Here is a 57,671-nt window from a genome sequence, read left to right as displayed (position 1 = left end):
GTTCGTTTCGCCTCGACACCATATGCGTTGCTCCTACAGTCCCGCCACTTGGCCGTCGAGGTACTCGCTGGGGTCGAAGTCCAAGCCGGCCCACGGGTCGGCCGGGATCAGGTAGTCAGGCACCGAGACATAACTGGAATTATCGAGACTATTCCACAACAGCGTCGGCGCCGCATCTCCGGCGTACTGGATGTAATCCTGGCTCGCCCCGTCCATCGTCACCTCGGTGTTGACGTAGTTCGGGGTGGTGACGATCCAGTAGGTCGCCCCGTTGGCGGCGTCGTTGATCGTCACCTGGTTGAAGTCGCCAAAGGTGGTGCTATACACCGTCGTACCGGTCAGGCCGGCGAACGCGCCGGGGTCGGCGCCGTCCGCGGCCGGAGTGTAAGCGCCATAGGTGTAAGTGGAGCTGGACATCAACGCCGACCAGTAGTCCTCCACCTTGATGTCGTAGCTGCCCGCGTTGACCAGGGAACCGTCGGCCGCGGCCACCTCGACGTTGTAGACCTGGTCCCCCTTCCAGTCGGTGAAGTACGGCCGGAAGCCGCTGTAGGTCCAGGTGTCCGGGTTGTCGATGCCCATCACCAGACACGTCGCCCCGTCACAGGTCTGATAGGGGCCGGCAACACCGGCGTGCGCAAGTGCTGCCGGCATGACGCACCCGGCGAACAGGGCGGCTGCTGCTCCCCCGAGCAACGCTAAGACGCGGTTTCGCACAGACATCACAGATGGTCCTTTTCCCCCGGGACCACACCAGTTGTGTGGGAAGTTTCAGACGTTACACCGGTGATGCTGTGTTGTTACGAGAAACGGATCTAAACGTTACCTTGAGATTGAGCTTTCCCGGTCCGGCACGTCAACGGGCTCCATTGGGGCTGGAGTGCAGGGCCGGCGAGTGGATACCGCAGGTGCACGCGTCGATCGACGGGCAGGTGCACTGCATACCCCACTCGATCACCGCGCGGGCGCGCGACAACGACTCGAGCTGGGCGTCGATCTCGGCGAGCTTGACCTGCGCCAGCGCTCGGCTCGCCGGGCGACCGGGCACGTCGTCGGCGAACAACAGCTGGATCTCGTCGAGGGCAAACCCCGCCGATTTGCACAGGCCGATGATCTCGAGACGGGCCAGCACCGCCTCGTCGTACCGGCGCTGCCCGCCCGCTCGCGCCGGCGGCGCCACCAGGCCGATCTGCTCGTAATAGCGCAACGTGGTCGCGGCGACTCCGCTACGGCGGGCCACCTCGCCAATCGTCAATCGGCCGGACAACAGCGCCCCCTGGTGCTTGACTTAGAGTCAACTCTAGGTTGTTCACTGGCGTCATGCCCATACAACGACTCGACGAACTGCGCACAGCCCGCTACGCGCTGTTGCGGTCCTTCCGCCGCGACGGCTCGCCGGTGGCCACTCCGGTGTGGTTCGCGCTCGACGACGACACGGTGCTGTTCCGCACCAAGATCGGCCCCAAGACCCGGCGACTTGCGCTGCGCCCGGACGTCGAGCTGACCGCCTGCGATTACCGCGGCCGGTGCCGTGACGAGGCGCCAGCCGTTGCTGGCCGGGCCACCATTCTCTCCGGCGCCGAGGCCGAGGCCGCCAACCGCACCCTGCACCGGCGCTACGGCTGGCAGTGGAACGTGATGCCGATGATCACGGTTCCGGGCGTGACCAATGTGCACCGGGATCTGCCCCTGCGCGCGAAACTGCGGCGCGCGCGCAGCCGCACGCTGTGGCCGGACAGCGTCATCGTGGCCGTGGCCGTGGCCGTCTGACCGGCCGTCGGCCTCACTCGGGCGCGCAGCCAGCGGACAGCCCGGCCGCAGAGATCGCATCCGGGGCGCACGCCCTGGCGGAGTGGCAGTGGCCGGGCGGCCGATGAACCGGTGGTGAGGCCAAGCAGCGGTGTCGGGGGTAGCCGCTACCCGCCCAGGCACCCCGGTCCCAGCAGCGCCTTGAGGTCACCCATCAGCGCTGAGGACGGCGTCACCCGTAGCGACGGGTCCAGTTCCAGCACGGTGATCCGCTCCCCGCTGATCAGCCGCAGCTGCACCTGCGCCGTGCCGGGATGGCGGGTCAGCACCTGCTTGAGGGCGGTGACCTTGTCCATGGTGCATTGCCGGGTCGGCAGGCTGACCGCCAGCGGTCGATCCGCAGCGTTGCCGGAGAAGTCGGGCACCACCAGCTCGTTGGCGATCAGCGAGATCCGGTCGTCGCGGATGGCGACTTTGGCGTTGACCAGCACCACGGCGTCGTCGACGACCTCGGCGCCGTAGGCCGAATAGGTGTGCGGGAAGAACATCACCTCGATACCTCCGGTGAGGTCCTCCAATTGCGCTGAGGCCCAGGGCATTCCGTTCTTGTTCACCCGGCGGTTCACCGATGCCAGGATGCCGCCCACCCGCACCTGGGTGTCGTTGGCGATCTCACCCTCCAGGATCGCCGGGATCTGGGTGTCGACCTGGGTGGCCAGCAGATGCGCGATGCCGTTGAGTGGATGTCCGGAGACGTAGAGTCCGAGCATCTCCCGCTCCAGGGCCAGTTTGTGCTTGTCGGCCCACTCCTCGTCAGGCACCCGGATCCCGAAAACGGCGTCGGTCCCAGCGGTTTCGCCATCCCCGCCACCGAACAGGTCGAACTGCCCCATCGCCTGGGCTTTCTTGGTGCCCAGCACCGAGTCGACCGCGTCGGTGTGCACCAGGAACAGGCCCTTGCGCGGGTGGCCCAACGAGTCGAAGGCGCCGGCCTTGATCAGCGATTCGGTGACCTTCTTGTTGCAGGCGGCGATATCGATCTTGTTGAGATAGTCGGAGAAATCGGTGAACCGGCCCTTGTGGGTGCGGGTGCTGATCAGCGACCCGACCACGTTGGCGCCGACGTTGCGCACCGCGCCCAGCCCGTAGCGGATGTCCTCCCCGACCGAGGCGAAGTTCAGTTCGGATTCGTTGACGTCCGGCGGCAGCACCGTGATACCCAGCCGCCGGCAGTCCGCCAGGTACACCGCTGCCTTGTCCTTGTCGTCACCGACCGAGGTCAACAACCCGGCCATGTATTCGGCCGGGTAGTTGGCCTTGAGGTACGCCGTCCAGTAGGACACCAGCCCGTACCCGGCCGCGTGCGACTTGTTGAACGCATACCCGGCGAACGGAAGGATGGTGTCCCACAACGCTTTGACGGCCTTCTCGGAGAACCCGTTGGCGGTCATGCCTTCGTAGAAGCCCTTGTACTCGGCCTCTAGGACCTCGAGTTTCTTCTTGCCCATGGCTTTACGCAGCGCATCGGCCTTGCCCATCGTGTAGGAGGCGACCTTCTGCGCGATGAACATGATCTGCTCTTGGTAGACGATCAAACCGTAGGTCTCGGAGAGGATGTCGCGCAGCGGCTCTTCGAGTTCGGGATGGATGGGCTTGATCGCCTGGCGGTTGTTCTTGCGGTCGGCGTAGTCGTTGTGGGCGTTCATGCCCATCGGCCCCGGCCGGTACAGCGCCAGCACCGCGACGATGTCGTTGAACTCGGTCGGCTGCATGCGGCGCAGCAGGTCACGCATCGGGCCGCCGTCGAGCTGGAACACCCCGAGGGTGTCACCGCGGCCCAGCAATTCATAGGTGGCCGGATCGTCCATGGGCAACGAATCCAGATCCAGGTCGATCCCCCGATTGGCCTTGATGTTCTCCAGGCAGTCACCGATGATCGTCAGGTTGCGCAGGCCCAGGAAGTCCATCTTCAGTAGGCCGATTTCTTCGCACGACGGGTAGTCCCAGCCGGTGATGATGGCGCCGTCCTGGGGGCGTTTCCACAGCGGGATGGCGTCGATCAGCGGCTCGGAACTCATGATCACCGCGCAGGCGTGCACGCCGGCGTTGCGGACCAGTCCTTCCAGGCCACGCGCGGTCTCGTAGATGGTGCGCACGTCGGGATCGGTGTCGATCAGCGTGCGGACCTCGGCGGCCTCCTTATACCGCTCATGGGTCGGGTCGGTGATGCCCGACAGCGGGATGTCTTTGGCCATGATCGGCGGCGGCAGCGCCTTGGTGATCCGGTCGGCGATCGCATAACCGGGCTGTCCATAGTGCACGCGGGCCGAATCTTTCAGCGCGGCTTTGGTTTTAATGGTGCCGAAGGTGATCACCTGTGCGACCCGGTCGCTGCCCCACCGCTCGGCGGCATAGCGCACCATCTCGCCGCGGCGACGGTCGTCGAAGTCGATGTCGATGTCGGGGGCCGACGGCCGCTCCGGGTTGAGGAAGCGTTCGAACAGCAGCCCATGCGGAATGGGATCGATGTTGGTGATGCCCAGGGCGTAGGCCACCAGCGACCCGGCCGCCGAACCGCGGCCCGGGCCCACCCGGATGTTGATCGAGCGCGCATAGTTGATCAGGTCCGCGACGATCAGGAAGTAGGACGGAAATCCCTTGCCGCAGATGACATCGATCTCATAGCCGGCGCGATCGGTGTATTCCTGGGGCACACCGGCCGGAAAGCGCCTTTCCAGCCCGGCCGCCACTTCGTGACGCAGCCAGGACCCCTGGTCGTGGCCCTCGGGAACCGGGAATACCGGCATCCGGTCGCGCGGGGTCCAGATGTCGGCGTAGGACTGCACCCGCTCGGCGATCAGCAGGGTGGAATCGCAGGCGCCGGGGATGGTGTCGTCCCACAGCGCGCGCATCTCGGCGGCCGATTTCAGGTAGTAGCCGTCGCCGTCGAACTTGAACCGGGTCGGATCCGACAGCGTCTTGCCGGTCTGCACACACAGCAGCGCCTCGTGGTTCGCCGACGCATCGCGGGTGACGTAGTGGCAGTCGTTGGTGGCCAGCGCCGGGATGCCCAGCTTGCGGCCGACGTCCAGCAGCCCGTCGCGTACCCGGCGCTCGATGGACAGCCCGTGATCCATCAGCTCCAGGAAGTAGTTCTCGGCGCCGAAGATCTCCCGCCATTTCGCCGCCGACTCCAGTGCCTCGCGGTCCTGGCCGAGCCGCAGCCGGGTCTGCACCTCCCCCGACGGGCACCCGGTGGTGGCGATGATGCCCTCGGCGTGCTCGGCGATCAGCTCGGCGTCCATCCGCGACCACTTGCCCAGCTGGCCCTCGAAGGAGGCCAGTGAGGACAGCTTGAACAGGTTGCGCAACCCGGTGGCGTTCTCGGCGACCATGGTCAGGTGGGTGTAGGAGCCGCCGCCGGAGACGTCGTCGCTCTTCTGGCCGGGATCACCCCAGTGGACCCGGCGGGTGTCGAACCGGGAACCGGGGGCGATGTAGGCCTCCACCCCGATGATCGGCTTGATGCCGGCTTTGGTCGCGGCGTTGTAGAACTCACTGGCGCCGAACATGTTTCCGTGGTCGGTCATCCCGATCGCGGGCATCTCAAGCCGCTGCGCCTCGGCCAGCATGGGGGCGATCTTCGCCGCACCGTCCAGCATCGAGTACTCGGTGTGGTTATGCAGGTGTACGAACGAAGATCCCATAGGACCGCCAGTCTATGGCCGGGCACCGACCGAGCCCGGCGTGTCGTCGGGTGTGTCTTCCGGGCGGGCATTTCCCGGGACAGCAGCCGCCGCCGTGCACTACGTTGAGGTGCGTCTGAAGCGGAGGAGACACATACATGAGCGTGTACCGGGTGATCGACATCATCGGCACCAGCCCGTCGTCGTGGGAGAACGCCGCGGCCGAGGCGGTGCACCGGGCCAAGCAGACCATCGACGACATCCGCGTCGCCCAGGTCGTCGAGCAGGACCTCACCCTCGATGACAAGGGCGGGATCATCTACCGCACCAAGCTGCGGATCTCCTTCAAGATCCGGCCGCCGAAATCCTCCACCGAGTCCAGCTGACGGCCCGATGCCGCGAAGCTTCGACGAGCTGGTCGCCGAGGCCGCTGCGGCGCCGGTGGACGGGTGGGACTTCTCCTGGCTTGAGGGCCGGGCCACCGAACAGCGCCCGTCGTGGGGCTATCAGCGGATGCTCAGCGCGCGGCTGGCGACGGTGACCTCCGCGCTCGACCTGCAGACGGGCGGCGGCGAGGTGCTGGCCGGGGCCGCGCAATTCGGACGCTTCCCACCGACGATGGCCGCCACCGAGGCCTGGCCGCCGAACGCCGCGAAGGCCACCCGACTGCTGCATCCGCTGGGTGTCGTGGTGGTGTCGGTATCGGAGCGTCCGCCGCTGCCCTTCTGCGATAACGCCTTTGAGCTGATCTCCAGCCGGCATCCCAATGAGGTGTGGTGGCCCGAGATCGCCCGGGTGCTCCGGCCCGCTGGCAGGTATCTGGCCCAGCAGATCGGCCCCGCCTCGATGGCCGAGCTGGCCGAGTACTTCCTTGGCCCGGTCCCGGACAAGGGCTCCGGATACGACCCGCACGTGCAGGAGGCCCAGGCGCGCGCCGTCGGCCTGCAGGTGCTCGACCTGCGCATGGAGCGGTTGCGCGCCGAGTTCTTCGACATCGGCGCGGTGATCTACTTTCTGCGCAAGGTGATCTGGATCGTGCCCGGTTTCACCGTCGAGCGACACCTTGACCGGTTGCGCGAACTGCATGAGCTCATCGAGGCGCAAGGCCCGTTCGTCGCCCACGCCACCCGGGTGCTCATCGAGGCCGTCAAAAGCCCGGCGGTTCAGCGAAGCTCGACGAAGGAGAGCTGAAGCTGGGACCGCCGCGACAGGCCGCTCAGTCCGGCGAGGCGTAGCGCTGAAAGCACAGCTCGGCGTCGCCCTGCAGGCCGGACCGGAACGCCTGAATGCGGGTGAATCCGGCCGGCACCGCCGCGCCGTCGACGCCGCTGGCGGCCAGACCGTTGGTGAGCAGGCCGGTGACCGCCTCGTCGAGGTCGTCGGCGCTCAGCGTGCCGCGGGTGCCGTCCTGCGACGGTTCCGACAGCCGCCGCTGCCCCAGCCCGGTCAGGCACGCCGTGCGCAGCCCCGCCATCGCCGAGGTCAGTTCAAGGCCGCGCTGGTGTTGCAACGCCAGCATGTAGCGCGAGGCCACCGCCGACAAAGCGGTGTTGGCACCGTGCAGCATCAGCCGGGTGCCGCCGTCGTCGTCGAGGTCGCCGGCCAGGCGCCGCAACCCGGGCAGATCGACCGCGATGGTGTTGGTCGCCGGGCAGTAGGAGGCCGGCGGGCTTGCCTGCCCGTCGGGGCACGCCGCCGCGAAGGCCAGCACGGGTGGCCGCGCCGGGCGGAAGCGGGCGTTGAGCGCCTCGACCATCCGGGTGACCAGGCGTTCGCTGATGCGGGGCACGGCGGGCTGCGCGTGACCGGTGGGCCCGACCCGCAACGTCACCGGCGTGCCGGCCCGGCGGTGTTCGATGTCGCCGGTGTCGATTTCGGCGCAGCGCTGCACGCCGGTGTCGAAGCCGAGCTGCAGGGCACCGATCCGGTCCAGCGCGGTGCCGTGGCCGGCCCCGACGACCAGTTCGCCGTCCGAGCCGGGTACGGGATCGCGCAGCGTGATCAGCCCGGCCAGCAGTCCGTTGAGCCCGTCGGTGGTGCTCAGGGTCAGCCGGGGTGAGCCGCCTTCGGCGACCCAGCGCAGGTAGGCCCCGGCGAAGCAGTCGGCCTGTTGTTCGGCCACCAGGACCGGCGTCGAGCTGTCGACCAGCCGGGCCATGTCCTGCACCGCGTGACCGTATTCGTGCGCCAGCACTCCGGTGATCGCCATGTCGCCGAAGTAGCGCCGGGCGCCGGGCAGCAGCACACCCCGGTCCCACGCCATCTTGTCCTGGCCGTAGCAGTAGAACGCATTGACGAACCCGCGGGTGTTCACGCCGCACAGCGTTGCGCCGGCGCTACTTGAGTCATAGGAGATCAGCGTGCCGACCGGAGCGAAGCGGCCCCCGGAAACATCGAGACCGGCGTAGTTGCGCTGCCAGAAATCGGTGATGTCGTTGATCGACAGCAGCGCCAGCGCATCAATCTCGCCGCCGTTGCCGTTGCGCACCGACCCGGTCGGCGCGGGTGCATCCGGACGCGGCCCGCTGGGGCCGTCGGTCACCGGCAGGCCACTGACCCGCCACGGGTCGTAGAGCATCGAAACCGGGTGGCCGTCGACGGTGCTGCTGTAGCCCGTCGGTGCCAGCGCCGCGCCGGCGCTGACCAATCCGGCGGTCAGCAACGCGCCGGCCCACCGAATACCTCGCCTGCACCGGCGTTGTCTCATATCCCGACCTCGCCTGAAAACCCGCACTACAACCGGCAAAGGATAGGGGATGCTGCGCTGCCACCAAAATCGGCGCGCCGTACCCGGGTGCGAATTGCGCGGCGCTGCTTAGAAGGTGAGCTGGTCGCGGTGCCGCAGCACGTCGATGGCGTGTTGGAGATCACCCGGGTACTCGCTGGTGATCTCGATGCGCCGCCCGTCGCCGGGATGGGCGAAGGCCAGCGAGCGGGCGTGCAGCCACTGGCGTTCCAGGCCGAGCTTTTTCGCCAGCGTCGGATCGGCGCCGTAGGTGAGGTCGCCGCAGCACGGGTGCCGCAGGGCGGCGAAGTGCACCCGGATCTGGTGGGTGCGACCGGTTTCCAGGTGCACGTCGAGCAGGCTGGCGGCGACGAACGCCTCCACGGTGTCGTAGTGGGTGATGCTGTGCCGGCCGCCGGCGGTGACCGCGAACTTCCAGTCATGACCGTGGTGCCGGCCGATCGGTGCGTCGATGGTGCCGCTGGAGGGGTCGGGATGGCCCTGCACCAGCGCGTGGTAGCGCTTGTCGACGGTGCGGGCCTTGAAGGCGCGTTTGAGGACGGTGTAGGCGCGCTCGGAGATCGCCACCACCATCACCCCCGAGGTGCCGACGTCGAGCCGGTGCACGATCCCCTGCCGTTCGGGCACCCCGGAGGTGGTGATCCGGTAGCCCGCCGCGGCCAGCCCGCCCAGCACGGTGGGTCCGGTCCAGCCCACCGACGCGTGGGCGGCCACCCCCGCGGGTTTGTCGACGGCGACGATGTCGTCGTCGGAGTACAGGATCGTCATGCCCTCGACCTCGGTCGGGGTGTTCTCCAGTGGGGCCGGCGCCTCGGGCAGCCGCACGTGCAACCAGGCGCCGGCGGCCAGTCGGTCGGACTTGCCGGCGGGTGCCCCGTCCAGTTCGACGTCGCCGTTCTCGGCCAGGGTGGCCGCGACAGTGCGGGACAGGCCCAGCAGGCGGGCCAGCCCGGCGTCCACGCGCATGCCGGCCAGCCCCTCCGGCACCGGCATGGACCGTTCGGTCACGACCGCATCAGGCCTGGTCACCTGCGCGACGGCGGCCCACCGTGTCGAAGTCGAAGCCGAACACCGACAGCCCCACCAGCAGGATCGCACCGCCGACCACCGCCGGGTCGGCGACGTTGAACACCGGCCACCACCCAATCGACAGGAAGTCGACGACGTGGCCCTGCAGATGCCCGGGCGCCCGGAAGAATCGGTCGACCAGGTTGCCCAGCGCCCCGCCGAGGATCATGCCCAGCCCCACCGCCCACCAGGGTGACACCAGGCGGCGCGACATCCAGATGATGCCGAGCACCACCGAGCTGGCGATCAGCGTCAGCACCCAGGTGTAGCTGGTGGCCATCGAGAAGGCGGCACCGGAGTTGCGCACCAGCGTCCAGGTGACGGTGTCGCCGATGATCGACACCGGCTGGCCGGGGGTCAACATCTTCACCGCGAGCACCTTGGTGACGACGTCGACGGTCAGCACAACCGCGGCCACCGACAGCAGCAGGCCCAGCCGCCGGCGCGGCGCGGCCGCCTCCGGCGCCGGATCGGCGGCCGGCTCGGTCGAGTCGGTTGTCTCCTCAGTCACGTCCCCCATCATCCCTTAACCCGCGTGCGGCATGATCGCGGCATGGTGTCCAAGCGCCTCACGGTCGTCACCACCGGCGGAACGATCGCCGCCAGCACCGACGACGGTGGGGTGCGCCGGCCCACGGTGCCGGGGGCCGGCCTGATCGCCGGGCTCGACGTCGGCGCCGACGTCTCGGTGGTGGACCTGATGGCGCGGGACAGCTCGGAGCTGACGGCGGCCGACTGGGACCGGATCCTGACCGCGGTACGGGGTGCGGTGGACGACGGCGCCGACGGAGTGGTGGTGACCCACGGCACCGACACCTGCGAAGAGACCGCACTGTGGCTGGAGTTGGGCTACACCGGCGACGCCCCGGTGGTGTTGACCGGGGCGCAGCGCAGCGCGGATGCTCCCGACGCCGATGGCCCGGGCAATCTGCGTGACGCGCTGACGCTGGCCGCCGACCCGGCCGCGTCGGGACTGGGGGTGCTGGTGTGCTTCGCCGGGCAGGTGCTTGCGCCGCTGGGCCTGCACAAGACGACCACCACCGACTTGACCGGGTTCGCCGGGCCGCGGGTGGGCACGGTGGCGGACGGGCAGGCGCGGTTGAGCGGTGACAAGGTCCGGCCCTACCTGGATGCCCCCGCGCCGCCCCGAGTGGATGTGGTGGCGGTGTACGCCGGTGCGGATGCGGTGGCGCTGGATGCCTGCGTGGCCGCCGGGGCACGCGGGGTGGTGCTGGAGGCGTTGGGCAGCGGCAACGCCGGACCGGCGGTGATCGAAGGGGTGCGCCGGCACTGCCGCGACGGTGTGGCGGTCGCGGTGTCCAGCCGGGTGCCGGACGCGCGGGTGGGTGCGGACTACGGGCCGGGCCGGGCCCTGGTCGACGCCGGTGCGGTGATGGTGCCCCGGTTGCGGCCCTCGCAGGCCCGGGTGCTGCTGATGGCGGCGCTGGCCGCGGGGCTGCCGGTCGGTGACGTCATCGAGCGGTGGGGCTGACCGGTTCGCTACGCCGGTTCGTCCGGACGCGCGACGACGTCCGGCCAGTCCAGGCTCGCCACCGGATCGGCGCGGGCGATCGCGGGCTCATCGACCGGAAACGTCCGCACCAGGCCGGGGCCCGTGCTGCGCGTCTCGAAGCGCACCGTCATCACCCCGTGCCCGGCGCCCTGTACCCAGCCGTGTCCGAGCTCGGCGTGGGTGACGTCGTCACCGATCCGCCACAGCGCCGTGGCCGGCGGTGAAAGCGGCTCTGCGGCAGGCGTTTCGGGCGGATTCGGGGCGGCGGGCTCCGGGAAAGCCAGCTCCGGGAACAACGACTCCTGGCGGACATCGGTCAGCCCGGAGAATCCCACTCCCAACAGCCGGATCGGGCCGATCTCCTGCGGGTCGAGCAGCAGTCGGGCAGCTGCCGAGGTCAGCGTGGCGGCATCGGTGGTCGCATACGGCAGGGTCGCCGAACGGGTCAGCACATTCATGTCGGCCTTCTTGAGCTTCACCGTCACCGTGCGGGCGCCACGGCCGTCGCGCAGCAGCCGGCGATAGGCGTGTTCGCCGATCGGGCCGACCTCGGCGCGCAGCTGCTCCAGGGTGGTCAGGTCGGTAGCGAAGGTGGATTCGGCGCTGATCTGTTTGGCCTCGGCGCGTTCGGCGACCGGACGGTCGTCGATCCCGCAGGCCAAGCGGTGCAGGGCGGGCCCGATCGTGGCGCCCAGAATGTCGGCGACCTCGGCGTCGGTCAACGCGGCGAACTGCCCGATGGTGTCGATACCCAGCCGGTGCAGCTTCTCCTCGGCGACCGGCCCGATCCCCCACAACCGGCGCACCGGCAGTCCAGCGAGCAGCAGCCGCTCCTCGGCGCGGCTGACCACCCGCACGCCGTCGGGTTTGGCCAGATCGGAGGCGATCTTGGCGATCTGCTTGCCCGAACCGGCCCCCACCGAGGCCACCAGGCCGGTCTCCTCGCGCACCCGGCGGCGCAACTGCTCGCAGAACCGGTGCACGTCATCGCCGCTGGCGCCCGCCAGCTCCGCCGGCTCGCCGAAGGCTTCGTCGAAGGACAACTGCTCGACGACCGGGATCACCGCACGCACGGTCTGGAAGACCCGCCGGCTGGCCACCCCGTACACCGCGCCGCGCGGCGGTAACACGACCGCCGCCGCACCTACCAGCCGGCGCGCCTGGTGCATCGGCATCGCCGAACGCGCCCCGAAGACCCGAGCCTCATAGCTGGCACCGGCCACCACACCGCGGCCTCCCACCCCGCCGACCAATACCGGCCGTCCCCGCAGCGTCGGGCGGGTCAGTTGCTCGACGGAGGCGAAGAATGCGTCCATGTCCAGGTGCAGGACCCACCGGGCGTCCACAGCCCTCGATCCTATGGGCCGCAAGTACGGTGACGCCGCGTCTGGTGTGAACGCTGGCGGGGCGCTCACGCCGTGACGCCGAGCCTATTTGGCCGACTTGGCCGGTGTGAGCTGCTGCGGGCAGTAGGTTTTCGCGGCGATCGCCGCGAACTGGGCGGCGCCGTTGATGGTCAGGGCGGGATTGGCCTCACGCAGGTCGGTGAGCAGTTCCAGGCCGGTTTCGCCGTTGGCCACCAGGCCGCAGACCGCTTGGCCGGCCGCCACGGCCTGCGCCGGATCAGCGAACGTGATCCCCACCTGGTGCAGCGCTGTGATGAACTCGCTCGGGTCGACCGCGCTCGCTTCGACGACGCCGGGGTCGGCGTGGCCGGGCGCGGCGAGTGCAATCGCGGCGATCGCCGCGAGCGGGGCGAGAACTGTTCGCATGCAGACCTCCTGGGGGCAAGGGATCGGGAAACGCTACCCGAGGGCGGTCTGCGGAGACGCGGGCATTTCCTCACCTTCGGCGCAGACGTGCACGGCGTGGATTCCCGGCTTCAGCGACAGCTTGGCCACCAGGTCGTCGAGCCCGGCTTCGTCGACGTTCCAATGCTGCACGACGTCCGGCGTCTGCTGCAGTTGGGCAATGACCTGATCGAGTTTGACCGGAGCGTCGCGGTTCTTGGCGTTGGCCGCCACCACCCGCACGCCCGGCGTGGCCACCCGGGCAGCGGGGCCGCCCAGCGCACCGCCGGTCAAGCTTCCCAGCGCCGCCGGACTGAGCAGTCCCCCGAGCTGGGCTGCCGGAGCCGCCGCCGCGGCGGTGTGCGGTAACGCAACCGAGGCCAGCTTGATCGCCGGAGCGGCGGTGGCCCAGCTCGGCGGCACCGACAAGGCTCCCACCGTCGACGCGCTGCCGGCGCTCGCCGAGGCAGCGGTGGCCAGTCCGCGGGCCAGACCGGGAGCCGGGCCGCCGGCCAGCCCGGTGCTCATCAGACCGCCGCCCAGCGCCGACTTGGGGATCGGTGGTGGCGTCGGGAGCTTGTGGAACAGCCTGACCTGGGTCATGCCCAGGTTGGTGGTGCCGCCCACCGCGTTGGTCCAGGTGGCCTCCGAGCCGATCGAGGACTGGAAGTTCCAGAACGACTCGTACAGCCCCGCCAGGTCCGGATCCCCGGTGGCGGTGTTCAGCGCGTTCTCCACCCCGTCGGTGTATTGCGAAGGGCCGGTGGCGATGGCCTGCGCCAGCTTGGCCAGCGTCGACTGCGCGGTGGACCCCGCCGAAGCCTGCGTCGCTTCGGCGGCCGCGGCGGCCTGACCGGCGTTGTCGTTGGTGGTCGGCGGTGGTGGTGTGAACGCGGTCAGCTGGGTGGCGGCCTGTGACGCCGTCGCGTAGCCGACCATCGCCGCGACGTCTTGCGCCCACATCTGGGCGTACTGGGCTTCGGTGGTGGCGATGGCGGCGCTGTTCTGCCCGAGGATGTTGCCGGCCACCAGCGCTGCGAGCTGGCTGCGGTTGGCCGCGATCACCGGCGGCGGAACAATGCCGGCGAAGGCGGATTCGTAGGCGCTAGCGGCGGCCCTGGCCTGGCCGGCGGTCTGCTCAGCCTGGGCGGCCGTCGTCGACAGCCAGGACACGTACGGGGCGGCGGCGGCTGCCATGGCTGCCGCCGCCGGGCCCTGCCACCCGCCGCTGAGCCCCGAGAGCACCGCGGCATAGGAGGATGCGGTGGCGTGCAGTTCGGTGGCCAGCCCCGACCACGCCGAGGCGGCGCTCAGCAGCGGCGCAGCACCCGGACCGGAATAGATCAGACCGGAGATGATCTCCGGCGGCTGCGCCGCGAAGCTCTGAAAAACCATGTGCCGCGACTCCTTCGGCTACTTCTGGATCGGCGGGATGACGATGATGGTGGCGGTCGTCGCGATGTCAGGGCCCGCCGCGACGGCGTTGGTGACCTGCGTGACGGTGCCGATGGTGCGCTGGGAGGCCGCGCCGACGGCCTGGCTGACGGGGGCGCTGAGCGCGCGGCCCGCCAGGCTCGACGCCGCCATCTGCCCGAACATGGCGTTCTCGCCGTTGACCGCCATCGCCGGGGCCGCATCGAGCACGGCCTTGGGCAATACCGACGCAACGGTCTGCACGCTGGGAGCGGCCCCGGGAGCCGCCGTAGCCCAGCTCGTCGGTACCGACAGTGACCCGACCGTGCCCGCGCGGCCGATCGCCGCCGTCGCCGCGGGCACGCTGGCCGGGTTGACCGCCGGCCCGCCGGTCAGCAGCTCGCTGGCCAAAAGCGGCGATAACGCCCCGGTAATGGGCTTGGGGTTGAAGAACGACCCCAGGCTTTGCGCACCGTTGTTCATACTCACCAAGCTGGAGCTGACCTGCCACCAGTTCTTGAACAGCCGCAGGATTCCCAGCGGCGAATACGGGCCGTCGACGACCTTGATGAAGTTGGTGATGCTGTCCATGCCGTTCTTCAGGCCGGAGGTCGCCTGCGAGGCCGCGGCGGACAGCGACGCCGGGTTCGTCGTCAGCGTTTGCAGGGTGCTCGGGACCTGCGACATCAGCTGAGACAGCGCTGACTGCATGTTGGACCCCGCCGAAGACTGCGTGGCGTTGGCCACCGCTGCCACCTGGCTGCTCTGTCCGCTCGGGTCGGTGGTCTCCGGTGGCGCGGTGAACGGCGTCAACTGGGTGGCGGCCGCCGAGGAGCCGGCGTAGCTGTACATCGCGGCGGCGTCCTGAGCCCACATCTGGCCGTACTGGGCTTCGGTGGCCGCGATCGCCGGAGCGTTCTGCCCCAGGAAGTTGGTGGCGACCAGCGAGGCCAGCAGTGCCCGATTGGCCGCGATCACCGGCGGCGGAACGGTGGCGCTGAAGGCCAGCTCGTAGGCACCGGCCGCCGCCCTGGCCTGCAGCGCCGCCTGCTCTGCCTGCGCCGCGGTGGCCCGCATCCACTGCTCATAGGGTGCCGCGGCGGCCGCCATCGCGCCCGACGAGGGCCCGTGCCAGGCTGAGCTCGCCAGATCGGCGACCACTGACCCGTAACCGGCCGCGGTGGAGTGCAGTTCGGCTGCCAGCGCATCCCAGGCGGTGGCAGCGGCCAGCATGGGAGCCGACCCCGGCCCAGAATAGATTCTGGCGGAGTTGATTTCCGGTGGCAGCGCCCCGAAATCCATAGCCCTCCTTCGCTAACGCCGCCTGCATGTCACCGGCAATCCATAGGCCACGGTGGGCGGTCGATTTCGCTCAGCGTGATGTGATCCAAAGGTTAGCCAGCGGCAGGCCGGTCCCCGGCCGGGCGAGACCGGCGCTCCCGCCCGCGCGCGGTGTGTTTCGCGCGCGCGTACTCCGGCGGGTGAAGTCCCATCGGTCCGACGCCGCTGCACAGGCTGGCCTGGGCAAACGCCCAGTAGCGGCCGCCGGGGCCGACTCTGCTGGCGAGGGCAGGCCGACCGGTGGGGAGCAAAAGAATCTGGCTGCGAGAAACTCACACCGCCGCCGGGCAGCCGCGCTGATCAGGCCTTGCTGATCGCTACCCGCACACCGTCGCCGATCTCAGTGGCGTCGGCACCGGGCTCGCCGAAGTCGAAGGCGGTGGCGAGGATCTCGCCGGCGATCAGGTCACGATGGGTTTGCGCCCAGCCCAGCCGCGGGCCCGGAACCGACAGCACGACACTGATCCGATCGGAGACCTGCAGGCCGCTGTTCTTGCGCAGCTCCTGCAGTTCCCGGATACGGTCTTTGGCCCAGCCCTCGGCTTCGAGTTCCTCGGTGACGGTGCCGTCGAGCACCACCAGGCCGGCGCCGTCCGGCAGCGCCACGGTGAACTCCGGATCGGCGGCCACCAGCTTGGAGGTGTATTCGCCCTCGCGCAGCACCACCGGTCCGGCGCTCAGGGTGCCGTCCGGGTTGAGGACGCCCTCGCCCGCCTTGACGGCCTTGATTGCGGTCTGCACGTCCTTGCCCAGCCGCGGACCGGCCACTTTGGCGTTGACCGCCAGGTCGAAGCGGCCGTAGCGGGCGATGTCCTCGCTCAGCTCGACGGCCTTGACATTGAGCTCGTCGGCGATCAGTTCGGTGAACGGCGCCAGCCGCTGCGGCTCATCGACGGCCACGGTGAGTTTGGGCAGCGGCAGCCGGACCCGCAGCTGATGCGACTTGCGCAGCGAGGACGCCGCGGAACACACCTCGCGCACCTGGTCCATCGCGGCGACCAAGTCGGCGTCCGCGGGCAGGCTGCCGTCCTCGGGCCAGTCGGTCAGGTGCACCGACCGCTCGCCGGTGACGCCGCGCCAGATCACCTCGGTGGTCAGCGGCAGCAGCGGCGCGGCCAGCCGGCAGGTCACCTCGAGCACGGTGTGCAGAGTGTCGATGGCATCGCGATCCTCGTCCCAGAACCGCTGCCGGGAGCGCCGCACATACCAGTTGGTCAGCGCCTCGGTGAACTGCCGCAGCTCCTCACACGCGCTCGAGATGTCGCAGCTGTCCAGCGCGGCGGTCAGCGTGTCGCGCAGCGCGGCCAGCTTCGCCAGAATGTAGCGGTCGAGCACATGCGACGAATCGGTGCGCCACACCCCGGATTTGGGCGCGTAGAGCGCCAGGAAGCTATAGGCGTTGGTCAGCGGCAGCATCACCTGGCGCACGCCCTCGCGGATGCCCGGCTCGGTGACGATCAGATTGCCGCCCCGCAGGATCGGCGAGGCCATCAGGAACCAACGCATGGCATCGGAGCCGTCGCGGTCGAACACCTCGTTCACATCGGGGTAGTTGCGCAGCGACTTGCTCATCTTCTGCCCGTCGGAACCCAACACGATGCCGTGCGCCACACAGGTTTTGAACGCCGGCCGGTCGAACAGCGCGGTGGCCAGCACGTGCATCATGTAGAACCAGCCGCGGGTCTGGCCGATGTACTCGACGATGAAGTCACCCGGGTAATGGGCCGCCTCCCCCGCGCCTCCGTCGAACCATGCCGCATTCTCAAACGGGTAGTGCACCTGCGCGTAGGGCATCGACCCGGAGTCGAACCACACGTCGAGCACATCGGGAATGCGCCGCATCGTCGAGGCGCCGGTTGGGTCGTCGGGATTGGGCCGGGTCAACTCATCGATGTAGGGCCGGTGCAGATTGTCGGGCCGCACCCCGAAATCGCGCTCCAACTCATCCAGGCTGCCGTAGACATCGATCCGCGGATATGCCGGATCGTCGGACTTCCAGACCGGAATCGGGGTGCCCCAGTAGCGGTTTCGCGAGATCGACCAGTCCCGCGCGCCGCGCAGCCAGTTCCCGAAGATGCCGTCCTTGATGTGCTCGGGATACCAGGTGATCTGGTCGTTGAGTTCGACCATGCGGTCCCGGAATTCGGTGACCCGCACAAACCACGACGAGACCGCCTTGTAGATCAGCGGATTACGGCACCGCCAGCAGTGCGGATAGGGGTGCTCGTAGGTCTCGTGCCGTACCAACACCGGCCCGTTGGCGACGGCCGGTCCGGTGCCGTTCTTCAGGTCGGCGATGATCGCCTTGTTCGCGTCGAACACGTGCTGCCCGGCGTAGTCGGGCACGCTGGAATCAAAGCGGCCCTTGGCGTCCACCGGGGTGACCGGGGTGATCCCGGCGGGGTCGGTGGTGTTCTTGTCGTCCTCACCGTAGGCCGGCGCCAGATGCACCAGCCCGGTGCCGTCCTCGGTGGACACGAAGTCGGCGGCCAGCACCTGAAAGGCGTTGGCGGAGTCCATGAAGTACGGGAACGGCGGCAGATACCGCAGCCCGACCAGCTCCGCACCACGGTAGCGGCCCAGCACCTGTGGTTCTTCCCCGAGTTCACGCGCATAGGCCGCTAGTCGCGCCTCGGCCAGCACATAGCGCCGCTCCCCTGCCGCCACCTGCACATAGGTCACCTCGGGGTGGACCGCGACCGCCATGTTCGACGGCAGCGTCCACGGCGTGGTGGTCCACACCACCAGGTGCGCACCGGCCAGCTCACCGTCCCGCACGGCGAACCCGACGGTCAGGGCCGGGTCCTGGCGGCTCTGGTAGATGTCGTCGTCCATCCGCAGTTCGTGGTTGGACAACGGTGTCTCATCGCGCCAGCAGTACGGCAGGACGCGGTAACCCTCATAGGCCAGACCCTTGTCCCACAGCTGCTTGAACGCCCACAGCACCGACTCCATGAACGGCAGGTCGAGGGTCTTGTAGTCGTTGTCGAAGTCGACCCAGCGGGCCTGCCGGGTGACGTAGTCCTGCCATTCGGCGGTGTAGCGCAGCACCGATTCCCGGCAGGCCTGGTTGAACGCGGCGATTCCCATGGCGTCGATCTGCGACTTGTCGGTGATGCCGAGCTGGCGCTCGACCTCGAGCTCGGCGGGAAGCCCGTGGGTGTCCCAGCCGAACCGGCGCTCCACCTTGTAGCCGCGCATGGTGCGATACCGCGGCACGATGTCCTTGACGTAGCCGGTGAGCAGGTGCCCGTAATGGGGCAGCCCGTTGGCGAATGGCGGGCCGTCGTAGAACACATACTCTTCGGCGCCGTCGCGGCGGGCGATGCTGGCCCGGAAGGTGTCGTCGGCTGCCCAGTACTTGAGAACCTCGGCTTCGGCCGCCGGGAAGTCGGGGGCACCGGCGGCCGGTTTCGGATAGCTGCGTTCGCTCACTTCTCGTCGTCTCCCAAGCGCCCGGCCCGGGGACGACGCCGCGCGGGTTGCGCGAGCACCGCGGTACCACCCCGCTTGCCGCGCTGCCGGCGCGACCGCTCAACAAGGCTGTGACGGGCCTACCCGTTCGGTTCTACTGGGGTCCGTGTCTGGGCCGGGCCTGTTCTTCCGAAGGCTCCCCGGTGATGGCCGGATCATTGCCGATCACCCGATTGTACGGAGAGCCGCCGATTCGCCGGACACGGGTTCTACCCGCGCTCGGACTTCTACACTTTTTCTTCGTGGCATTCAGCGCGTCATATGCGCGCGATGTGGTGCTGCCACTGGCGCAGGCGGCCTACACCGTGATGTCCGGTGCTGCGCCGGCCCTGCCGCCCGGTTTCACCCGAACGGCGTTGATCGAAGCCGATCCCGCCCACCTGGCCACGTTGCCCGAGCAGCACCCGGCACAGGCGATGGCCAAGGACACCCACATCTTCGGGCTGATGGGGCACGACCTCGCCACCGGCACCGCGTTCGTGTCCTTTCGCGGCAGCTCCGATGTGGCCGACTGGATCGCCGACTTCGATTTCCTGCCCGCGCCCTACAAGCCGGTCACCGGTTTCGGCCAAGTCCATGCCGGATTCCAAGACGTCTACTTCTGCGTTCGTCACAGCGTCGCCGCCAACCTGCCCACCGCCGCCGACGGCTGCCAGAACATCCTGATCACCGGGCACAGCCTCGGCGCGGCGCTGGCGGTGCTGGCGGCACCGGACATCGCCGGCATCAGGCTCCCCGGAACACCACCACGCACCATCGAGCCGCGACTGACGACGTTCGCCGGCCCGCGGGTGGGGCTGCCCGATTTCGCCGCCGCGTTCGACGCGGCGATCGAATGCTGCTATCGGGTGGTGAACTTCCTCGACATCGTGCCGCTGGTGCCGCCGCGGCCGTATGTCCACGTCGGCGCCGAGATCGCGGTGGACAGCGGCGGGGCGATCGACGTCGGCTGGCGCCACAGCCTGGCCGCCTATGACGCCGGGCTCTCGGCACTGATGGCGGCGCCGCCGTGACCTGGCCACCGAGGGCGCCGGTCGTCCTCGCGCTGGTCGCGGCCACCGCGCCGGGCGTGGTCAGCCCGGCACCGCCGAGGTCCGCGGAAGCCGCGGTGCGCCTCGCCGGCCTGGGCGACGGTCTGGCGCTGATCATGGGTGGCAGCGGCAACCCGCTGCCGGGGCCCCGATACGTCGACGCCGCCGACGCCCTCTACCTGCAGCCGCACGGATTCACCGGCACCTCGCAGCCGTTGTTCACTCCGGAGGGTTTCTACCCGACGACCGGCGTCAAGAGCCTGCCGGCGTTCGTCTCGGAGACTCAGGGCGCGCAGATGCTCAGCGAAACGGTCAGCCGCCAGGTCGCCGGCGGGGGCGTGGACGCCACGAATCCGGTGGTGGTGTTCGGCTATTCACAGAGCTCCGCGCTGTCCTCGCTGGCCATGCGCGAGCTCGCCGACCGGCACGTGCCGGCCGAGGACGTGCACTTCGTGCTGGTCGGCGACACCGCCGCCCCTAACGGGGGGCTGCTGGAACGCTTCGACGTCCCGCTCGGCTCCAACCCGTCGATCCCGAGCCTGGGCATCACATTCGGCTACCCCACCCCGGACCTCTACCCCACCGACGTCTACACCCTCGAATACGACGGCTTCGCCGACTTCCCCCAGTTCACCCTCAACCCGCTCGCTGACCTGAACGCCCTGGCGGGTCTGGTGCTCGAGCACTTCACCTACCTCGGTCTGGAGCCCGACCAGATCGCCGGCGCCATCCCCCTGCCTACCGCCGCGGATTCGCTGACCCACTACTACCTGATTCCGCAGGATCATCTACCGCTGCTGGATCTGGTGCGCTTTGTGCCGTTCATCGGCAATCCGCTGGCCGACCTGGTGGAACCGGACCTGAAGGTGCTGGTCAATCTCGGCTACGGCAGCATCACCGAAGGCTGGAGCCAAGGGCGGGCGGACGTGGAAACCCCGTTCGGGTTGTTCCCGGCCGGCCTCGACTGGACCGAGGTCATCCAGGCGTTGCTGCGCGGAATCCCGCAAGGGCTCATCGCCGCCGGCAAAGATCTGCTCGACCCGACCAACTACGACGTGTTCGCGACAATCGCCGACAATCCGGTGACCGGCCCACTGCTGCGGGCGGCGTATGCGGTCGGCGATCTGACCGTCAATCCCGCCACCTTCCTCGAGGACCCGAACCTGCAGAGCTTGACCGCGGTGCTCAACGCCCTGGACCTCGGCTCATCGGAGACGCCGCCGGACCCGTTCGCCCAGCTGCTTCCGCTGGCCGACGTGGTCACCGCGTTGACCATCACGTTGCCGGCCTACGACACCGCGGTCTTCCTCGATCAGCTCCAAGCGGGCAACCTCCTCGAGGCGATCGGCCTTCCGATCGCGGCCGACCTGGCGCTGATCCCGATCGCGATCGGGCTCGGCCTGGGCGGCTTGGGCCTTTAGCCGGGTCTCTAGCGCGCCTCCCGGCACTCCCAGCAATCGGGCATCAGGCCGGTCTCGATGAAGTCGGTCAGCGCTGCGGCCTGGTCGGGTTCCAGCCCGGTGTCGGCTGCCCGGTAGATGACCTGCTCCTCCTTGGAGTTGTGTACCGCGAGCTGATCGAGCAGCAGACGGCAGATCGCGCCCATGCGCTCGGTGTCACCGTTGACCACCAGTGCGGCCAGCGCATCCATGGTGCGCCAGATCTCGCCGTGCTCGGTCATCATCACCGCGACCGGAATCGCCATGCCGGCGTGCCGGATCGGCGGGAACAGGATCCGTTCCTCGAGGTAGATGTGCCGGCGCAGCCCTTCCAGAGCGGCGTTCAGCCCGTCGGCGTCCACTCGGCCGCCGATGAGTCCGTTCAGGAACGCCTCCAGGCGGGCGTCGAGTTCTTGATGCTCCCGCTCCAACACAGCCGACGGGGACATGTCTGGGTTGTCAACGGACACAAGCGTTCTCCAATCCTGATTCACGCCCCGGCTTTCGCGCAGACCCAGCCGTCGGGCATCCGGCCCGATGCGATGAACCCGGCCAGTTCGGCGGCCTGCTCCGGCGCCAGGCCGGTGTCAGCGGCCGGGTAGATCACCGGCTCTTCCACCTTGTTGTGGTCGATCAGCAGTGCCGAAAGGCGTTGGCAGGCTTCGCGCAATGCGTCCTGCTCGACCGGTCCGCCTGGCCCGCCGGCCAGCTCATCGAGTGTGTCCATGGTGCGCCAGATCTCACCGTGGCCGCGGATCATCCCGAACACCGACATCATCTGGGCGCCCGTGCTGATCGGCGGGAACAGGAGCTCTTCCTCCAGGTAAATGTGGCGCCGCAGCGCCGCCAGTGTCTCGCGGAGGGCGTCGGCGTCCACGCTGCCGGCGTCCAGCTTGTCCAGAAACGCTCTGATCCCGGCATCGATCTCCTGATGCTCGCGTTCCAGTGCGGCCGAAAGGCTTTCGTCAGGCATGTTGCCGCTCCGCCCAGACCTGCGCGGCGCAAGGGCTGATCTCGGCGCCGGGTGCCGGCGGCGGCGCCCAGGTCGTCGTCATGGTGCGATCCGCGATGCTCATCTGCCGCCTCCTTGGTGCGGACGCCGCCTGAGATCGAGCCGGAAACCGCAGGATATTTTTTACAATCAGGACTTGGCTAAATGTTAGTCCACGGGGCGGCGTGCCGACCAGCGCCGATCGGCACCGCTTAGCGTTCGGTCTCTTCTTCAGGCGGCTGCATGGCCGCCAGCACCTCGGTGGGGCGATCCTCGGCGGGCGTCGGGGGCAGTCCGGACAGTTCGGGGAAGGCCGTGGCCACCATGTCCTCGAATGTCCGGTCATGCTCGTCGGCCGGCTCACCCGACGCCACAGCCACCTCGTCGGCAGCGTTATCGGCGTCGTCCTCGGCGTCGGCGTTGACGGCGTCGTCGTGGTCCTCGGCGTCGTCGCCGGCCGCGGCGGTGGCCGGCTGGGCCGCCTGCGATGCCCGCGCCGGATGCTCACGCACATTCAGCGGCCACCAGAACCACCGGCCCAGCAGCGCAGCCACCGACGGCATCATGAACGAGCGCACGATCAGGGTGTCGAACAGCAGGCCGAGACCGATCGTGGTACCCACCTGGCCCACCACCCGCAGGTCGCTGACCAGCATGGACGCCATCGTGAAGGCGAAGACCAATCCGGCGGCGGTGACGACCTTGCCGGTGCCGCCCATCGCCCGGATGATGCCGGTCTTGATCCCGGCGCCGAGCTCCTCCTTGAATCGGGCGACCAGCAGCAGGTTGTAGTCACAGCCCACCGCCAGCAGGATGATGACCGACATCACCATCACCAGCCAGTGCAGGTGGATGCCGAAGATGTACTGCCACGCCAACACCGACAGCCCCACCGACGCCCCCAGCGAGGCCAGCACGGTCCCGACGATCACCAAGGAGGCGATGAAGCTGCGCGTGATCAGCAGCATGATGATGAAAATGATTGCCAGCGAAGTGATCCCGGCGATCAGCAAGTCGTAGTCAGCGATGCCCTGCAGATCGTTGAAGAGTGCGGCGGTGCCGGCCACGTAGACCTTGGCCGTCGACAGCGGCGTGCCCTTGAGGGATTCGGTCGCGGCCTTCTTGATCGCGTTCACCCGCGCCATGCCTTCCGGCGTCGCCGGATAGCCGTCGTGGGTGATGAAGAAGCGCGCCGCGTGGCCGTCCGGCGAGAGGAACAGTCCGATCACGCGTTTGAAGTCGGGGTTGTCGAATGCCTCCCGCGGCAGGTAGAACGAGTCGTCGCTCTTGGCCGCGTCGAAGTCCTGGCCCATCGCGGCCGAATCCCCGCCGACCTCCTCGACCTGCGCCATGATCCCGGACATGGTGCTGTGCAGTGTCAGCATCATGGTCTGCAGGCTGCGCAGCGCGGCGATCTGCGCCGGCATCATCTCCAGCAGCTGCGGCGTCACCACGTCGACGTTGTTCATCACCGGCGCCAACTCGTTGAGTTTCTCCGTGAGTTGGGTGGCGCCGTCCATCGAGGCATAGGCCGACCGAAGCGACATGCAGGTCGGATCTTGACGGCAATCCGGTTGCCCGTCAACGGATTCGCGCAGCAACTTGGAGGACTCGTTGAAATCGGCCATATGGCTGCGCATCTGGTTGGCCAGATCCATCGCCTCACGCGAAACACCGGTCGCCTCATGGGTGTTGGTGCCCAGCTGCTGCATGAGGGCATACATCCGTTGCAGCGAGGCGATGGTGCCCTCGAGATCGTCGGCCTGCTTGCGCATGTCGGCGACCCGATTCTTCATGAAGTCCAGGTTCTGCATCTGCCCGGCGCTTTGCATGCTGAGCAGGAACGGGATCGAGGTGTGCCCCAGCGGGGTGCCCTCGGGCCGGGTCACCCCTTGCACCAGGGCGACCCCCTCGACCGCGAAGACGCTCTTGGCCAGCTTGTTGAGCACCAGGAAGTCCGCCGAGTTGCGCATGTCGTGATCGGACTCGATCAGCAACACCTCGGGCAGCAGCCGCGATTCCGGGAAGTGCCGCGCCGCGGCCGCCCAACCGAGGTTGGCCGGGGTGTCGGCCGGGATGAACGACGGGTCCTTGTAGCTGACCTTGTAGCCGGGCAGCGCCAGCAGCCCGATGAGCGCAACCGAGCAGGCGGCCACGAAGATCGGCCCGGGCCAGCGCACGATCGCCGTGCCCACCTTGCGCCAGCCGCGATCCGACATCTTGCGCCGCGGTTCCAGGAGGCCGAAGCGGCTGGCGACCGCCAGCACCGCCGGGACCAGCGTCAGCGCGATCGCCACCGCGACCAGCATGCCGACCGCGCACGGGATGCCCATCGTCTGGAAGACCGGCAGCCGGGTGAAACTCAGGCAGAACGTGGCGCCGGCGATGGTCAGGCCGGACGCCAGCACCACATGGGCGACCCCGCGGTAGGTGGTGAAGTAGGCCGTTTCCGGATCCTCGCCGGCATGCCGGGCCTCGTGGTAGCGGCCGATGAAGAAGATGCCGTAATCGGTGCCGGCGGCGATCGCCAACGTGACCAGGATGTTGATCGCGAAGGTGGACAGTCCGATCCAGCCGTTGTGGCCTAGGAAGGCGACGATGCCGCGCGCCGCCGCCAGCTCGATACCCACGACCGCCAGCAGCAGGGCGACCGTGCTGACCGAGCGGTACAACAGCAACAGCATCAGCGAGATCACCGAGACGGTGGCCACCAGGATCTTCAGCACCGCGCGGTCACCGCTGGTGTTCATGTCGGTGACCATCGGCGCGGGACCGGTGACGTAAGCCCGCACGCCCGGCGGCGCGGGGGTGCGGTGCACGATGTCGCGGACCGCTTCGACGGAGTCGTTGGCCAGCGCCTCGCCCTGGTTGCCGGCGAGATTCAGCTGGACCAGGGCCGCCTTGCCGTCGGGGCTTTGGGCGCCGCCCGCGGTCAGCGGGTCTCCCCAGAAGTCCTGGATGTGCTGGATGTGCGTGGTGTCCGCGTTGAGCTGGGCGATCAGCTCGTTGTAGTAGTGGTGGGCGGCGTCGCCGAGCGGCTCGTCACCTTCGATGACGATCATCGCCGCACTGTCGGTGTTCGACTCCTGGAAGTCGTGCCCCAGCCGGGCCATCGCCTGAATCGACGGCGCGTCCTTGGCGCTCAACGACACCGGGTGGTCCTTGGCGACCTGCTCCAGCGGTGGAACAGCGACGCTGACCAGAAGCGTGATCGCCACCCAACCGAGAATGATCGGTAGCGCAAACTTACGGACCACTCCCGCTGCAGACAGCCGGCTAAGGCTCAGGTGGTGCGTTCTCGTCACTTTCCAAGGCCCCTCACCAGACGATTTCCCCCAAGCGATCACTGTAACCCCTGGTTCGCCGACCGGGGCAGTGAAAGCTACCCGATCAAGTAGTCCGACAGCGGGAAGTGATCCTGCTCCTTGACCGCGGTGCGCACCGAGGTGGGCCGGAAGAGCGGGGCTTCCCCGGTGTGGTGGTTGAACCAATAGGAATTCGACGTCGCGCAGTTGCCGAGGTGGAACACCGAGCTGTCCAGCAGGCTCATCATCCGGTCGTAGAAGCGGGCGTTGGCCTCTTCGGTGACCTCGAAGGTGCGCGCCTGGCGCCGCTGCAGCTCGCCGAACAACCGGTTCATGTGCCGCATCTGGTACTCCACGGTGTTGAACCAGGACAGGCCGACCCAGGCGAACGGGCTGGCCATGTTGATGAAGTTCGGGAACTGGGGTGCGGTCATGCCCTGGTAGGCCTGGAAGCGGGTCTCCCGCCACCACTTACCCAGGTTGCGGCCGCCGCGACCGACCACCTCGATCGCCGGCAGGTTGCCCTCCCAGACGTCGAAGCCGGTCGCCAGCACCAGGGTGTCGATCTCGCGCTTGGTGCCGTCGCACGCGACGATGCCGTCCGGTTCGATCCGCTCGATCCCGGCGGTTTCCAGGTGCACATGCGGCTTGGTGAACGTCGGGTAGTAATCGTTGGAGATCGTCGGGCGCTTGCAGCCGAAGTCGAAGTCAGGCCGCATCTTGCGGGCCAGTTCGCGGTCCCGCACCGACAGCAACCGGTGCAGGGCGGATTGGGCCGCCATCGCCTTGTTGAGAAACTTGAACCGCCGGTAGCGCCACATGGTCAGGACCATCATGAAGTCGGTGAGGTTGTCGGTGATCCACCGCACGATGCGCTGGGTGAACGGCATCCGGGCGAACATCGCCTGCACCACCGGCGGGAACACCACGTCGGACTTGGGTGTCACCAGAATCGGGGTGCGCTGGTAGACCGTCAGCTCGGCGACCTGCTTGGCCAGCTCGGGAATGACCTGGATCCCGGTGGAGCCGGTCCCGATGATCGCCGCGCGGCGCCCGGCCAGCGAGTACTCGTGGTCCCAGGCCGCGGTGTGGATGATGCGCCCGGCGAAGGTCTCGATGCCGGGGATGTCCGGCGTCTTCGGCTGGCACAAAAAGCCGGTGGCGACGATGAGGAACTGCGCGGTCAGCGTCTCGCCGCCGGCCAGGGCCACCCGCCACACCTTGGTGTCCTCGTCCCACTGGGCGCCGTCGACGCAGGTGTTGAAGCGCATGAAGCGGCGCACGTCGTACTTGTCCGCGACGTGCTCGGCATAGGCCTGCACCTCATGGCCGGGCGCGAACAGCCGCGACCAGTACGGGTTGGGTTCGAACCAATAGGAATAGGTGGTCGAGGGCTGATCCACCGACAGGCCCGGGTAGTGGTTGACCCGCCAGGTGCCGCCGAGACCGTCCTCGCGGTCGACGATCAGGATGTTCTGATAGCCCAGCCTGCGCAGTTGGATCGCCGCGCCGATTCCGCCGAAGCCCGCGCCCACGATGATGGCCTCGTAGTGCTGGTACTGCTGGGTCCCCATAAGGTGAATACGCTACCGCAATGCCGGGTCTCGGCGCTGTGCGCGCAGGTCAGTCGAACTGCGGACACCCGCAACCGGAGGTAAAGTAACGGGCGCTGCGCGGTCGCGAGATGGCCGCAATCACACCACGTCGGCGCGACGGGTCTTAGTGTTCTGCCAATCTCGGCGGTAAGCTTCGGCCTAGCCGCGGATCCCTCGCGCGCAGCCCAACGACGGGAGTGTTCGAAATGCCGATCTGGATCGACGTCTTCGGGCTGCTGGGCAGCCTGGGGATCGCCGGCTTGGTGTTGGCCACCGTCGCTCGTGCCGTCGCGCGCTACCGCCGCAATATGGATGTCGCCGACGACCCTCAGTACACCGCGACACTGGCCAATCTCTCGGAGAGCTCGGTACGGCGCCGCTTCGATCCGTTCACCGATATCGACTGGGACGCCCCGGAATACGCCATCACGGCCGACGATCCGCGCTGGGTGCTCAAGGACGACGCACTGGCACGCACCGACTGGTACCGCAGCCAGCCGCTGGACAAGCAGATCGCGATCGGGATGTGGCGGCAGGCCAACATCGCCAAAGTCACCCTGCAGTTCGAAAGCATGCTGATCCGCGGGCTGGTCCAGTACGCGTCCCGGGTGCCCAACGGCTCCCCCGAACACCGCTACTGCATGCACGAGTCGGTCGAGGAGTGCAACCACGTCCTGATGTTTCAGGAACTGGTGAACCGCATCGGGTTCGACGTTCCCGGGATGCAGTGGTGGATGCGCTGGCTGTCCCCGCTGATGCCGTTGTACGCCGGACCGTTCCCCAACGTGTTCTTCTTCGGCGTGCTGGCCGGCGAGGTGCCCGTCGACGTGCTGCAGACCAACGCCTTGCGCGAGGCCGGCTCCGGGCATCCCGTGGTGGAGAAGGTGATGGCCATCCACATCGCCGAGGAGGCCCGCCACATCTCGTTCGCCGACGCCTACCTGCGTAAGCGCGTCCCGAAGGTGTGGCGGATCAACCGGCTGTGGATGTCGGTGTACGTGCCGTTCGTCATGCGTCTGCTCGCCAAGCCGATGGTGGTGCCGCCGCGCAGCTTCTTCCGGCAGTTCCAGGTGCCGCGTGCGGTGCGCAAGCAGCTGGTGCACGGGACCCCGCAGTCCCGGCAGGAACTGCAGGACACGTTCGCCGACATCCGGATGCTGTGCAACGACATCGGCCTGATGACGCCCGCCGGCCGGCTGATGTGGCGTATCTGCAAGATCGACGGGCCCCCGTCGCGCTACCGTGGCGAACCGCAGCGGGTACCGGTGCCGGCGCACGTTACCGGGGTCTAAAGCACGTCCCCGGCTGTGCCATACTTTCGGTATGGTGCGTTCCCCATCTCAGACCTTGGAAAAAGTCGGTGCCGATCTGGTCTACCGGATCTCGGCGATGCCGCTGTACAAGAAGGCCTTTAAATACTGGTACCCGTACATGACCCGGCGGATGGGGCACGACGACGTCGTCTTCCTCAACTGGGGTTACGAGCAGGACCCGCCGCTGGGCCTGAAGCTGGATGAGGCCGACGAGCCCAACCGCTACTCCATCCAGCTCTACCACCAGACCGCCAGCCAGATCGATCTGACCGGCAAGAAGGTGTTGGAGGTCAGCTCCGGCCACGGTGGCGGCGCCTCCTTCATTGCCCGGACCCTCAAGCCGGCCTCCTACACCGGTCTGGACTTCAACGCCGACGGGGTGGCCTTCTGCCAGAAGCGCCACCAGGTGCCGGGCCTGGAGTTCGTGCAGGGCGACGCGCTCAACCTGCCGTTCCCGGACGAGTCCTTCGATGCGGTGATCAACGTCGAGGCCTCCCACATCTACCCCGACTTCGCCCGGTTCGTCAGCGAAGTGGGCCGGGTGCTGCGTCCGGGTGGACACTTCCTGCACACCGACTTCCGCGCCAAGGAGGACATCGAGTCCTGGCAGCAGACCCTGGCGACGCCGCCGCTGCGGCTGCTCAACGAGCGTGACATCAGCCGGGAGGTCGTCCGCGGGCTCGCGGCGAACTCGCCGCGCTCCAACGAGCTGATCAACGAGCGGCTGCCGTTCTTCCTGCGGCGCTTCGGCCGGGAGTTCGCGGTGGTCGAAGGCTCGCTGTTCTACCGCGACCTGGACCGTGGCGAGATCACCTACCGGATCTTCGACCTCGTCAAGGACTGAGGTCCACCCAACTGTCAGATCGCCGGAGCGGGGGCGCAGTTCCCCCGCTCCGGCCTTTTTTGAATCGACTCCGTTAATTCAGCGTCTGACAGCGGGTTAGGGTGGCTTCGATCATCCGCGCTCAAACCTGACGATCGTGACGAGGGGCTTTGCCATGGACCAAAGGGAATTGACGCGTCGGCTTCGCTTTCGCGCCAGCCTGCTCAAGATCGGCACCGACGGCCTGATCGGGGTGGCCCGCGACCGGGCGACGGCCTACCGCTACGCCCTGACCGGCCGCGAGACCGCCCCCCTGACCGATTTCGACCCGTTCGCGCCGGAGACGATGCGCGACCCGTATCCGGGCTACCGCACGCTGCTGGACGGGCCGAAGGTCTGGTACAGCCGCAAACGTGGCATCTGGATCATCCCCGGCTATGACGAGGTCTGGAAGGCCTTGCGCGACGACGACGCGTTGTCGTCCGCCGAGAGCCAGGCCCGTTTCCGGGTTCGCCTGCAGACCATGAACGCCACCGACCCGCCGGTGCACACCCGGCTGCGCCGGTCGGTGTCGCGGGCCTTCACCCCCCGCGCGATGAAGTCGTGGGAGATCAACATCAACCGCGCCGCCGACGAACTCGTCGCTGCGATGCTCCAGCGTCGACGCGTCGAGATCGTGGCCGACCTGGCCAAACCGCTACCCAACCGGCTGATCACGATGATGCTGGCGATACCGCAGGAAGACCGCCACCAGTTCCTGGAATGGGCGGACATCATCAACGAGGCCGCGTTCGCACCGCTGACCCTGCGCGGGATGGCGTTGAACATGCGCTCCAGCCAGGCGGTCATCGCCATGCACCGCAGCCTTGACCCGATGATCAAAGCCCGCCGCGCCGCGCCCGGGGACGACCTGATCTCGATGCTGGCCGCGCCCAGCGGGGACGACACGCTCTCCGACGACGAGGTGTTCTGGACCGCGTCGATGCTCGTCGGGGCCGGCAGCGAGACCACGACCAACCTGATCTCGGGCCTGTTCCTGACGCTGGCGCAGCGTCCGGACGTCTACACCCGGCTACGCGAGCACCCTGAGCTCATCCCGGCTGCGATCGAAGAACAGCTGCGGTTGGTCTCCCCGGTGCAGGGGTTCTACCGGACCGCGACCCGCGACTATCGGGTCGGTGAGCACACCATCCCGGCCGGTGCTCGGGTGCTGGTGCTGTATGCGGCCGCCAACCGGGACCCGCGGCACTACCCCGACCCCGACACCTTCGATTTGGACCGCAATCCGACCGATCACGTCGCGTTCGGCGGCGGCGCCCACTACTGCCTCGGCACGCACCTGACCCGCATCGAAGTCAGCCGGGTGCTGACGCAGCTGATCCCCCATGTCGAGGCCATCCGGCTGGACGGGCAGCACCGCTACTTGGTCAACGCCACGATGCGCGGCCTCGAGCACCTGCCCGTCGAATTGGTACTCGCCGGCACCGGCGAGCGGGTCGGCACGGATATCGACGACGAATCCGGGGTAGTCGACACCGTATGACTGGCGCGACCAGCCCGGTAGCGCTCGTGACCGGGGCGACGAGCGGGATCGGCGAGGCGACCGCCGACCGACTGCAGGCGGCCGGCTATCGCGTTTACGCCGTGGGCCGCAATCCCGAGGCGCTGCAACGCCTTGCTTCGCGGGGACTGTCCGCCCGCGGACTCGATGTCACCGACGAGGCCGCCGTAGAGCGGCTCGTCGCGGAGATCGTGACCGAACACGGTGGGGTGGACGTGCTGGTCAACTGCGCCGGGTTTCCGCTGACGTGTCCGCTCGAGCAATTGGCGCTGGATGACCTGCGCAGCCTTTTCGAAACCAATGTCGTTGCGGCCCTGCACTTGTCGCAGGCGGTACTGCCCGGTATGCGCGAGCGCGGGGCCGGAGTCATCGTCAATATCGGCAGCACCGGGGGACGCTTCGCCAGTCCGGGGGCCGGCGGCTACCACGTGATCAAGTACGGCATGGAGGCGCTGTCGCTGGCGCTGCGGGCCGAGGTGGCGCGCTTCGGGGTACGCGTGGTGCTGCTCGACCCGACCGGCGTGCGGACACCGTTCGTCACCGCCCAGCAGGAGGCGCACCCGACCTACGCCGCCGACGACCCATACGGTGGGTTCAAGCGTCGTTACGCCGACACCACCCGCCGGCTGAGCGAGAAACCCGGCGTGATGATCGAAGCCGACGCCGTGGCCCGCGCCGTGATCCGCGTCGTTCGGGCGCGTAACCCCAAGCCGCGCTACGTCGTCGGGCTCTCCGGCAAGCTCACCATGCTCGCCCGGACTCTGGTGACCGACCGGATGTGGGAACGAATCCTGATGCGCGAACTACGCGACTGAGGCCCGGCGACCTCCCGACCCAGTCATCGGCGCGACATACCGTCCGTGACATACTGCCTCGGTGGCCACGATGAACCGCCTGATATTCAATCCGGTCTCCCACCGCGTTATGACGAACCCGTTCGTCTACCACCTGCTGTTCACCTCGTTCGTGACCAAGCGATTCGCCACCCAGACCAAACTGCTCTCCGGTGACGACTGGCTGTTCCTGAACTACGGCTACGAGGAAGACCCGCCGATGGCGGTGCCGCTGGAGGCCTCCGACGAGGTCAACCGCTTCTTCATCCAGCAGTACCACCGCACCGCGGCCCAGACGGATCTGGCCGGCAAGAAGGTGCTCGAGGTCAGCTGCGGTCACGGCGGCGGCGCGTCGTATGTGGCCCGCACGTTCAAGCCCGCCTCCTACACCGGCCTGGACCTCAACGAGACCGCCATCGAGTTCTGCCGGGAGCGCCACCAGCTGCCCGGGATGGAATTCGTCCAGGGTGACGCCGAGAACCTCCCGTTCGAGGACGGGTCGTTCGACGTGGTGCTGCATGTCGAGGCATCGCACCTCTACCCGCACCCGGCGCGGTTCTTCGCCGGCGCGGCACGGGTGCTGACGCCGGGCGGGCACTTCCTCTACACCGACTTCCGCCGCCGCAGCGAGCTGGCCCGCTGGGACGCCGAGCTGGCCGACAGCGGACTGCGGCTGGTGTCCCAGGAGGACATCAGCATGGAGGTGTTGCGCGGCAACGAGAAGAACCTGGCCCGCAAGCAGGACATGATCGCCCACCACGGCGGGCTCGCCCGCTTCGCCAGCGCCGCGACCGACTGGACCTTCAACGGCGCACTGAAGAACGGCGAGTTCGTCTACCGGCTGTACTGCTTCACCAAGGACTGACCAGCCTCGGTCGGCGACGGCGCCACGGGCCCCTACCGCCCTTACAGACCTTGGTCGCCGAGCCAACCGTGGATGCGTTCGGCCACGGCCTCCCAGCCGGGCTCAAGCATCATGTTGTGCCCCATGTCGGGGAAGAATTCCGCCTCGGTGCGGTAGGCGCGCGCCGTCGCCTCCACCTCTTTGCGGGTGTGCGCGCCGTCCTGATCTGCGCCCAGCACCAACAGCGGCGTCGTCACCCGCTCCGGGCGCGGCAGCCTGAGGACCAGGCAGTCAATGCTGACTCGGGAACTGTCCTCCTGCAGCCGGGCTGCGCAGTCGGCGACGACGTCTTCGGGAGTGTTCGCGGAGAAGAACTTCTCCCGCGCCTGCTCCGGGGTGTTGATGTAGCGCAAGGATTTTCCGGTGATCGCCATCTTCACGGCCTGTCCCGGCCGGCGCCGCAGCCAGCGCAGGCTGGATCCAACGTTGCCCTGCGGGGGGATAGACGCCATCAGGACACCGGCCGGCGCGGTGTTGGTCTCCAAGTACTTCTGCACGATCAGCCCGCCCATCGAGTGGCCGATCACCACCGGCGGGACCGGCAGGCTGTCGGCGACCGAGGCGATGTCGGCGACGTAGTCGTCGACGGTGCAGTCGCGCAGCGGCTTGTCGATGCCACTGGCGCCATGACCTCGGAAACTGACCGCCAGGGCGCGGTAACCGTGGTCGGCGAAGTACCCGAGGAAATGCTCGTTCCAACACCAGGCGGCGTGCCAGGCCCCGTGCACGAACAACAGCGGAACCGGATGGTCTTCGCTGACACAGCCCTTGTCGATCACCTCAAGCACCACGCTGCTCCCCCTGTCCGGCGATCCGCCGTCCCCCGACATCGACGATAACCGGGTCTTCCCCTTACCCGAGCTGCGAGTCGACAGTGGAGTGCGCCGCGCCAGCAACGGTAGCAGCGGACCGTGCGGCACGACGCGGTAGGCGCCAACCAGCAACCGGTTCGCCCACCCCGGTGTCACCCGTCCCCTCCCGGCGGCCAGACCCTCGACCGCTGCCTGGGCCACCGTGTCCACCGACTTCCACATCACCGCCGGCAACACCTGTTTGCGCTCCCCTTCGCGGAACCCCGCCGCGACGTCCAGGCCGGTGTCCACCGGCCCCGGGCAGAGTGCGGTGACGGTGACGCCGGTGCCGCGCAACTCGCTGCGCAGGCTCTCGGTGTAGGAGGCGACGAACGCCTTGGCAGCGCCGTAGGTTGCCTGCCCGGGCAGCGGCCCAAACGCCGCCACCGACGACACATTCAGCACGGCCCCGCGTCCCCGCTCCACCATGCCCGGCAGGAACCTGGTGCACAGGTCGACGACGGCGGCGACGTCGACCTCGACCAGGCCGAGTTGGCGCTCCGGTTCGGTGTTCGCCGCCAGCCCCACCACCGCCAGGCCGGCGTTGTTGACCAGGACGTCGGGGACCAGACCCAGGTGGGCGATCCGGCCCGGCAAGGCGGCCCGTTCCGTGCGGCGCGACAGATCGGCCGGCAGCACGTGCACCGGCCGGGGACTCAGCTCGGCGGCCAGCGCGTGAAGGCGATCGGCGCTGCGCGCCACCAGGACAAGCTGGTGACCGCGCCGGGCAAGTTCGCGCGCCACGGCCGCGCCGATCCCCGACGATGCGCCGGTGACGATGGCCGCGCGGCCGGGACCGGGTGCTGGTAAAGCCACCTGGCTACCCTATCGTCCGGTGCCCCGCCGAGCGTCCCCTGGCAAATATCTGACACTCGGGTAAATTGACGGCTTCCCTCGACAGGCGCTGGGGCGAGTTCCTGTGTACGCTGACACGGTCATGTGTCTGACGTAAATGGGGGATTTGATGACGCATTCCAGCTATCGGTGGCTGACGGTCGGTTTGGTAGCGGGGGGCTGCGCCGGCCTGATGGGGATGACCTCGATGCTCAGCGCGGGATTCGCGCTCGGCGAGGACACCGCGCTCATCATGGGATCGGCCCTTCAGCCCACCCCGAAGGACTCGTACATCGACCAGGTGATGGCCGATTTCCTCAACCCCCAGAACCCGTTTCCCGGGCAGCCGACGTTTCCCGGCTACACCCCGGTCGGGGTGACCACACCGGAGACCGATTACGGTCCGGGCCTGACCCAGGGCGTCGCCGACATCGACAAGGCGATCATGGAGCACTTGGCCAACGGCGACAATGTCACCGTCTGGGGCTACTCGATGAGTGCCGCGGTGGCTACTCAGGAACTGTTGAACCTGCTGGCGCTGCCGCCCGGTGAGCAGCCGGATCCGGACACCCTGAGCTTCGTGTTGCTGGAAAACCTCGGCAACCCCAACGGCGGGTTCTTCACTCGGTTCGAGGGCTCGGGCATGCCGGTGACACCGCCGGACGGGATCTACCACACCGACATCTACACGATCGAGTACAGCGGGGCGACCGACTTCCCGAAGTATCCGCTGAACTTCCTCGCGCTCGCCAACGCGATGGCCGGCTACGTCTACCTGCACCCGGCCCTGCTGCCCGGTTGGCCGACGACGTTCGACCCGAGCTCGATCGCCGACGCGGTCGAGCTTCCGACCTCAGAAGACGTCAACACCGACTACTATCTCATCCCGACGCAGAACCTTCCGCTGCTCGACGGGATCCGGGCGTTCCCGGTGTTCGGACCGGCGATGGCCGACCTGGTGCAGCCCGCGCTGCGGGTGCTGATCGACCTGGGCTATGACCGCACCGATCCCGCCGATGTCGTCACGCCGATTTCGTGGAGCATGCCGCCGATCGACTGGGACACCGTGGCGCAGAATCTGCAGCTCGGGTTCGAGCAGGGCTGGATCGCCGCCCAGGTCGATCTGGGCATGCTGCCGGAATCGGAGTTGCCGGATCTGTACCCGTATCTGCCGGATCTGTCCGGTCTGATCGGGGCCTAGCACACCTCCGGTCGGCCGGCCCCGGATCGGGCCGGCCGACTAGGTGGCGGCGACGTCGAACACGGCATCCCAGAGCCCTTGGATGTCGAAGGGCCCGATGATCCCGCTGTTGTCGGCGATGTTGTACAGATAGTCGCCCAAAAAGTTGTGGATCTGCTCGACGGTGGGCAGGAAGCCGGTGGTGTCGATCACCGCGTCGGGCGGAAGCGGATTCTTCAGGTCCAGCAGCACCGTGCCCAGCCGCCACAGCCAGGCTTCATAGTCGATGATCTCCGGGGTCGACACATTGGCGGTGCCCTCGTCGTAGTGGGCCAGCCACTGGTCGATGACGGGGTTGCCCGGCCACAGGTCGCCAACCGCCTTCACCAGCAGGTAGTAGCTGGGCGTGTTCCAGTCGTCGGGATCCGTGATGTCGCCGGCCGGGTCGGGCAACAGGCAGGGCCCGGGGCAGAACGGGCTGCCCGGGATGAACGGGTTGAACGCCACCAGCATCGACGCGATCACAGCCTGCAGCACCCGGCCGAACTCGACCGGGTCGGGCAGCTCGAACTTGGCCGGGTCGAACGGCTGCAGCAGGCTGTTGTAGAAGTTGATGAACGGCTGCTCGAAGTTCATCTCGTACGACGACCCGGCCCACGGCACCAGCGGAGCCTTCGGGTCGATGTTCGGGTAGTCCTCCGGGTCGAGGCCCAATTCCTCCAGAGTGCGGCTGCCCGTCCAATAGAAGCCGTCGTGCGCCAGGCCACTGTTGACCATGCCGGGCGAGTTCGGGTCGAAGTAGTACGCGTTGCCGTCCATCATGTCCGAGAACGGGACCTGGAACCAGTTCTCGATCAGGGGGAATTTCTGCAGACCGGTGATGATCAGCAGGCTCCAGAGGGCTTGGTCGATCCAGGTGAAGCCGGTGATCGGGCTGACCGGCATAGCCGGCAGGCAGTCCAGGCTCTGACAAATCGGGTGCATCGGGATCTCTACCGTCGCCAGCATGGCCAGTTGCTGGCCGAGCCCCGGGTAGAACAGGTCCCCTTCATGGCCGGCCCCGGACAGCTCCGGGAACGGCACCAGCAACTGCATGACCGATTCGAAGTGGCCCGGGTCGCCCGGGTCCTCGCCCCAGACGTTGGTCGGGCTGCCCACGAACCACGGCCCGCTGTAGAACAGCGACTTCGACAGCGTGTCCAGCGCGTGGATCTCGTTCGCCGGAATGTTGACCAGGGCCTGGAAGAGGTTCAGCGGAACGTTGAGCAATGACTCGCCGGCGCTGAGACGCTCGGCGAGGTGAACCGCGGCGGCCGGAGCGGGCACCGGTGGCGCGGCCGGAGCGACGGCGATGAGTCCCGCCATCGTGATCGCCAACCCAGCGGTGGAGTAGCTGCGCAGGGCCGCGACCATCCCGATGATTCCTCCAGTGACGGTGAAAAGGCGCGTCTGAGATGACCGGACCTAAGACGGCTTACGCAATCTACCAAAGAATTTCCTGAGCGCAACCGATAAGCGCGGTGCCCCCAAAAGCCCAGCAGCCCGGCCGCGAAAACGGCCGGGCTGCTGTGTTGTTGGTCTAGAAGCCGAACCAGCTCGACATCTCGGCCCACAGGTCGGTGAGCCCCAGATAGACGCTGTCGTGCTCGGGGTCCAGGGCGTGCAGGAAGTCGTCCCAGACCAGCAGCGAGTTCTTGCCGCCGTAGTCGCCGATCTCCTGCATGTCCAGCGGCAGGTCGGGGTTCCAGGTCGGCGGCATGTAGTAGCCGGTCTCCGGGTTGATCGGCCACGGCCCCAGCAGGCCCGGGTCGGTCAGGATCCCGCCGTTGACGACCAGGGCCGGCAACCAGGGGTTGATGGCCGCGAGCGCGTCGATGATCTTGTTGTGGGTGTCCGCGTCGAAGGTGAACATACCGGTCTGCAGCGCCGAGATACCGGCCAGGATCTGCTCGTCGGTTCCGCCGTTGGCATTGCCGACGGCGTTCTCGGCGTCCTGCTCGGTCAGGTCGATCCACTGCTGGATCAGTGGGTTGGGGGCGCCGATGGACTGGATCGACTTGACCAGGTCCAGGGTGGTCACTCCCCACGGCGGGGAGACCGGCGGCATATTGCACAGTCCCGGGCACATTGGACTGCCCGCAACGTACGGGTTGAAGTCGACGACCATCCCAGCAATCAGGGCTTTCATGGCCTGGAAGACGTCGTCCGAGCTGGCGAAGTGGAAGCCGGTGAGCGGGTCGTCGCCGTTGACGCTCCAGTCGACCGGCTGCATCAGGCTGTCGAACCACTTCTGCATGGGGCCGAACGGATCCAGCTTGAAGGTCAGGCCGGCCCACGGCATCAGGTTGATCTGGTTGCCGTGCTCGTCGAGGACGGGGTCGCCGTTTTCGTCGAGCAGCGGATGCGTGCCCGGGTAGCCGAAGCCGGGCTGAGCCTCACCGGACCATGGACTCCCGCCGTACATGGGCCCGCCCGGCACCGCGCCGCCCTCACCGACACCGGCGTCCGGGTTGGCGATGCCGCCGGAGGTGGGGTTGTCGGGGTCGCTGAACGGGCTGTCCGGGAACTTGTAACCGTTCAGCATGTCCTGGATCGGCACCTTGAGCCAGTACTTGAACAGGTCCAGCTGATTGTCGTCGTTGGGGAAGTTGGTGAACTTCGCGAAGAAGTTCAGCATCGCGTCCAAACCGGTGATCCCGGTGATCGGCTCGACCGGAGACATCGGGTAGCACTGGATCGAGTCACACGACACGCTGATCGGCAGCAGGGCCGCGGCGAACATCGCGAACTGCTGGCCCCAGCCCGCGGTGCCGTTGGCCAGGGCATCCGGGTCGATCGTGGGGTCGTACAGGCCAGAGAGCTGGGGCGCGAACGGGAACAGGTAGTCCATCACGGCCATGAAGTGGCCCGGGTCGCCCGGGTCCTCGCCCCAGATGTTGGTGGCGCTGGGGGTGAACCAGTTCCCGGTGAAGAAGAACGAGTTGGCCAGCACGTTGGTGGCCGACACCTCGTTGTACGGGATGTTGACGAGGTCCTGGAACAGGTTGAACGGAATGTTGAGGATCGAGGCCTCGGCGGCCAGCTGCACCGCCCGCTCAGCGGCCGTCAGGCCGGACTTCCACGGTGCGACCGGCGCCACCGGGGCGATCGCCACGACGCTCGCGGCAGCAAAAGCCGCGCCCGCTGTCACGTGCCGGCGCTGCGGCATTGCGCGATGCGCACCTGTCGTTGCGACTCGACGCTCGGAATTCGCGCGGTGTCTACCACCCGTTGCGTACCGCCGCCCACGCGTCACACCATGCTTCACACGTCCCCCTTTAGTCCCCACGAACCGTGACAGCATATCCGTGTCACGGTTCCGTGTCTAAGCGAGTACGGGTTAATTTACACGGCCTGCGGAACACGGTCTGCTAAGTAGCACTTCATCGTTGTCATCGGCTGTTTTTGGGTCGGGCAGTACACCGGTCTAGAGCAGCCCGCTCAGGTCGCCCAAGCCGATGGCGTCGAGCAGACCGGTGAACCCGTCCGCGGTCCCGACGGCGGAACTACCGACGTCGCCGCTGTCGGTAGCGGCCCCGAGCACCGGGCTGAGGTCGGCGAAGTCCACCGGCTGATAGCCGGCCACCTGCGCCCAGTCCGCAAAGAACTGCTGAACCCCCGACTGCTGCATCAGGTCGATGAGCTGCTGCATCGCCGGCGACGGCGAGAACGAGATCGGGGTGTCGACGTTGGCCGGCGGGTCATCCGGCGACGGGTTGCCCACGTCGAACCACTGCTGCAGGGACTGTGACAACGCGTCGTTGACGTCCACTTGGTGCGGTGTCGGACCGTTGGCCATTCCGTAGTACGCGTTCAGCGGGTTGTCCGCATTGGCCCGGGTCAGCCAGTCCTCTATATAAGGGTTGCCCGGCCACAGCCTGTCCAGCTCGGTCACCAGTGCCAACGGCGTCGCCGACGGATTCGCCAGACAGGTGGTGCCGCAGAACGGGTCTCCGGGCGACGACGGGTCGAAGGCGATGATCTGGCCCGCGGCCAGCGTCTGCAGCGCCCGGCCCAACTCTTCGAGCGTGGGGATCTGGAAGCCGCTGGCATAGGTGTTCAGGTCGACCGGCGCCTGGAGGCTGTTCCAGAAGTTCTGGAACGGGTACAGCGGGTCCAGCTTGAACGTCTCGTTGGACCACGGCATCAGGTTGACCGGGTTGCCATTGCCGTTGACAACGTCGTCGGTCCCGGGGACGACGTGAATCCCCTGCGACTGGGTCGCGGCGTCCTGAGGCAGGTTGGCGATGTCATCCGGGGTCGCCGGGTGGGTGCCCACGAAGCCGAGGACGGGGTCACTGGGCACCGAGCCGTCGGGGTTTCCCGCGCTGTCGGTTCCGATTCCCATCGCCGGGTTGATCACGGTGGGAAAGGTGTAGCCGCTGAACAGGTCTGACAGCGGCACCTGGAACCAATGCTGGAACAGTGGGTAGGGCTGCAGGCCGGAGAGTGCGGCGAAGAACCAGGCGTTGTGGTCGAAGAAAGAGGAGCCGGTGATCTCGGTCGACGGCAGCAGCGGCGCACTGTAGTCGGCGTCGCTGGACGCGCTGGTCGGGATCTCGGCGTCGGCGAGCAGGGTGAGCTGCTGCCCCAGGCCCAGGTGTCCGGCGGCGGCGTCGTCCCAGCTGAACCCGGGCGCTCCCGGTTCTGGGCTGCCCTGCCCGGAGATCTGGGGGAACGGGAACATCATGTCGACGATGCCCATGAAGTGCCCCGGGTCGCCCGGGTCCTCCCCCCAGATATTGGTGGCGCTCGGCGACCACCAGTTCCCGCTGTAGATCAGCGAGTTGCCCAGGATGGTCATCGCCCCGATCTCGGTGCTGGGCACGTTGACCAGTGCCTGGAAGAGGTTCAGCGGAACGTTGAGCAACGAGTCCGCGCCACTGACCAGCAGCAGCTCGCGCTCGACGGCAGACATCCCCGGCGAGGTCGGCACCGGCGCGGCCAGCGCCGCGGTGAGGACGCCGGCCGCGGCCAACGCGGCGACCTTGGCGTCCGATGAGTGTTTCGGCATGTACATGAGTCCCCCCGGCCATTGCGCTACACAAGACCGGCCGAATCTACACCCACGCGGTACGCCCAGACGACTTTTTACAAGCGTTCGTCATCTTTTTTCGCTAGCGTAAAACTTTTGCACCCCTGCGCTGCGGGTTTTCATCCAAAATGGATCATTTTGGCAGCCAGGCGCGGTTGCCATAGCCGTCCAGATGCACCACCTCGCCGACCGGCCGCCGGGTGGTGGGACCGTAACGTCCACGCGGCCAGCCCAGCGGCACGATGCAGCACGGCGTGACCGCATGCGGCAGACCCAGGATGCGCCGCGCTGCCCGCTGACTCCACAGCGGCAGCGTGATCAGTGAGGCGCCCAGCCCCATGGCACGGGCCGCCAGCAGCAGATTCTGCACACTGGGGTAGATCGACCCCCAGTACGCCGACTCCGCGATGTGCGGCATCCGCACCACCGGGAGCCGCCCCTCCCGGGCGCCCAGCCGCAGGCAGGCCACGACCAGCACCGGGATCTCGGCGAAGTGGTCGATCTGCCATTCCATCGCACGCGCGATGCCGGCGATCGACGCGTCGGTCTTGAGCTTGCGCCGCAGCACCACCCCGCGCTGGATCTTCCACGCCTGCCGGTAACGCTTGGCCAGCTCTTCCTTGACGCGGCGGTCCCGCACCACGATGAACTCCCAGTTCTGGCCGTCGTTGCCGGTGGGGGCCCGCAGCGCCAGTTCGATGCACTTGAGCACCACGGCATCGTCGACCGGCTCCGAGTAGACCCGCCGGACCGCGCGCTGGGTCATCATCGCCTCGGCCAGGGGCATGTCGAGGCGGGCCAGCGCCTCGGCCGGATCGGGCACGTGTGTGGGGGTGAACCGCGGTGTGTCCGGCCTGCTCATTTTCCGGCCCCGCCGCTCAGCCACTCCGCGGTGAACCGCTGGATCTCCGGGATGCCCTGGGCGAACTCCTTGGCCAGGAAGCTTTCGATGGGCCCACCCACCAGCGGGATCTTGAACTCGACGGTCCCGGTGAGGTCCATCCGCGAACCACTGCCGGCCGGTTGCAGCACCGCGGTGCCGCTGCCGCGGCCCGGCGCGCCGATCACCGCGACATCGATGTCGCCGTTGACCCGGCCGTCACCGGTGGGGGTCCAGACTTCGGTGGTGACGATGTTGAGGTCGCCGCGGTAGACCTTGGTCAGGATCCCCGGCAGTGCCCCGTGCCGCAGGTCCTCAGTGACCACGACGTGCACCACGCCGTCCGGGTCGACGGTCAGCGAGTCCAGGGTCTTCTCGCCCTCGAAGGCGTCGATTCGCGCCAGCCAGTAGTCGCGCGAGCCGAATGCGGAATGCACCTGCTCGACACTCGCGGGTGACTCGAACACGATCTCGAAGGAACGGGGCATCGGTGCCTTTCTCTACTTTCCGAACAAGCGGCTCGCCAGGCCCGCGGCGAACGTGCGGACCCGGTCCAGCTGCTCGGGTTGGACGTTGGTGGGCGGCAGGCGCAGACCCAGGTAGCGCTTGCGGTAGCGTCCGCTGCCCAGGTAGCTGGTCAACGACAGCATCGAGCGCAGCGGATCGCCGGGATAGGTGAAATGGATCTCGTCGGTGTAGCGGCCACCGCACTGCTCCCCCAGCCGGGCCACCTCGGCGTAGTTCTCCTGCCAATACTCGCGACACACAGTGAACACCGCGAACGGCTTGCCGTCCAACAGCTTTCGCGCCTCATCGGTTTGCAGGAACGACCGGATCGGCATGGCCGGCGCCTTCCACCACGTCGGCGAACCGATGCAGATGAGGTCATAGTCGCCGTCGCGCACCGCATCGGGAATGCGGATCGCCCCGGTCTCGCCCCGCTGCTGGGGTTTGAGCACGCTGAGCATGTCCGGCCACACCCGCCGCATCGGGAACCGCGAGAACCGCGGCGCGTAGCGGGGATCGGTGAACTCGATACCGGCCTCGACCACCTCGCAACCACGCTCGGTGAACACCTCACCGGCGGTATCGAGCACCTTACGCGCCTGCCCGGTGAAGCTGTAGTAGAGCAACAAGATCCGCGGCGCGGTCCCGCCGCCCGCGGTATTCTCATCCGTCATGTGTGCCTCCTGGTTCATGCGGCGGCCCCGGCTTCGGCTCTCCTGCGTCGAGCCTCGCTGAACCGCCGGGTTCGACCGTGCGGTGCATCGAGTGTCCGCCAAGCGTATTAGGCTCGCCGACGTGGCAGACAAGATCCCCGTCGACCTGCACGGTGCCGCGGCGACCATGTTGACGACGCTGTACCTCAAGGCCCTCGACGCCGACTTCGACTCGCCGGTGCTCGGTGACCGGTTCGCCAAGGAGGCGGTCGAGCGCATCGACTTCGATTGGGACGCACTCAAAGCCCCCGGCCGGTGGGCGCCCCTGGTGACGGTGCGCACCGCCCAGTACGACATCTGGGCGCGCCAGTTCCTGGCCGCGCACCCGCAGGCCACCGTCATCCACCTGGGCTGCGGCCTGGACGCCCGCGTTTTCCGGATCGATCCGGGCCCGGAAGTGGCCTGGTACGACGTGGACCAGCCGCCGGTGATCGCGTTGCGTGAGCAGATCTATCCCGGCCGCCCGGGCTATCACCTGATGGCTACCTCGGCGACCGACCCGTCCTGGCTGGACGAGATCCCCACCGACCGCCCCGTGCTGTTGCTGGCCGAGGGGATCAGCATGTACCTGACCGAAGCCGACGGTGTGGCGTTGTTGCAGAGTGTGGTCGACCGCTTCGGGGCCGGCGAACTGCAGATCGACTTCTACAACTGGTTCGGGATCAAGTCGCAGAAGACCCACCGACTGCAGCGGCAGTCCGGTGCCACGCTGCACTGGGCGGTCAACAGCCCCGGCGACATTCTCGACAAGGTCACCGGTATCCGACTGTTGGCCGCTGCCAACCTTTTCGACGCGGAGACCTTCAGCCGGGTGCCGGCCGGGTTCCGGCGATCCAGCCGGGTGGTCCGCGTGGTCCCGCCGCTGCGCGGAATGCTGCAGTACCACCGCTACGCTTTCGGCCGCCTCAGCTGACGCCGGCCGCGGCGGCATGCTGCTCGGCGATGCCGCACAGCAGCGCGCGGATGGCCTCCACCGAGCGCTCCGGCTCGGGTCCATGCGAGTGGTATTCGATGTTGAGCTGTCCGGCGAAGATCTGGGTGAAGTAGATGTCGATGCCGGCGCTCACCGCGAAGTACAGCTCGCCGTGAGTGGTGGTCACCTCCACCCCGGGTGGGGTGCGCACCGGCGGAACCAGACCGTTGTTGCTCAACACCACGACGTCCGGCAGGCCCGGCGGGTTCCCGACGTACTGGGGGCTGAAGTGCAGCCGGGACTGCTGGATGACGCCCTCATCGAGGTCCTTCTGGAAGTTCTCGGCGATGTCGCGGGCCATCTCGACCAGATCGGTCTTGGCGTCGATCTCGGCGAGGTAGGTGGCCAACCCGATCGGGTTGGTGCAGCCGGTCGCCGAAACCGGTGGTGACAGAAAGTATCGCAAGTCGACGGTGTAGACGTAGGGCACCGGGATGCTCAGTTTGCCGCGCAGCTGCCATTCGGCCATCAGGACCGCCGCCGAGAGCACGGCGTGCAGGCTCAGGTCGTGGGCCCGCCCGAACGCGACCACATCGTTGGTCTGGCTTTCGGTCAGCCGGCATGACGCCATCGGGACCCGTACCGGCGACGACGGGGTCTGGTCGGCGACGGCCCGGCGGGTGGGCGGAAGGTCATAGGCGAACAGCGCCGGCATGAACCGCTCGATCCCGGACCGCTGCTGCTTCTCGATGCCCCGGTCGGCCAGCACCGCCTCGATCGACTGCGGTGCGGGCTCGACGTTGATCGCACCGATGCGTCCGGTGGTGACCAGATCGGTGTAGAAGGACAGCATCTCCTCGATCAGCGCGTACATGTGGTGGCCGTCGGCGACGGCGTGGTGCACATACAGCGTCGGCTGCGCTTGCCCGTCTCTGATGACCACCCGTAGCGCGACCAGTGACTCGGTCTGATCGAAGTGCGGGGCGGGCGGTTCGGCGTCGGGGTGAGCGAGTTCGATCACCTCGATGCCGTCGGGCATCAGATCGTCGGTGACGAACTGATGCCGGCCGTCGGGCAGCCGCTCCAAGCGCCCGGTGAGGATCGGGTGCGCCTCCAGCAGCGCCTCATAGGCCTCCGAGAGCAGGTCGAGGTCGACCGGACCGGTGACGTGCGCGGCCAGGCCCACGAAATTATGGGTCTCGGCGAGCATTTCCTCGCTGATCGCCAGCTTCCGAATGACCGACGTGGCAAACACTTTCCGGTTCTCTCCTCACCTACGACAGCTCGACCAGGGCCATCTCGTCGTCAGCGGATTCCACCTCGTCTTCGGCGATGGCTTCGCGGACCAGCTCCATCACCGCCGTCGAGAAGCCGTCGACGATCCCGCGCACCACAGACTCCTCGATCCGGCGGCTGTCATACCACCAGTCCAGGTGCAGCACACCGGCGGTGCGGTAGGCCCGCAGCTCCAGCGCGTGTCCCAGGCCCGGAAGCGCCTCGCGCACCGGCATGGCGATGTCGGGGTCGAACTGCACCGGTGCATCCCCCGCCGACGGCAGCTCGGGGATCGCCCCGACGTAGGAGAAGTGGATGTCAGCCGGGGCGACCGATCCGAACAGGCGTGCGGTCGGGGCGTAGACGTAACGCAGCAGGCCGTAGCCGATCCCGTAATGCGGTACACCGCCCAGGGTTTCGTGGATTTCGTCCAGCAGCTGACGCGCGCCTGCCGTCGCGTCGGTGGAGCAGCTCAGCGCGACCGGGTACACCGTGGTGAACCACCCCACGGTGCGCCGCAGGTCGACGTCGGGCTTGAGCACCGAACGGCCCGCTCCCCCCATGTCGACGGCCACGGTGCCCTCGCCGACGGCCGAGGCCACCGCCCGGCTCAGCCCGGCCAACAGGATCTCGTTGATCGGCAGCCGCAGCCGGCGGCGGGCGTCGTCGATCTCGCTGGTGTCGGCTGCCGCCAGCGCCGACGTGAGCTTGCACAGGTCGGCTGCCGCCGGCGGTTCGGCGACCTCTGCACCCAGCCGCAGGGTCGCGGATTTGGTTGCCCGCAACCAGTATTCGCGGCTCTCCACCACCGCCGGGTGGGTGGCCAGCCCGGCGCAGCGCTGCGACCATTCGGCCCACCCGACGCCGACCGGCGCCAACTCGATGTCGTTGCCCGCCAGACGCTGGCCGAACGCGGTGAAGATGTCGGTCAGCAGGATGTCGCGGGATGCCTCATCGCCGACCATGGCATGCAGGCTCAGCCCCAGATAGCACACGTCCCCCGCTGAGCCCCGGATGTACAGGGCGGTCAGCGGCGCAGTGGACAGATCCTGTTCGCGGATGTGTTCGGCCAGCATCGTGCGCACCGCGTCGTGCTCGGCGGTCAGCCCCTCCGGCAGGGCATGCGTGCTGATCTCCCCGAAGTCGCCGGGTTCGGCGATGTGCTGCTCCCAGGTGCCGGCCCGTTCGGTGACCCGCAGCCGCAGGGCGTCGTGGTGGTTGACCACCGCGGTGAGCACGGAGCGGACGTCGTCGACCGAGACCTCGGGACGCAGCCGAAGGATCAGCGGGATCCGCCAATGACCGTGGTCGCGAACACCGTTCTCCAGGAAGTAGGTGATGTTCGGCGGCACGGGCGGGTGCTCGACATCACAGCCGGGTGACTGGCGGGCCAGCCCCCCTGCGGCGTAGCGGGCGGTCAGCGCCTTGGCCAGCGCCGACACCGTCGGGTTGTCGTAGAGATCCTGCGGGGTGAGGTCCAGGCCCTCGTGGGAGGCGGCCATCGCGACGCTGATCGCGACCAGCGAGTCGCCACCGATGTCGAAGAAGTTGGCGTTGGTCTCGACCGAACCGACCCCCAGGCAGACCGCCCAGATGCGTTGCAGTGTCGCTTCCATCGAAGGTCCGGCCGCGCCGCCGGCACCATCGGCACCAACCTGCCCATTGGGGGTCGGAGCGCCGGCGGCGCCGCCGGAGACCCAGGTGGCCCCGGCGTTGTGCTCCAGCCAATGCCGTTGCCGCTCAAACGGATAACCCGGCACCGTGACGCGCTTGGGCTGGTAGTCACCGCGCAGCGGCGAGAAGTCCACCTCGATTCCGGCGGCCCAGAGTTGGCCGAGCGCCAGCAAGAAGGCGTCGCGGTCGTCGCGGTTCTGGGCGTGGTGACGCATCAGCCGGACGGTCCGGTGCCCGCCGGCGAACTTCGGGTGGCGGGCCGCCGAAGCGGTCAGGGTGGCCCCGGGGCCGACCTCCACCAGAACGCGGTTCGGCTCGTTCAGCAGCGTGTCGATCTCGTCGGCGAAGCGCACCGTCGCCCGCACACTGCGTGCCCACGTCGCCGGGTTGGTCGCCTCACTGGCCGCCATGTGAGTGCCGGTCAGGTTCGACAGCAGCGGGATCTTCGGTTCGTGCAGCGTCTGGCGGGACAGGAATCCGGTGAACTCCGGAATCATCGACTCCATCAGGCGGGAGTGGAACGCGTGCGAGGTGCGCACCCGGCGCGCATTGATCCCGGCCTGCTTGAGCGCCGCGGAGAACTCGCGGATGGCCTCTTCGCTGCCGGCCACCACGCAGCCGTCGGGATCGTTGACCGCGGCGAGGTCGACGTCACCGGTCAAGTACGTGCCGACCGCGTCGGGGCTCAGCGGCACCGCCACCATGACGCCGCGGGGCGCGGCGTGCATCAGCCGGGCCCGCATCGCCACCACTTTGATCGCGGTGTCGAGATCGAAGACGCCGGCGACGGTGGCCGCGGCGTATTCGCCGATGCTGTGGCCCACCAGCGCCGCCGGACGCACCCCGTAACTTTCGATCAGCTTGGCCAGTGCGTACTCCACGGTGAACAGCGCCGGCTGGGTGCGGTCCGTGCGCTCCAGGTCACGTGAGGTGCCGTCGAAGATCATCGCGCGCAGGTCGAAGCCCAGCTCCGCGTCGAATCCGGCGACACAACGGTCGAAGTACTCGGCGAACACCGGTTCGGAGTCGTACAGCCCGCGCGCCATGCCGATGTGCTGGGCGCCCTGACCCGGGAACAGGAACACCACCCGGTCGGTCGCGTCGCCCGCAACGTCTAGGCCCTCGCCGATGAAGACGTTCTCGCTCTCTTCGGCGGCCAGCACCGTGGCCGCATCGGCGCGATCGGCGACGACCGCGGCCAGTCGCAGGTTGTGCGGGTGCCGGCCCGCCAGCGTGTAGGCCACGTCATGCAGGTCCGGCGACTCGGTGCTGGACAGCTCAGCCGCCAGCTCCGAGCGCCCCTGAGTCAGCGCTTCGGCGGTGCGTGCCGACAGCAGCAGCACCTCGGGGCCGGGCTTGGGTGCGGCGCCCGCGGACTCGTCTGACCCGTCCTCGGGCCACTCCTCGACGATGACGTGCGCATTGGTGCCGCCCACCCCGAATGAGCTGACCCCGGCGCGCCGGATGCCTTCGGCTTCCCACGGCCCGTACTCGCTGCGGATCCGGAACGGCCCGGAGTCCAGGTGCAGTTCCGGGTTGGGGCTGGTGTAGTGCAGGGTGCCGGGGATCGCCCGGTGCTTGAGGCACAGGATGGTCTTGATCAGGCTGGCGATGCCGGCCGCCGACTCCAGGTGCCCGATGTTGGACTTGACCGAGCCCACGTAGCAGGGGCCGGGCCGCGCTTCCTCGGAGACGGCGAAAGCCTGTCGCAGGCCTTCGATTTCGATCGGATCGCCCAGCGGTGTGCCGGTGCCGTGCGATTCGATGTAGCTGATGGTGGCGGCGTCGACCTCGGACACCGCATGCGCTTCGGCGATCACGTCGGCCTGCCCGGCGGCGGTGGGCGCGGCATAGGTCATCTTGGTGGCGCCGTCGTTGTTCAGCGCCGAGCCGCGAATCACCGCGTGGATGCGGTCACCGTCGTCGACGGCCGCCTCCAGCGACTTGAGCACCACCACGCCGACACCGCTGGCGAAGATGGTGCCGTCGGCCCGCACGTCGAACGGCCGGCAATGCCCGGTCGACGAGACCATCGAACCCGGCTCGTGCCAGTAGCCGACGTGGTGCGGGATACGCAGCGACGAGCCGCCGGCCAGCGCCATGTCGCATTCGCCGTTGAGGATGCTCTGGCAGGCCAGGTGCACCGCGACCAGCGCCGAGGAGCAGGCCGTCTGCACCGACAGGGCCGGCCCGCGCAGGTTGAGCTGGTGGGCCACCCGGGTGGCCAGGTAGTCCTTGTCGTTCTGCAGCGACAGGTTGACCATGTCGAAGCTGACGCCCTGGCCGAGGATGAGGTTCGGGTCGTAGTGCGACATCAGGTTGTGCAGCAGGTAGCCGCTGGTGGTGCTGGTGCCGTACACGCCGACCGAACCCTCGAGCTCGCCGGGCCGGTAGCCGGCGTCCTCCAGGGCGTGCCAGGCGGTCTGCAGGAACAGCCGGTGCTGCGGGTCCATGGTGCGCGCGGCCAGCGGGGTGAACCCGAAAAAGCCCGCGTCGAACTCCTCGATACCGTCCAGCAGCGCGGCTCGGCGCACGTAGTTGTGGTTGGCCAGCGCCTTGTCGGTCACCCCATTGGCACGCAGCTCCTCCTCGGAGAGCGTGACGATGGATTCGGTGCCGTTGCGCAGGTTGTCCCAGAACGCCGTCAGGGTGCGGGCGCCGGGAAACCGGCCGGACATGCCCACGACCGCGATCGCATTGGCCGGCACTTCATTGTTGGTGCTCACGTTCGGTCTCCTACTTTTCGCCGCGCCGCCGCCCGTTGCCGTGCCGCGGCACGCTGCTGGGCCCGGCCCCGAACACCGTCGCCGGCGCCGTCTGCATTCTCCGGCGCAGCGAGGCCGAGTTGGCGGGTCAGGTCGGCTGCCAGATCGGTCAATGAGGCGCCCTGCAGCAGCAGCGCCACCGGGGGCTCCACCCCGAAGTCGCCGCGGACGGTGTTGCGGATACGCACCGCCATCAGCGAGTCCATACCGAGCTCGGTCAGCGGACGGGCAGGGTCGATGGCACTGTCCTTCGGGTAGCCCATGATGGCCATGATCCGCGAACCCAACCGTGCCACAACCGCTTTGGCGGCCTCGGCGGCGTCGAGCTGCTTGAGCCCGTCCGGACCCGGCCAGTCGTCGTCCTCGTCATCGAGGTCGAGCTCTTCGGCCAGGGTGGCGAAGTACCCGAGTTGCTGCAGTTCCGGGAAGGCCGCGGCCACCCGGTCCAGGCGCAGCCGCGCCACCCCGACCCGGGACAGATCGCCGCCGAGGATCGCCTCCAGCGCCTCCATGCCCTCGTCGGGGTTGATCGGGTCGAGCGCGCTGAACTTGAGCTCCTGGGCGACACCGACGCCGGACCACTGGCCCCAGTTGATGGTGATCGCCGGCAGCCCGGCCGCCCGCCGCCACGCCACCAGGCCGTCCAGCCAGGCGCTGGCCGCGGCGTAGGACGCCTGACCGGGCGCCCCCAGCAACGAGGAGGTCGAGGAGAACCCGACCCACCAGTCCAGTTCCTTCCCGGCGGTCGCGACGTGCAGGCGCAGTGCCGCCGCGGCCTTGGGCGCCCACACCCGGTCGAGGGTCTCCTTGTCGATGCCGACCACGATCTGGTCGTCGATGACTGCGGCACCGTGGATGACACCGCGCAGCGTCAGCCCGCTCTCCTCCGCGGCGGCAACCAGGCTCTCGGCCACCCCCGGCGCGGCGAGATCGCCGGAGACGACCGCGATCTGGGCCCGTTGTTCGAGCTCGGCGAGCACGGCACGCTGCGCCTCCGACGGCTGGGAACGGCTGTTGAGCACGATCCGCGCGGCGCCGTGGTCGACCAGCCACCGGGCGACGACCAGCCCGATGCCGCCCAGGCCGCCGGTGAGCACGTAGGCCCCGTCGGACCGGACGGTCGGGGCGCCGGTGGCGGTCAGGGTGGCCCGCTTGAGCCGTTCGGCGTAGCGCTTGTCGCCACGCCAGGCCACCACGTCGTCGGTGCTCGCCAAGCCCAGCTCGGTGATCAGCGCGGCCACCGGCTCGGCCGAGGCATCCAGGTCCACCACGCCGGTGTGCAGGTCCGGATGCTCGTAGGCCAGCACCCGCACCAGGCCCTTGAGGGCGCAGATCGACGGGTCGCCGGGTTCGTCGACACCCACGGTCAGACCATTGCGGCCGACCAGCCACAGCCGGGGCGCGGTGCCGTGCCAGCCGGAGACGACGGTGCGCACCGTCGACGCGACCGCCCAGGCCAGATCGCGGCCGCGAACGGCTACATCGCCCGGGGTCTCGTCGAAGGGGGTGGCGGAAGGCACGACGAGCACCCCGACCGGGGGCAGGTCCGGGTCGTCGGCGGTCCGGGAGAACGCCTCGCGCACCGCGGGCTCACTCCGCAGGTCCGCGGTGATCACCCGGCGCCGCTCTGAGGCAAACCGGGCCGCGAAATCCGCTGCGAACGTTTCGGCTTCGGAGCCGTCGGTCAACACTAGCCAGCTGCCGTCGGCGGCGGCAGGGGGCTGGGCGGGCGCGGAAACGTCGACCCAGTCGGTGTCGAAGATCTTCTGGGTCAGCGGCAGCGGCACCGTGCGGCGCTGCACCCGCTGCAGGTAGATCCCGCCGAGTTCGGCGGTGATCGTCCCGGTCTCGTCGGTCAGGGTGACCCGCCCCAGGATGCCGCCGTCGTCGTGGCTCACCACCTCGGCGTGGCCGCGGGCCCGCCGGCCCACGTCGCCGAAGACCCTAATGGTCTCCACGGCGACCGGAAGGTAGGTGGCTTCCTCGGAACCGGCGCCCGACCCGGTCAGCGATTCCTCGGGCAGCGCGGCGGCCAGGCACTGCAGCGCGGCGTCGAGCATCACCGGGTGGATCCGGTAGCTGCGGTGTGCGGTGGCCTCGTCGGGCAGCACGATCTCGGCTTCGGAGGCGCCGCCGGGCTTGCGGACGATCCGGGTCAGCGCGGCGAACGCCGGCCCGTGCTGCAGACCGGTGCGGCGCAGCGCGGTGTACAGGTCCGCCGGTGACAGCGCCGTGCCGCCGGCAGCGGCCGGCGGGCGCTCGGCCGGGGTGGCCGCTTGCGCGGCCGCGGCCCGGGCGACGGCGTGGCGCGACCAGGTGCCGCCGGGCGCGCGGGAATGGATCTCGACCCGCAGCTCCTCGGAACCGTCGCCCTCGTGCAGCAGCCGAGTCGTCACCTCGGTCCGGTCGTCGACGCGGAGCATCTGTTCGACCTCGACGCGGTCCACGGCGACCGCCGACGGGGGCAGTCCCAGGGCCTCGCCGGCCGCGGCCAGCGCCATCTCGGCGAAGCCGGTGGCCGGCATCACGACCTGGCCGTGCACCTTGTGATGCGCCATCCACGCGACGATGTCGGTGCCCACGTCGGCCTGCCAGACGTGGCCGTGGCCGGCCGGCAGCTCGACGTGCACGCCCAGCAACGGATGCGCGTCGGCCGAGTGCCGGTTGGCGGCGGTTGCGCCCGCCCAGTACCGCACATGCTGCCAGGGCCGTGACGGCAGGTCGGCGCGCCCACGACCGCCGTCGGGTTGCGGTGCGTCGGCCGACGGCGGTGCCACCGTCGCCAGGTTGGTGTGGAAGCTCAGTGCCTCCGGCTGGTCGCGCAGCAGGGTGCCGGCCACGACGTGATCGCCCGAAGGCCGCGCCGACTCCAGGTTCCCGTTGATGGCGTGCGACAGCAGGGGGTGCGGACTGACCTCGATGAAGCTGGCGTGACCGGCCGCGGCCGCGGTGACGGCCTGGCTGAACCGCACCGGGTTGCGCAGGTTGTGCACCCAGTAGTCGGCGTCGAAAGCCGGTGTGTCGCTGCCCGTTTGGCCGACGGTGCTGATCAGTGGGATCTTCGGGGCGGTCGGCGCCAAATCGGCCAGCGCGATGCGCAGCTCGCCCAGGATCGGGTCCACGGTGGGGTGATGCGATGCCACGTCCACCTCGACGCGGCGGGCGAGTTTGCCCTGGGCGTCGACCACCGCGACCACCGCGTCGACCTGATCGGGCGGGCCGGCGATCACGGTCTGTTGCAGTGCGGCGTACACCGCCACGGTGATGTCGGGATGCTCGGCGATGGCCGCCTCGACTGCGCCCGAATCGAGTTCCAGCAGCGCCATCGCGCCCTGGCCGCTCAACCGGGCCATCAGCTTCGAGCGGGTGGCGATCACCTTCAGGCCGTCGGCCGGGCTCAGGGCACCGGCCACCACCGCGGCGGCCACCTCCCCCATCGAATGCCCGATCACCGCGTCCGGCTCGACGCCGTGGGAGCGCCACAGCGCGGTCAACGCCAGCTGCATGCCCACCAGCACCGGCTGGATCCGGTCGATGCCGACCACCGGCTCACCGGATTCGAGGACCTGACGCAGCGAGAACCCGACCTGCGCCACGAAGTCCGGCTCCAGCTCATCGACGGCGGCGGCGAACGCCGGCTCGTCGGCCAGCAGTTGACGGCCCATACCGGCCCACTGCGACCCCTGGCCCGAGTACAAGAACACGGTGCCCTTGCCGCCCCGGGCGGCGCGCGTGCCGACCACCCCGGGTGCCGGGTAGCCGCCCGCGACCGCCCGCAGTCCGGCGATCGCCTGCTCGGTGTCGCGCGCGCAGACGGTGGCGAACTTGGCGTAGCGGCTGCGGTGGTAGTTGAGGGTGTTGGCGACATCGGCCAGCGGCACCTCGGCGCCGGGGCCGGCCATCCAATCAGCGAGGGTCGCGGCCCAGGCCGCCACCCGCTGCTCGGTTTTGCCCGAGACCACCAGCGTGGTCACCGGATCGGAGGGAGCCGGGCCGGGGACCGGCTCCGGGCCCTGCTCGAGCACCACGTGCGCGTTCGTGCCGCCCAGCCCGAACGACGACACCGCGGCACGGCGCGGGCCCTCGGCCGCCGGCCAGGGTGTCATCTCGGTGGGGACGAACAGCCGCGTCGGGGACGGGTCGATCGCCGGGTTCCACTTGGAGAAGTGCAGGTTCGGCGGGATCTGCCCCCGCTGCACCGCCAGCGCGGCCTTGATGAATCCGGCGATGCCGGCGGCGGCCTCCAGGTGGCCGATGTTGGTCTTGACGGCACCGAGTGCGCAGCGGTCAGCGCCGCGCCCGTACACCTCCGCGAGCGCCTCGAATTCGATCGGGTCGCCCAAACCCGTTCCGGTGCCGTGGGTTTCGATGAGGTTCACCGAACTCGCCGCGACGTCGGCGCTGCGCAGCGCACGCGTGATCGCGTCACTTTGGGCGATGGTGTTCGGCGCGGTCAGCCCGTTGGACCTGCCGTCGGAGTTGACCGCCGAACCGCGCACCACCGCCACCACCCGGTCACCGTCGCGGATGGCGTCGGCGAGGCGCTTGAGCACCACGATCCCGGCGCCCTCGCCGCGGACGAACCCGTCGGCCCCCGCATCGAAGGTGTGGCACCGGCCGCGCGGTGACAGCATGCCCCACTTGGCCATGGCGATCTGGGTCTCCGGCCGCAGGATGAGGCTGACCCCGCCGGCCAGCGCCAGGTCGCTCTCGCGCAACCGCAGGCTCTGGCAGGCCATGTGGATGGTGACCAGCGACGATGAGCACGCCGAGTCCATGGCGACCGCCGGCCCGCGCAGGCCCAGCAGGTAGGCGATCCGGCCGACGGCGACGGCGTGGGCGTTGCCGGTGGCTGAGTAACCGTCGATCGCGTTCGGGTTGGAAGCCGAAATCCCTTGGTATTCGGTGTAATACACACCCATCATCACCGCAGAGCGGATGCCGGAGAGTCGTTCCGGAGACATCCCGGCGTGCTCGAGCGCCTCCCAGGCCACCTCCAGCATCAGCCGCTGCTGGGGGTCCATCGCCTCGGCCTCGCGCGGCGAGATCCCGAAGAAGTCGGCGTCGAAACCGGCGACATCGGAGATGAACCCGCCCCACTTCGATGACATCCGACCCGGCGCCAGCGGATCCGGGTCGTAGTACTCGTCGGCATCCCAACGGTCCGGGGGGATTTCGGTGATGGCGTCGCGGCCGTTCGCCAGCAGGTCCCAGTAGGCTTCCGGGCCCGAGGCGTCGCCGGGGAACCGGCAGCCGATCCCGACCACCGCGATCGGTTCGGCGGCGGCGATCCGCGACGCCTTCTCGAACTGCTCGGTGAGCGCCCCCCGCTTGTCGGCACCCATCGCCGACATCCTGTTGAAGATCGTCGTCATCAGAAACTACCGCTCTCGCTCCCGGTCGATGCCGACTCGACCTGATCGAACAACTCGTCCAGCACACCGCCGGAGGAGTCGAACGTCAGATGACCGTCGTCTTGGGCTGCGTCGTCCTGTGGGGCGTACCGGGATGCCAGCAATCCCACCAGATGCGTCGCCAAAGCTGAAATGCTGGGGTGATTCCACAGCATTGACGCCGACAAATCCACCCCCACCAGCTGCTGTGTCTCTTTCAGGACCGTCATCGCGATCATCGAATCCAGGCCCATCTCCGGGAACGGCTGGTCCACGTCGACCGCTGCCGCCGATGTCCGGAGCTCGCGCGCAAGAATAGCCTGCAGCCTGACCACCAGCTCATCGCGTCGCTTGTCGGCGGGGATCTGCGACCAGTCCGGGGCGCCCGCCGACGGGTCTGCGGTGCCGCTGGTTGCCTGCCCACCCGCCTCGGCGGCACCGAGCGTCGCGCCCGCACCGACCAGGTCCTCGAAGAAGGTCAGGTCGCCGAACTCCGGTGAGGTGGCCACCGCACGGTCGATGCGCAGCCGTCCCACCCCGATCCGGGGGAAGTCGGCGCCGAGCACCGCGTCCAGCGCCTCGACACCTTCGTCGGGGCTGATCGGATCCAGCACGCTCAGTGTCATCGAGCGTCCCAGGCCCACGTCGGACCACTGGCCCCAGTTGATGGCGGTGGCCGGCAAGCCGGACGCGTGCCGCCAGCTCATCAGGGCGTCGAGCCAGGCGTTGGAGGTGGCATAGCCCAGCTGGCCGGGCAGGCCCAGCAAGGCGGCCATCGAGGAGAACCCCACCCACCAGTCGAGCTGGCGGTCCACCGTGGCGGCGTGCAGCTGGGCCGCGCCGGCGGCCTTGGCCGCCCAGACGCTCTCCAGGCTCTCCGGGGTTACCGCCGTGACGAGGCCGTCGCCGAGCACACCGGCCGCGTGTACGACGCCGCGCAGGGGCCGGCCGGTCTCCTCGGCGGCAGCGACCAGGCGCTGCGCCACCCCGGGCGAACTGATGTCACCGGCGACGAAGGCCACCTCGGTCTGCGCGGCCAGCTGGTCGAGTACGGCGCGCTGCTGCGGCGAGGGCTCGCTGCGGCCGTTGAGCACGATCCGCCCGGCGCCGCGCGACGCCAGCCAGCGTGCCACCACGGTGCCCAGCCCGCCGAGACCGCCGGTGAGCAGATAGGAGCCGTCGGCGCGCACCGTGGCCTGCGCGGTGTCGCCGGTTGCGTCGAACGTCGCCCGGGTGAGTCGTTCGGTGCGGCGCTGCCGGCCACGCCAGGCGATGACGTCGTCGCGCAGCGGGGCGCCGAGTTCGGCCAGCATGGTGTCGGCCAGGGTGTCGAGGTCCTCGTCGGCATCCAGGTCGACCAGGGTCGTACCCAGGTCCGGTTCGTCGGCCAGCACCCGGGCCAGTTCACCGGGGAATCGCCAGGTGCGGACCACACCCTTGAGCGCACCGATGGCCGGGTCGCCCGGTTCGGCGGCTCCGACGGCCAGCCCGCCGCGGCTGACCAGCCACAGCCGCGCGCCCGGTGCGCCCGCCCAGCCCTCGACTGCCGCCCGGGCCGCGGTCGACGCCGTCCAGATGAGGTCGCGGGCACGGGCCAGCGCCTGCGGGTCGGCGACATCGCGGCTCCGCCGTCCGAGGAACACCACGATGCCGGCCGGGGGGTGCGCGGGATCGGCACCGGCTTGCGCGACCGCCTCGGTCAGCGCCGGCTGGTCGGCGAACGGACCGGTGACGACCTTGCGGTTCGGGGCGGCCAGCCGGGCGGCGAATGCCGCCGCCAGGCCCTCGGCGTCGGCGTCCGGTTCCGCGAGCAGCAGCCAGCTGCCGTCGGCGGCAGCGGAGGGTTCCGGCGCGTCGGAGGTGATCCATTCGGTGGCGAAGATCTTCTGCTCCAGCGGCACCCGCAGCGAGCGGGGGTCGAGCGGACGCAGTTCGATGCCGGTGAGGTCGGCCAGCGTGGTGCCCACATCGTCGGTCAGCACCACGCGGCCGACGACGGTGTCATCGGCCGAGCTCGGCTCGGCGGTCACCTCGGTATGGCAACGCACCTGGCGCCCGACAGGTGCGAACACCCGCACCACGCCCACCGCCGTCGGCGCATAACCGAGGGCTCCGGCGTCCGCGTCGGGAATCGCGGCGGCCAGTTGCCGCAGCGCGGCGTCGAGTAGCGCCGGGTGCAGCTGGTATGCCGGATGGGTGGCGACGTCATCCGGCAGGGTGAGCACGGTTCGTCCCGGCGGCGCATCGACCGTCTGCTGCACCGGGCTGATCTCGGCGACCGCATACCGCGACCAGGCTTCACCGCGAGCTCGGGCGTGGATTTCGATCCGGGGCTGGGCATCGGCGTCGCTGAGCTGGGTGGTGACCTGCATCCCGCCGTCGAGCACCAGTGGCTGCTCGATCTGTAGGCCGGTCACGCAGATCGATGCGGCGGGCGTGGCGAGGCCTTGGCTGCCCGCCGCCAACGCCATCTCGATCAGGGCTGCCGCCGGCAGCACCGCCTGGTCCTGAACCCGGTGCTCGGCCAGCCACGGCATCGCTTCGGCGCTCAGGTCGGTCTGCCAGATGTGGTCGCCGCCGGTGAGCATCTCGACGTGCGCACCGAGCAGCGGGTGGACGTCGGGTGTCTGGCCGGTACGGGACGGCGCGGTGATCCAGTGCTGGGTGTGTTGCCATGGGGCGGTGGGCAATTCGGCGAAGCCCCCGGCCTTGCTGCCGCTGGCGCCGAGGCCGAGTTCGGCGAGTTGAAGGTGGAAGCTCAGGGTTTCGTCGTCGCCCCTGCGCAAGGTCGACGCCACCGTGGCCGGTTCGCCGGCGGCCGCCTCGACCGTCTCGATGATCGAGTGTGTCAACAGCGGGTGCGGGCTGATCTCGATGAACGTGGCGTGGTCGTGTGCTGCGGCGGTGATGGCCTGGGTGACCAGTGCCGGCTGGCGCACGTTGTTGGCCCAATAGTCGCCGTTGAGCACCGGCGCCGGCCCGGCCGGGTCGACCACCGTGGAGATGAACGGGATCTGCGGGGCCGCCGGCACCAGAT

General features: G+C 68.6%; 39 protein-coding genes and 1 pseudogene. 13 read left to right on the top strand and 27 right to left on the bottom strand.

What is annotated here, in order from left to right:
* Nucleotides 1-33: 33 nt before the first annotated feature.
* Both AC5Y4Q_RS14925 and AC5Y4Q_RS14920 read right to left on the bottom strand, forming a co-directional pair.
* Nucleotides 34-654: a hypothetical protein gene (locus AC5Y4Q_RS14925; RefSeq protein ID WP_065018868.1), complete on the bottom strand. Its 621-nt coding sequence runs from the start codon at nucleotides 652-654 to the stop codon at nucleotides 34-36.
* Nucleotides 655-856: 202 nt separating this feature from the next.
* Nucleotides 857-1,267 carry a helix-turn-helix domain-containing protein gene (locus tag AC5Y4Q_RS14920; RefSeq protein ID WP_499959467.1) on the bottom strand — a complete coding sequence of 137 codons (411 nt, stop codon included), beginning with the start codon at nucleotides 1,265-1,267 and terminating at the stop codon, nucleotides 857-859.
* A gap of 53 nt (nucleotides 1,268-1,320) precedes the next feature.
* On the opposite strand from AC5Y4Q_RS14920, the gene AC5Y4Q_RS14915 reads away from it, so the two are divergent.
* Nucleotides 1,321-1,770, top strand: coding sequence for a PPOX class F420-dependent oxidoreductase (locus AC5Y4Q_RS14915; RefSeq protein WP_499959465.1), 450 nt, complete (start codon nucleotides 1,321-1,323; stop codon nucleotides 1,768-1,770).
* Between the two features lie 146 nt (nucleotides 1,771-1,916).
* Here AC5Y4Q_RS14915 and dnaE read toward each other — a convergent pair whose 3' ends face one another.
* A complete protein-coding gene (dnaE, locus tag AC5Y4Q_RS14910; protein ID WP_125224513.1) occupies nucleotides 1,917-5,456 on the bottom strand; it encodes a DNA polymerase III subunit alpha in 3,540 nt (1,179 codons plus the stop codon).
* Between the two features lie 137 nt (nucleotides 5,457-5,593).
* Between dnaE and AC5Y4Q_RS14905 the strand changes: the two genes are divergently transcribed.
* A complete protein-coding gene (locus AC5Y4Q_RS14905) occupies nucleotides 5,594-5,821 on the top strand; it encodes a dodecin family protein (protein ID WP_064920871.1) in 228 nt (75 codons plus the stop codon).
* Nucleotides 5,822-5,828: 7 nt separating this feature from the next.
* Nucleotides 5,829-6,626: a class I SAM-dependent methyltransferase gene (locus tag AC5Y4Q_RS14900; protein WP_064920872.1), complete on the top strand. Its 798-nt coding sequence runs from the start codon at nucleotides 5,829-5,831 to the stop codon at nucleotides 6,624-6,626.
* Nucleotides 6,627-6,651: 25 nt separating this feature from the next.
* On the opposite strand, the gene AC5Y4Q_RS14895 is transcribed toward AC5Y4Q_RS14900, so the two are convergent.
* The 3 genes from AC5Y4Q_RS14895 to lspA form a co-directional block, all read right to left on the bottom strand.
* The gene (locus AC5Y4Q_RS14895) at nucleotides 6,652-8,142 is read right to left on the bottom strand and encodes a neutral zinc metallopeptidase (protein WP_499959464.1); all 1,491 of its coding nucleotides are present in this window, start codon (nucleotides 8,140-8,142) and stop codon (nucleotides 6,652-6,654) included.
* A 108-nt stretch (nucleotides 8,143-8,250) separates the two neighbouring features.
* Nucleotides 8,251-9,189 carry an RluA family pseudouridine synthase gene (locus tag AC5Y4Q_RS14890; RefSeq protein WP_125224514.1) on the bottom strand — a complete coding sequence of 313 codons (939 nt, stop codon included), beginning with the start codon at nucleotides 9,187-9,189 and terminating at the stop codon, nucleotides 8,251-8,253.
* A gap of 7 nt (nucleotides 9,190-9,196) precedes the next feature.
* Nucleotides 9,197-9,772 (bottom strand): signal peptidase II, encoded by a 576-nt coding sequence (gene lspA, locus AC5Y4Q_RS14885; protein ID WP_499959461.1) that lies wholly within the window; start codon nucleotides 9,770-9,772, stop codon nucleotides 9,197-9,199.
* Nucleotides 9,773-9,802: 30 nt separating this feature from the next.
* Here lspA and AC5Y4Q_RS14880 point away from each other — a divergent pair, with 30 nt between their 5' ends.
* Nucleotides 9,803-10,741, top strand: coding sequence for an asparaginase (locus tag AC5Y4Q_RS14880; protein ID WP_499959460.1), 939 nt, complete (start codon nucleotides 9,803-9,805; stop codon nucleotides 10,739-10,741).
* Between the two features lie 8 nt (nucleotides 10,742-10,749).
* Here AC5Y4Q_RS14880 and AC5Y4Q_RS14875 read toward each other — a convergent pair whose 3' ends face one another.
* The 5 genes from AC5Y4Q_RS14875 to ileS all read right to left on the bottom strand — a co-directional run bounded on the left by AC5Y4Q_RS14875 (nucleotide 10,750) and on the right by ileS (nucleotide 18,741).
* Nucleotides 10,750-12,108, bottom strand: coding sequence for a DNA polymerase IV (locus tag AC5Y4Q_RS14875; RefSeq protein WP_499959458.1), 1,359 nt, complete (start codon nucleotides 12,106-12,108; stop codon nucleotides 10,750-10,752).
* Between the two features lie 84 nt (nucleotides 12,109-12,192).
* A complete protein-coding gene (locus AC5Y4Q_RS14870; protein ID WP_064920877.1) occupies nucleotides 12,193-12,534 on the bottom strand; it encodes a DUF732 domain-containing protein in 342 nt (113 codons plus the stop codon).
* Between the two features lie 33 nt (nucleotides 12,535-12,567).
* Nucleotides 12,568-13,947 (bottom strand): PPE family protein, encoded by a 1,380-nt coding sequence (locus tag AC5Y4Q_RS14865; protein WP_499959457.1) that lies wholly within the window; start codon nucleotides 13,945-13,947, stop codon nucleotides 12,568-12,570.
* Nucleotides 13,948-13,965: 18 nt separating this feature from the next.
* Nucleotides 13,966-15,267 carry a PPE family protein gene (locus AC5Y4Q_RS14860; RefSeq protein ID WP_064920879.1) on the bottom strand — a complete coding sequence of 434 codons (1,302 nt, stop codon included), beginning with the start codon at nucleotides 15,265-15,267 and terminating at the stop codon, nucleotides 13,966-13,968.
* A 339-nt stretch (nucleotides 15,268-15,606) separates the two neighbouring features.
* Nucleotides 15,607-18,741: an isoleucine--tRNA ligase gene (gene ileS / locus AC5Y4Q_RS14855; RefSeq protein ID WP_499959455.1), complete on the bottom strand. Its 3,135-nt coding sequence runs from the start codon at nucleotides 18,739-18,741 to the stop codon at nucleotides 15,607-15,609.
* A 281-nt stretch (nucleotides 18,742-19,022) separates the two neighbouring features.
* On the opposite strand from ileS, the gene AC5Y4Q_RS14850 reads away from it, so the two are divergent.
* Nucleotides 19,023-19,793, top strand: coding sequence for a lipase family protein (locus tag AC5Y4Q_RS14850; protein ID WP_064920943.1), 771 nt, complete (start codon nucleotides 19,023-19,025; stop codon nucleotides 19,791-19,793).
* Nucleotides 19,790-21,232 carry a PE-PPE domain-containing protein gene (locus tag AC5Y4Q_RS14845; protein WP_064920881.1) on the top strand — a complete coding sequence of 481 codons (1,443 nt, stop codon included), beginning with the start codon at nucleotides 19,790-19,792 and terminating at the stop codon, nucleotides 21,230-21,232. The genes AC5Y4Q_RS14850 and AC5Y4Q_RS14845 overlap by 4 nt, the downstream gene beginning before the upstream one ends.
* A gap of 8 nt (nucleotides 21,233-21,240) precedes the next feature.
* Here AC5Y4Q_RS14845 and AC5Y4Q_RS14840 read toward each other — a convergent pair whose 3' ends face one another.
* The 4 genes from AC5Y4Q_RS14840 to AC5Y4Q_RS14825 all read right to left on the bottom strand — a co-directional run bounded on the left by AC5Y4Q_RS14840 (nucleotide 21,241) and on the right by AC5Y4Q_RS14825 (nucleotide 27,120).
* Nucleotides 21,241-21,699, bottom strand: a complete 459-nt coding sequence (locus AC5Y4Q_RS14840) for a hemerythrin domain-containing protein (protein WP_064920882.1) — start codon at nucleotides 21,697-21,699, stop codon at nucleotides 21,241-21,243.
* A 41-nt stretch (nucleotides 21,700-21,740) separates the two neighbouring features.
* Entirely contained in the window at nucleotides 21,741-22,223 is a 483-nt protein-coding gene (locus AC5Y4Q_RS14835; RefSeq protein ID WP_064920883.1) for a hemerythrin domain-containing protein, read from the bottom strand.
* Nucleotides 22,224-22,453: 230 nt separating this feature from the next.
* Nucleotides 22,454-25,528 carry an MMPL/RND family transporter gene (locus AC5Y4Q_RS14830; protein WP_419179701.1) on the bottom strand — a complete coding sequence of 1,025 codons (3,075 nt, stop codon included), beginning with the start codon at nucleotides 25,526-25,528 and terminating at the stop codon, nucleotides 22,454-22,456.
* A 95-nt stretch (nucleotides 25,529-25,623) separates the two neighbouring features.
* Nucleotides 25,624-27,120, bottom strand: a complete 1,497-nt coding sequence (locus AC5Y4Q_RS14825) for a flavin-containing monooxygenase (protein ID WP_064920885.1) — start codon at nucleotides 27,118-27,120, stop codon at nucleotides 25,624-25,626.
* 227 nt (nucleotides 27,121-27,347) lie between these two features.
* Between AC5Y4Q_RS14825 and AC5Y4Q_RS14820 the strand changes: the two genes are divergently transcribed.
* The 5 genes from AC5Y4Q_RS14820 (at nucleotide 27,348) to AC5Y4Q_RS14800 (ending at nucleotide 32,536) form a co-directional block, all read left to right on the top strand.
* The gene (locus AC5Y4Q_RS14820; RefSeq protein ID WP_082952534.1) at nucleotides 27,348-28,433 is read left to right on the top strand and encodes an AurF N-oxygenase family protein; all 1,086 of its coding nucleotides are present in this window, start codon (nucleotides 27,348-27,350) and stop codon (nucleotides 28,431-28,433) included.
* 97 nt (nucleotides 28,434-28,530) lie between these two features.
* Nucleotides 28,531-29,298: a phthiotriol/phenolphthiotriol dimycocerosates methyltransferase gene (locus tag AC5Y4Q_RS14815; RefSeq protein WP_064920945.1), complete on the top strand. Its 768-nt coding sequence runs from the start codon at nucleotides 28,531-28,533 to the stop codon at nucleotides 29,296-29,298.
* A 154-nt stretch (nucleotides 29,299-29,452) separates the two neighbouring features.
* The gene (locus tag AC5Y4Q_RS14810; protein ID WP_234786322.1) at nucleotides 29,453-30,820 is read left to right on the top strand and encodes a cytochrome P450; all 1,368 of its coding nucleotides are present in this window, start codon (nucleotides 29,453-29,455) and stop codon (nucleotides 30,818-30,820) included.
* Nucleotides 30,821-30,846: 26 nt separating this feature from the next.
* Entirely contained in the window at nucleotides 30,847-31,653 is an 807-nt protein-coding gene (locus tag AC5Y4Q_RS14805) for an SDR family NAD(P)-dependent oxidoreductase (protein ID WP_234786323.1), read from the top strand.
* Nucleotides 31,654-31,723: 70 nt separating this feature from the next.
* On the top strand, nucleotides 31,724-32,536 hold the full coding sequence (locus AC5Y4Q_RS14800) for a phthiotriol/phenolphthiotriol dimycocerosates methyltransferase (RefSeq protein WP_064920946.1): 813 nt from the start codon (nucleotides 31,724-31,726) through the stop codon (nucleotides 32,534-32,536).
* 41 nt (nucleotides 32,537-32,577) lie between these two features.
* Here the strand turns inward: AC5Y4Q_RS14800 and AC5Y4Q_RS14795 are convergent, their stop codons facing one another.
* Together AC5Y4Q_RS14795 and AC5Y4Q_RS14790 are read right to left on the bottom strand one after the other, a co-directional pair.
* The gene (locus AC5Y4Q_RS14795; RefSeq protein WP_185746561.1) at nucleotides 32,578-33,363 is read right to left on the bottom strand and encodes an alpha/beta hydrolase; all 786 of its coding nucleotides are present in this window, start codon (nucleotides 33,361-33,363) and stop codon (nucleotides 32,578-32,580) included.
* Between the two features lie 75 nt (nucleotides 33,364-33,438).
* A pseudogene (locus AC5Y4Q_RS14790) lies at nucleotides 33,439-34,242 on the bottom strand (SDR family NAD(P)-dependent oxidoreductase); the annotation flags it as partial.
* Nucleotides 34,243-34,390: 148 nt separating this feature from the next.
* Between AC5Y4Q_RS14790 and AC5Y4Q_RS14785 the strand changes: the two are divergent.
* Nucleotides 34,391-35,461, top strand: coding sequence for a PE-PPE domain-containing protein (locus AC5Y4Q_RS14785; protein ID WP_235663914.1), 1,071 nt, complete (start codon nucleotides 34,391-34,393; stop codon nucleotides 35,459-35,461).
* A 39-nt stretch (nucleotides 35,462-35,500) separates the two neighbouring features.
* Here the strand turns inward: AC5Y4Q_RS14785 and AC5Y4Q_RS14780 are convergent, their stop codons facing one another.
* From AC5Y4Q_RS14780 to AC5Y4Q_RS14755, 6 genes are all read right to left on the bottom strand, one after another.
* Nucleotides 35,501-36,853 (bottom strand): hypothetical protein, encoded by a 1,353-nt coding sequence (locus AC5Y4Q_RS14780; RefSeq protein ID WP_064920888.1) that lies wholly within the window; start codon nucleotides 36,851-36,853, stop codon nucleotides 35,501-35,503.
* Between the two features lie 166 nt (nucleotides 36,854-37,019).
* Nucleotides 37,020-38,648 carry a hypothetical protein gene (locus AC5Y4Q_RS14775; RefSeq protein ID WP_131809521.1) on the bottom strand — a complete coding sequence of 543 codons (1,629 nt, stop codon included), beginning with the start codon at nucleotides 38,646-38,648 and terminating at the stop codon, nucleotides 37,020-37,022.
* A 258-nt stretch (nucleotides 38,649-38,906) separates the two neighbouring features.
* Entirely contained in the window at nucleotides 38,907-40,493 is a 1,587-nt protein-coding gene (locus AC5Y4Q_RS14770; protein WP_499959450.1) for a hypothetical protein, read from the bottom strand.
* 154 nt (nucleotides 40,494-40,647) lie between these two features.
* A complete protein-coding gene (locus tag AC5Y4Q_RS14765; RefSeq protein WP_064920891.1) occupies nucleotides 40,648-41,376 on the bottom strand; it encodes a nitroreductase family protein in 729 nt (242 codons plus the stop codon).
* Nucleotides 41,373-41,882: a DUF2505 domain-containing protein gene (locus AC5Y4Q_RS14760; protein WP_064920892.1), complete on the bottom strand. Its 510-nt coding sequence runs from the start codon at nucleotides 41,880-41,882 to the stop codon at nucleotides 41,373-41,375. Before AC5Y4Q_RS14760 ends, AC5Y4Q_RS14765 begins: the two co-directional genes overlap by 4 nt.
* 12 nt (nucleotides 41,883-41,894) lie before the next feature.
* On the bottom strand, nucleotides 41,895-42,593 hold the full coding sequence (locus AC5Y4Q_RS14755) for a flavodoxin family protein (RefSeq protein ID WP_109535607.1): 699 nt from the start codon (nucleotides 42,591-42,593) through the stop codon (nucleotides 41,895-41,897).
* Between the two features lie 103 nt (nucleotides 42,594-42,696).
* Between AC5Y4Q_RS14755 and AC5Y4Q_RS14750 the strand changes: the two genes are divergently transcribed.
* The gene (locus AC5Y4Q_RS14750; protein WP_064920893.1) at nucleotides 42,697-43,527 is read left to right on the top strand and encodes a class I SAM-dependent methyltransferase; all 831 of its coding nucleotides are present in this window, start codon (nucleotides 42,697-42,699) and stop codon (nucleotides 43,525-43,527) included.
* Here the strand turns inward: AC5Y4Q_RS14750 and AC5Y4Q_RS14745 are convergent.
* The 4 genes from AC5Y4Q_RS14745 to AC5Y4Q_RS14730 form a co-directional block, all read right to left on the bottom strand.
* The gene (locus AC5Y4Q_RS14745) at nucleotides 43,520-44,782 is read right to left on the bottom strand and encodes a phthiocerol/phthiodiolone dimycocerosyl transferase family protein (RefSeq protein ID WP_064920894.1); all 1,263 of its coding nucleotides are present in this window, start codon (nucleotides 44,780-44,782) and stop codon (nucleotides 43,520-43,522) included. The genes AC5Y4Q_RS14750 and AC5Y4Q_RS14745 overlap by 8 nt on opposite strands.
* 19 nt (nucleotides 44,783-44,801) lie before the next feature.
* Nucleotides 44,802-49,202, bottom strand: a complete 4,401-nt coding sequence (locus tag AC5Y4Q_RS14740; RefSeq protein WP_499959446.1) for a type I polyketide synthase — start codon at nucleotides 49,200-49,202, stop codon at nucleotides 44,802-44,804.
* Nucleotides 49,199-54,616 (bottom strand): type I polyketide synthase, encoded by a 5,418-nt coding sequence (locus AC5Y4Q_RS14735; RefSeq protein WP_499959444.1) that lies wholly within the window; start codon nucleotides 54,614-54,616, stop codon nucleotides 49,199-49,201. Before AC5Y4Q_RS14735 ends, AC5Y4Q_RS14740 begins: the two co-directional genes overlap by 4 nt.
* Nucleotides 54,616-57,671, bottom strand: a 3,056-nt coding sequence (locus tag AC5Y4Q_RS14730) for an SDR family NAD(P)-dependent oxidoreductase (RefSeq protein WP_499959442.1), incomplete at its 5' end; no start/stop codon positions are given. The genes AC5Y4Q_RS14735 and AC5Y4Q_RS14730, both read right to left, overlap by 1 nt.

Source organism: Mycobacterium sp. NGS16 (assembly GCF_059813225.1).
Note: the sequence above shows the minus strand (reverse complement) of the source record. Positions and strands in the feature narration are given on the sequence as shown.

Bases quoted from the DNA above. Each gene is read 5' to 3' on its own strand.
- AC5Y4Q_RS14925 (WP_065018868.1), bottom strand. From the start codon at position 654: ATGCCGGCAGCACTTGCGCACGCCGGTGTTGCCGGCCCCTATCAGACC.
- AC5Y4Q_RS14915 (WP_499959465.1), top strand. From the start codon at position 1,321: ATGCCCATACAACGACTCGACGAACTGCGCACAGCCCGCTACGCGCTG.
- dnaE (WP_125224513.1), bottom strand. From the start codon at position 5,456: ATGGGATCTTCGTTCGTACACCTGCATAACCACACCGAGTACTCGATG.
- AC5Y4Q_RS14905 (WP_064920871.1), top strand. From the start codon at position 5,594: ATGAGCGTGTACCGGGTGATCGACATCATCGGCACCAGCCCGTCGTCG.
- AC5Y4Q_RS14900 (WP_064920872.1), top strand. From the start codon at position 5,829: ATGCCGCGAAGCTTCGACGAGCTGGTCGCCGAGGCCGCTGCGGCGCCG.
- AC5Y4Q_RS14895 (WP_499959464.1), bottom strand. From the start codon at position 8,142: ATGAGACAACGCCGGTGCAGGCGAGGTATTCGGTGGGCCGGCGCGTTG.
- lspA (WP_499959461.1), bottom strand. From the start codon at position 9,772: ATGATGGGGGACGTGACTGAGGAGACAACCGACTCGACCGAGCCGGCC.
- AC5Y4Q_RS14880 (WP_499959460.1), top strand. From the start codon at position 9,803: ATGGTGTCCAAGCGCCTCACGGTCGTCACCACCGGCGGAACGATCGCC.
- AC5Y4Q_RS14870 (WP_064920877.1), bottom strand. From the start codon at position 12,534: ATGCGAACAGTTCTCGCCCCGCTCGCGGCGATCGCCGCGATTGCACTC.
- AC5Y4Q_RS14865 (WP_499959457.1), bottom strand. From the start codon at position 13,947: ATGGTTTTTCAGAGCTTCGCGGCGCAGCCGCCGGAGATCATCTCCGGT.
- AC5Y4Q_RS14860 (WP_064920879.1), bottom strand. From the start codon at position 15,267: ATGGATTTCGGGGCGCTGCCACCGGAAATCAACTCCGCCAGAATCTAT.
- AC5Y4Q_RS14840 (WP_064920882.1), bottom strand. From the start codon at position 21,699: ATGTCCCCGTCGGCTGTGTTGGAGCGGGAGCATCAAGAACTCGACGCC.
- AC5Y4Q_RS14835 (WP_064920883.1), bottom strand. From the start codon at position 22,223: ATGCCTGACGAAAGCCTTTCGGCCGCACTGGAACGCGAGCATCAGGAG.
- AC5Y4Q_RS14825 (WP_064920885.1), bottom strand. From the start codon at position 27,120: ATGGGGACCCAGCAGTACCAGCACTACGAGGCCATCATCGTGGGCGCG.
- AC5Y4Q_RS14820 (WP_082952534.1), top strand. From the start codon at position 27,348: ATGCCGATCTGGATCGACGTCTTCGGGCTGCTGGGCAGCCTGGGGATC.
- AC5Y4Q_RS14815 (WP_064920945.1), top strand. From the start codon at position 28,531: ATGCCGCTGTACAAGAAGGCCTTTAAATACTGGTACCCGTACATGACC.
- AC5Y4Q_RS14810 (WP_234786322.1), top strand. From the start codon at position 29,453: ATGGACCAAAGGGAATTGACGCGTCGGCTTCGCTTTCGCGCCAGCCTG.
- AC5Y4Q_RS14800 (WP_064920946.1), top strand. From the start codon at position 31,724: ATGAACCGCCTGATATTCAATCCGGTCTCCCACCGCGTTATGACGAAC.
- AC5Y4Q_RS14785 (WP_235663914.1), top strand. From the start codon at position 34,391: ATGACGCATTCCAGCTATCGGTGGCTGACGGTCGGTTTGGTAGCGGGG.
- AC5Y4Q_RS14780 (WP_064920888.1), bottom strand. From the start codon at position 36,853: ATGGTCGCGGCCCTGCGCAGCTACTCCACCGCTGGGTTGGCGATCACG.
- AC5Y4Q_RS14775 (WP_131809521.1), bottom strand. From the start codon at position 38,648: ATGCCGCAGCGCCGGCACGTGACAGCGGGCGCGGCTTTTGCTGCCGCG.
- AC5Y4Q_RS14770 (WP_499959450.1), bottom strand. From the start codon at position 40,493: ATGCCGAAACACTCATCGGACGCCAAGGTCGCCGCGTTGGCCGCGGCC.
- AC5Y4Q_RS14765 (WP_064920891.1), bottom strand. From the start codon at position 41,376: ATGAGCAGGCCGGACACACCGCGGTTCACCCCCACACACGTGCCCGAT.
- AC5Y4Q_RS14760 (WP_064920892.1), bottom strand. From the start codon at position 41,882: ATGCCCCGTTCCTTCGAGATCGTGTTCGAGTCACCCGCGAGTGTCGAG.
- AC5Y4Q_RS14755 (WP_109535607.1), bottom strand. From the start codon at position 42,593: ATGAACCAGGAGGCACACATGACGGATGAGAATACCGCGGGCGGCGGG.
- AC5Y4Q_RS14735 (WP_499959444.1), bottom strand. From the start codon at position 54,616: ATGACGACGATCTTCAACAGGATGTCGGCGATGGGTGCCGACAAGCGG.